This window comes from endosymbiont of Ridgeia piscesae (assembly GCF_001443665.1).
Lineage (GTDB): Bacteria > Pseudomonadota > Gammaproteobacteria > Chromatiales > Chromatiaceae > Endoriftia > Endoriftia persephonae.
Genome location: NZ_KQ557136.1, coordinates 1 through 55,520, shown reverse-complemented (window position 1 = coordinate 55,520; position 55,520 = coordinate 1). Strand labels below are relative to the sequence as shown.

The 55,520-nt window shown below is 58.7% G+C and carries 60 protein-coding genes and 1 pseudogene (1 of these 61 running past the window's edge); 42 read left to right on the top strand and 19 right to left on the bottom strand.

Translation table 11 applies throughout. The features are described from left to right. The 3 genes from Ga0074115_RS11270 to Ga0074115_RS11260 all read right to left on the bottom strand — a co-directional run. Positions 1–280, bottom strand: partial view of an EAL domain-containing protein gene (locus tag Ga0074115_RS11270; protein ID WP_057956522.1) — the start only. It extends 2,969 nt beyond the left edge of the window; the window shows 280 of its 3,249 coding nt (coding positions 1–280); its start codon is at positions 278–280; its stop codon lies beyond the left edge, outside the window. A 67-nt stretch (positions 281–347) separates the two neighbouring features. Then, on the bottom strand, positions 348–2,015 hold the full coding sequence (gene ettA / locus Ga0074115_RS11265) for an energy-dependent translational throttle protein EttA (RefSeq protein ID WP_057956523.1): 1,668 nt from the start codon (positions 2,013–2,015) through the stop codon (positions 348–350). Positions 2,016–2,357: 342 nt separating this feature from the next. Next, the gene (locus Ga0074115_RS11260) at positions 2,358–4,958 is read right to left on the bottom strand and encodes an EAL domain-containing protein (RefSeq protein ID WP_232433060.1); all 2,601 of its coding nucleotides are present in this window, start codon (positions 4,956–4,958) and stop codon (positions 2,358–2,360) included. 433 nt (positions 4,959–5,391) lie between these two features. On the opposite strand from Ga0074115_RS11260, the gene Ga0074115_RS11255 reads away from it, so the two are divergent. The 22 genes from Ga0074115_RS11255 (at position 5,392) to Ga0074115_RS11155 (ending at position 24,098) form a co-directional block, all read left to right on the top strand. Continuing rightward, on the top strand, positions 5,392–5,925 hold the full coding sequence (locus Ga0074115_RS11255; RefSeq protein ID WP_057956524.1) for a flagellar basal body-associated FliL family protein: 534 nt from the start codon (positions 5,392–5,394) through the stop codon (positions 5,923–5,925). Between the two features lie 4 nt (positions 5,926–5,929). After that, complete coding sequence (gene fliM / locus Ga0074115_RS11250) at positions 5,930–6,973, top strand: flagellar motor switch protein FliM (RefSeq protein WP_057956525.1); 1,044 nt, start codon at positions 5,930–5,932, stop codon at positions 6,971–6,973. A gap of 16 nt (positions 6,974–6,989) precedes the next feature. After that, positions 6,990–7,391, top strand: a complete 402-nt coding sequence (gene fliN, locus Ga0074115_RS11245; protein ID WP_057956526.1) for a flagellar motor switch protein FliN — start codon at positions 6,990–6,992, stop codon at positions 7,389–7,391. Between the two features lie 10 nt (positions 7,392–7,401). Then, entirely contained in the window at positions 7,402–7,812 is a 411-nt protein-coding gene (fliO, locus tag Ga0074115_RS11240; protein WP_057956527.1) for a flagellar biosynthetic protein FliO, read from the top strand. Further along, positions 7,812–8,546 (top strand): flagellar type III secretion system pore protein FliP, encoded by a 735-nt coding sequence (fliP, locus tag Ga0074115_RS11235; protein WP_057956528.1) that lies wholly within the window; start codon positions 7,812–7,814, stop codon positions 8,544–8,546. The genes fliO and fliP overlap by 1 nt, the downstream gene beginning before the upstream one ends. Positions 8,547–8,558: 12 nt before the next feature. Next, positions 8,559–8,846, top strand: a complete 288-nt coding sequence (gene fliQ, locus Ga0074115_RS11230; protein ID WP_005959687.1) for a flagellar biosynthesis protein FliQ — start codon at positions 8,559–8,561, stop codon at positions 8,844–8,846. A gap of 108 nt (positions 8,847–8,954) precedes the next feature. After that, on the top strand, positions 8,955–9,734 hold the full coding sequence (fliR, locus tag Ga0074115_RS11225; protein ID WP_057956529.1) for a flagellar biosynthetic protein FliR: 780 nt from the start codon (positions 8,955–8,957) through the stop codon (positions 9,732–9,734). Positions 9,735–9,737: 3 nt separating this feature from the next. Further along, positions 9,738–10,871, top strand: a complete 1,134-nt coding sequence (gene flhB, locus Ga0074115_RS11220; protein ID WP_060528524.1) for a flagellar biosynthesis protein FlhB — start codon at positions 9,738–9,740, stop codon at positions 10,869–10,871. 96 nt (positions 10,872–10,967) lie between these two features. After that, positions 10,968–13,070, top strand: coding sequence for a flagellar biosynthesis protein FlhA (gene flhA, locus Ga0074115_RS11215; RefSeq protein WP_060528527.1), 2,103 nt, complete (start codon positions 10,968–10,970; stop codon positions 13,068–13,070). Between the two features lie 87 nt (positions 13,071–13,157). Further along, positions 13,158–14,435: a flagellar biosynthesis GTPase FlhF gene (gene flhF, locus Ga0074115_RS11210; protein ID WP_060528523.1), complete on the top strand. Its 1,278-nt coding sequence runs from the start codon at positions 13,158–13,160 to the stop codon at positions 14,433–14,435. Beyond that, complete coding sequence (locus tag Ga0074115_RS11205; RefSeq protein ID WP_060528526.1) at positions 14,428–15,309, top strand: MinD/ParA family protein; 882 nt, start codon at positions 14,428–14,430, stop codon at positions 15,307–15,309. The genes flhF and Ga0074115_RS11205 overlap by 8 nt, the downstream gene beginning before the upstream one ends. Further along, a complete protein-coding gene (locus Ga0074115_RS11200; protein WP_057957015.1) occupies positions 15,306–16,055 on the top strand; it encodes an RNA polymerase sigma factor FliA in 750 nt (249 codons plus the stop codon). Before Ga0074115_RS11205 ends, Ga0074115_RS11200 begins: the two co-directional genes overlap by 4 nt. A 96-nt stretch (positions 16,056–16,151) precedes the next feature. Then, entirely contained in the window at positions 16,152–16,538 is a 387-nt protein-coding gene (gene cheY / locus Ga0074115_RS11195; protein ID WP_005959694.1) for a chemotaxis response regulator CheY, read from the top strand. An 85-nt stretch (positions 16,539–16,623) separates the two neighbouring features. Further along, complete coding sequence (locus tag Ga0074115_RS11190; RefSeq protein ID WP_005959695.1) at positions 16,624–17,355, top strand: protein phosphatase CheZ; 732 nt, start codon at positions 16,624–16,626, stop codon at positions 17,353–17,355. An 80-nt stretch (positions 17,356–17,435) separates the two neighbouring features. Further along, complete coding sequence (locus Ga0074115_RS11185) at positions 17,436–19,643, top strand: chemotaxis protein CheA (protein ID WP_060528522.1); 2,208 nt, start codon at positions 17,436–17,438, stop codon at positions 19,641–19,643. Between the two features lie 187 nt (positions 19,644–19,830). Beyond that, positions 19,831–20,574 carry a flagellar motor protein gene (locus tag Ga0074115_RS11180; protein ID WP_057957013.1) on the top strand — a complete coding sequence of 248 codons (744 nt, stop codon included), beginning with the start codon at positions 19,831–19,833 and terminating at the stop codon, positions 20,572–20,574. 12 nt (positions 20,575–20,586) lie between these two features. Then, entirely contained in the window at positions 20,587–21,465 is an 879-nt protein-coding gene (locus Ga0074115_RS11175) for a flagellar motor protein MotB (protein WP_057957012.1), read from the top strand. Continuing rightward, on the top strand, positions 21,462–22,259 hold the full coding sequence (locus Ga0074115_RS11170) for a ParA family protein (RefSeq protein ID WP_060528521.1): 798 nt from the start codon (positions 21,462–21,464) through the stop codon (positions 22,257–22,259). Before Ga0074115_RS11175 ends, Ga0074115_RS11170 begins: the two co-directional genes overlap by 4 nt. Next, positions 22,256–22,864: a chemotaxis protein CheW gene (locus Ga0074115_RS11165; protein WP_057957011.1), complete on the top strand. Its 609-nt coding sequence runs from the start codon at positions 22,256–22,258 to the stop codon at positions 22,862–22,864. Before Ga0074115_RS11170 ends, Ga0074115_RS11165 begins: the two co-directional genes overlap by 4 nt. Positions 22,865–22,936: 72 nt before the next feature. After that, entirely contained in the window at positions 22,937–23,419 is a 483-nt protein-coding gene (locus Ga0074115_RS11160; RefSeq protein ID WP_057957010.1) for a chemotaxis protein CheW, read from the top strand. A 107-nt stretch (positions 23,420–23,526) separates the two neighbouring features. Further along, positions 23,527–23,703 carry a hypothetical protein gene (locus tag Ga0074115_RS16315; protein ID WP_157292746.1) on the top strand — a complete coding sequence of 59 codons (177 nt, stop codon included), beginning with the start codon at positions 23,527–23,529 and terminating at the stop codon, positions 23,701–23,703. Next, positions 23,703–24,098 carry a DUF2802 domain-containing protein gene (locus tag Ga0074115_RS11155; RefSeq protein ID WP_232433059.1) on the top strand — a complete coding sequence of 132 codons (396 nt, stop codon included), beginning with the start codon at positions 23,703–23,705 and terminating at the stop codon, positions 24,096–24,098. The genes Ga0074115_RS16315 and Ga0074115_RS11155 overlap by 1 nt, the downstream gene beginning before the upstream one ends. A gap of 121 nt (positions 24,099–24,219) precedes the next feature. On the opposite strand, the gene soxZ is transcribed toward Ga0074115_RS11155, so the two are convergent. The 7 genes from soxZ to Ga0074115_RS11120 form a co-directional block, all read right to left on the bottom strand. Continuing rightward, positions 24,220–24,537, bottom strand: a complete 318-nt coding sequence (gene soxZ / locus Ga0074115_RS11150) for a thiosulfate oxidation carrier complex protein SoxZ (RefSeq protein ID WP_057956894.1) — start codon at positions 24,535–24,537, stop codon at positions 24,220–24,222. A 46-nt stretch (positions 24,538–24,583) separates the two neighbouring features. Beyond that, positions 24,584–25,060 (bottom strand): thiosulfate oxidation carrier protein SoxY, encoded by a 477-nt coding sequence (gene soxY, locus Ga0074115_RS11145; protein WP_006475290.1) that lies wholly within the window; start codon positions 25,058–25,060, stop codon positions 24,584–24,586. A 389-nt stretch (positions 25,061–25,449) separates the two neighbouring features. Further along, a complete protein-coding gene (locus Ga0074115_RS11140) occupies positions 25,450–26,952 on the bottom strand; it encodes a M48 family metalloprotease (RefSeq protein WP_060528520.1) in 1,503 nt (500 codons plus the stop codon). Positions 26,953–27,054: 102 nt separating this feature from the next. Then, a complete protein-coding gene (locus Ga0074115_RS11135) occupies positions 27,055–27,483 on the bottom strand; it encodes an FKBP-type peptidyl-prolyl cis-trans isomerase (protein ID WP_057956892.1) in 429 nt (142 codons plus the stop codon). A gap of 173 nt (positions 27,484–27,656) precedes the next feature. After that, complete coding sequence (locus Ga0074115_RS11130) at positions 27,657–28,874, bottom strand: vWA domain-containing protein (protein WP_057956891.1); 1,218 nt, start codon at positions 28,872–28,874, stop codon at positions 27,657–27,659. A 16-nt stretch (positions 28,875–28,890) separates the two neighbouring features. Beyond that, positions 28,891–29,934, bottom strand: a complete 1,044-nt coding sequence (locus Ga0074115_RS11125; protein ID WP_057956890.1) for an AAA family ATPase — start codon at positions 29,932–29,934, stop codon at positions 28,891–28,893. Between the two features lie 53 nt (positions 29,935–29,987). After that, complete coding sequence (locus Ga0074115_RS11120) at positions 29,988–30,542, bottom strand: hypothetical protein (protein WP_057956889.1); 555 nt, start codon at positions 30,540–30,542, stop codon at positions 29,988–29,990. A gap of 247 nt (positions 30,543–30,789) precedes the next feature. Between Ga0074115_RS11120 and Ga0074115_RS11115 the strand changes: the two genes are divergently transcribed. After that, positions 30,790–31,827 carry an Sfum_1244 family protein gene (locus Ga0074115_RS11115; RefSeq protein ID WP_057956888.1) on the top strand — a complete coding sequence of 346 codons (1,038 nt, stop codon included), beginning with the start codon at positions 30,790–30,792 and terminating at the stop codon, positions 31,825–31,827. Here Ga0074115_RS11115 and Ga0074115_RS11110 read toward each other — a convergent pair. Together Ga0074115_RS11110 and Ga0074115_RS11105 are read right to left on the bottom strand one after the other, a co-directional pair. Continuing rightward, positions 31,818–32,558 carry a sulfite exporter TauE/SafE family protein gene (locus Ga0074115_RS11110; protein WP_057956887.1) on the bottom strand — a complete coding sequence of 247 codons (741 nt, stop codon included), beginning with the start codon at positions 32,556–32,558 and terminating at the stop codon, positions 31,818–31,820. The genes Ga0074115_RS11115 and Ga0074115_RS11110 overlap by 10 nt on opposite strands. 5 nt (positions 32,559–32,563) lie before the next feature. Next, positions 32,564–32,881 carry a hypothetical protein gene (locus Ga0074115_RS11105; protein WP_057956886.1) on the bottom strand — a complete coding sequence of 106 codons (318 nt, stop codon included), beginning with the start codon at positions 32,879–32,881 and terminating at the stop codon, positions 32,564–32,566. A 71-nt stretch (positions 32,882–32,952) separates the two neighbouring features. On the opposite strand from Ga0074115_RS11105, the gene Ga0074115_RS11100 reads away from it, so the two are divergent. After that, the gene (locus Ga0074115_RS11100) at positions 32,953–33,333 is read left to right on the top strand and encodes a hypothetical protein (protein ID WP_057956895.1); all 381 of its coding nucleotides are present in this window, start codon (positions 32,953–32,955) and stop codon (positions 33,331–33,333) included. 139 nt (positions 33,334–33,472) lie between these two features. On the opposite strand, the gene Ga0074115_RS11095 is transcribed toward Ga0074115_RS11100, so the two are convergent. From Ga0074115_RS11095 to Ga0074115_RS11080, 4 genes are all read right to left on the bottom strand, one after another. Then, the gene (locus tag Ga0074115_RS11095; protein ID WP_057956885.1) at positions 33,473–33,817 is read right to left on the bottom strand and encodes a TusE/DsrC/DsvC family sulfur relay protein; all 345 of its coding nucleotides are present in this window, start codon (positions 33,815–33,817) and stop codon (positions 33,473–33,475) included. 75 nt (positions 33,818–33,892) lie between these two features. Then, positions 33,893–34,552, bottom strand: a complete 660-nt coding sequence (locus Ga0074115_RS11090) for a type I-MYXAN CRISPR-associated protein Cas6/Cmx6 (protein ID WP_057956884.1) — start codon at positions 34,550–34,552, stop codon at positions 33,893–33,895. Between the two features lie 13 nt (positions 34,553–34,565). After that, positions 34,566–35,270 carry a hypothetical protein gene (locus Ga0074115_RS11085; RefSeq protein WP_060528519.1) on the bottom strand — a complete coding sequence of 235 codons (705 nt, stop codon included), beginning with the start codon at positions 35,268–35,270 and terminating at the stop codon, positions 34,566–34,568. Positions 35,271–35,297: 27 nt separating this feature from the next. Continuing rightward, complete coding sequence (locus Ga0074115_RS11080; RefSeq protein ID WP_005959717.1) at positions 35,298–35,474, bottom strand: hypothetical protein; 177 nt, start codon at positions 35,472–35,474, stop codon at positions 35,298–35,300. 506 nt (positions 35,475–35,980) lie between these two features. On the opposite strand from Ga0074115_RS11080, the gene dsrA reads away from it, so the two are divergent. From dsrA to Ga0074115_RS11005, 15 genes are all read left to right on the top strand, one after another. Next, positions 35,981–37,219 (top strand): dissimilatory-type sulfite reductase subunit alpha, encoded by a 1,239-nt coding sequence (gene dsrA / locus Ga0074115_RS11075; RefSeq protein WP_057957310.1) that lies wholly within the window; start codon positions 35,981–35,983, stop codon positions 37,217–37,219. Between the two features lie 103 nt (positions 37,220–37,322). Further along, positions 37,323–38,393, top strand: a complete 1,071-nt coding sequence (dsrB, locus tag Ga0074115_RS11070; RefSeq protein WP_057957311.1) for a dissimilatory-type sulfite reductase subunit beta — start codon at positions 37,323–37,325, stop codon at positions 38,391–38,393. Between the two features lie 39 nt (positions 38,394–38,432). Then, the gene (tusD, locus tag Ga0074115_RS11065) at positions 38,433–38,825 is read left to right on the top strand and encodes a sulfurtransferase complex subunit TusD (protein ID WP_005959720.1); all 393 of its coding nucleotides are present in this window, start codon (positions 38,433–38,435) and stop codon (positions 38,823–38,825) included. A 16-nt stretch (positions 38,826–38,841) separates the two neighbouring features. Next, complete coding sequence (tusC, locus tag Ga0074115_RS11060; protein WP_005959721.1) at positions 38,842–39,249, top strand: sulfurtransferase complex subunit TusC; 408 nt, start codon at positions 38,842–38,844, stop codon at positions 39,247–39,249. A 13-nt stretch (positions 39,250–39,262) separates the two neighbouring features. Beyond that, entirely contained in the window at positions 39,263–39,568 is a 306-nt protein-coding gene (gene tusB, locus Ga0074115_RS11055; protein WP_057955990.1) for a sulfurtransferase complex subunit TusB, read from the top strand. A gap of 41 nt (positions 39,569–39,609) precedes the next feature. Then, positions 39,610–39,942: a TusE/DsrC/DsvC family sulfur relay protein gene (locus Ga0074115_RS11050; RefSeq protein ID WP_005959723.1), complete on the top strand. Its 333-nt coding sequence runs from the start codon at positions 39,610–39,612 to the stop codon at positions 39,940–39,942. Between the two features lie 71 nt (positions 39,943–40,013). After that, a complete protein-coding gene (locus Ga0074115_RS11045; protein ID WP_057955991.1) occupies positions 40,014–40,736 on the top strand; it encodes a respiratory nitrate reductase subunit gamma in 723 nt (240 codons plus the stop codon). 30 nt (positions 40,737–40,766) lie between these two features. Beyond that, on the top strand, positions 40,767–42,302 hold the full coding sequence (gene dsrK, locus Ga0074115_RS11040) for a sulfate reduction electron transfer complex DsrMKJOP subunit DsrK (RefSeq protein ID WP_060528518.1): 1,536 nt from the start codon (positions 40,767–40,769) through the stop codon (positions 42,300–42,302). Positions 42,303–42,389: 87 nt separating this feature from the next. Then, positions 42,390–44,345: an NAD(P)-binding protein gene (locus Ga0074115_RS11035; protein ID WP_057955992.1), complete on the top strand. Its 1,956-nt coding sequence runs from the start codon at positions 42,390–42,392 to the stop codon at positions 44,343–44,345. Between the two features lie 8 nt (positions 44,346–44,353). After that, positions 44,354–44,854, top strand: a complete 501-nt coding sequence (locus tag Ga0074115_RS11030) for a hypothetical protein (protein ID WP_057955993.1) — start codon at positions 44,354–44,356, stop codon at positions 44,852–44,854. Positions 44,855–44,872: 18 nt separating this feature from the next. Then, on the top strand, positions 44,873–45,625 hold the full coding sequence (dsrO, locus tag Ga0074115_RS11025) for a sulfate reduction electron transfer complex DsrMKJOP subunit DsrO (RefSeq protein ID WP_057956004.1): 753 nt from the start codon (positions 44,873–44,875) through the stop codon (positions 45,623–45,625). A 20-nt stretch (positions 45,626–45,645) separates the two neighbouring features. After that, positions 45,646–46,839 carry an NrfD/PsrC family molybdoenzyme membrane anchor subunit gene (gene nrfD / locus Ga0074115_RS11020; RefSeq protein ID WP_060528517.1) on the top strand — a complete coding sequence of 398 codons (1,194 nt, stop codon included), beginning with the start codon at positions 45,646–45,648 and terminating at the stop codon, positions 46,837–46,839. Positions 46,840–46,938: 99 nt separating this feature from the next. Further along, complete coding sequence (locus tag Ga0074115_RS11015) at positions 46,939–48,333, top strand: cobyrinic acid a,c-diamide synthase CobB (RefSeq protein WP_057955994.1); 1,395 nt, start codon at positions 46,939–46,941, stop codon at positions 48,331–48,333. 17 nt (positions 48,334–48,350) lie between these two features. After that, positions 48,351–48,662: a HesB/IscA family protein gene (locus tag Ga0074115_RS11010; protein ID WP_057955995.1), complete on the top strand. Its 312-nt coding sequence runs from the start codon at positions 48,351–48,353 to the stop codon at positions 48,660–48,662. 94 nt (positions 48,663–48,756) lie between these two features. Further along, positions 48,757–49,863 (top strand): hypothetical protein, encoded by a 1,107-nt coding sequence (locus tag Ga0074115_RS11005; protein ID WP_057955996.1) that lies wholly within the window; start codon positions 48,757–48,759, stop codon positions 49,861–49,863. A gap of 49 nt (positions 49,864–49,912) precedes the next feature. Here the strand turns inward: Ga0074115_RS11005 and Ga0074115_RS11000 are convergent, their stop codons facing one another. From Ga0074115_RS11000 to grxC, 3 genes are read right to left on the bottom strand one after another with little or no spacing between them, the layout of a single operon-like run. Continuing rightward, positions 49,913–50,371, bottom strand: a complete 459-nt coding sequence (locus Ga0074115_RS11000) for a hypothetical protein (RefSeq protein ID WP_060528516.1) — start codon at positions 50,369–50,371, stop codon at positions 49,913–49,915. A gap of 7 nt (positions 50,372–50,378) precedes the next feature. Then, on the bottom strand, positions 50,379–50,777 hold the full coding sequence (locus Ga0074115_RS10995) for an RNA-binding S4 domain-containing protein (RefSeq protein ID WP_057955997.1): 399 nt from the start codon (positions 50,775–50,777) through the stop codon (positions 50,379–50,381). Between the two features lie 5 nt (positions 50,778–50,782). Then, positions 50,783–51,046 (bottom strand): glutaredoxin 3, encoded by a 264-nt coding sequence (gene grxC, locus Ga0074115_RS10990; RefSeq protein WP_057955998.1) that lies wholly within the window; start codon positions 51,044–51,046, stop codon positions 50,783–50,785. A 265-nt stretch (positions 51,047–51,311) separates the two neighbouring features. Between grxC and pepN the strand changes: the two genes are divergently transcribed. The 3 genes and pseudogenes from pepN to Ga0074115_RS10975 all read left to right on the top strand — a co-directional run. Then, the gene (gene pepN / locus Ga0074115_RS10985) at positions 51,312–53,960 is read left to right on the top strand and encodes an aminopeptidase N (protein WP_198295070.1); all 2,649 of its coding nucleotides are present in this window, start codon (positions 51,312–51,314) and stop codon (positions 53,958–53,960) included. Further along, positions 53,957–54,331 carry a sirohydrochlorin chelatase gene (locus Ga0074115_RS10980; RefSeq protein ID WP_057956000.1) on the top strand — a complete coding sequence of 125 codons (375 nt, stop codon included), beginning with the start codon at positions 53,957–53,959 and terminating at the stop codon, positions 54,329–54,331. The genes pepN and Ga0074115_RS10980 overlap by 4 nt, the downstream gene beginning before the upstream one ends. Positions 54,332–55,103: 772 nt before the next feature. Continuing rightward, positions 55,104–55,520: pseudogene (locus tag Ga0074115_RS10975) on the top strand (lamin tail domain-containing protein); the annotation flags it as partial.

Below are 55,520 nucleotides of genomic sequence, written 5' to 3'. Positions count from 1 at the left end.
GTTGGTGCTGTTGGTCGTTGGCGTGTGTTTCGGCAACTTCGGCCAGCAGGGTTCCCTCCTGCTGGACAAACAGGGCCAGGTTGGCATGGAAGTTACGCAGTTGCAGGGTGATCTCACGAGCGCCACTGCGGACCGCCTGTTGCGCGAGCTTTTGGCGGTGGGCATGGTGCTCTTGGTGCTCATGCCAGACGTAGTAACTGAGCATTGAGGCGAGCATCAGTAGGGTGAGGATGACGAATTGAAAACTCGGCTGCTGCCTCAGATGATGCTGTATCGACAAGGGGGTATCCTCCGCACCGGGCGGGGCTTCTGGCCCCGGCCCAGGTGCGAGACGCTGCGGTCCGATCTCATCCTGAGAGCCGTTTGTATTTGATTCGGTGCGGCTCGATTGCTGCTTCTCCGAGGCGGCGCTTCTTATCCTCCTCGTAGTCCTGGAAGTTGCCCTCAAACCAGACCGTCTGACCCTCATCTTCGAAGGCGAGGATGTGGGTGGCGATGCGGTCGAGGAACCAACGGTCATGGCTGATCACCACCACGCAGCCGGGGAAGGCGAGCAGCGCCTCTTCCAGGGCGCGCAGGGTCTCCACGTCGAGGTCGTTGGTGGGCTCGTCGAGCAGCAGCAGGTTGCCGCCGCGCTGCAGCAGCTTCGCCAGGTGCAGTCGGTTGCGCTCACCGCCGGAGAGGTCGCCGACCCGCTTCTGCTGATCGCTGCCCCTGAAATTGAAGCGGCTCAGCCAGGCCCTGGAGTTGAACTCATAGCGCCCGACGGTGATGATGTCGCGGCCGTCGGAGATCTCTTCCCAGGCGGTCTTGCTGCCGTCCAGGGCGTCGCGGGATTGATCAACGTAGGCGATCTCGACACTCGGGCCGATACGCAGTTCGCCGCCGTCGGGCTGCTCCTCGCCGGTGAGCATGCGGAACAGGGTGGTTTTGCCGGCGCCGTTGGGGCCGATGATGCCGACGATGCCGCCCCGCGGCAGATTGAAGCTAAGCTCATCGTAGAGTACTCGGTCGCCGTAGGCCTTCTTCAGCTGGTTGGCCTCGATCACCAGCTCGCCGAGGCGCTCGCCGGGCGGGATGTAGATCTCGTTGGTTTCGTTGCGGGCCTGGAACTCTTGGCTCTGCAACTCCTCGAAGCGTGCCAGACGTGCCTTGCTCTTGGCGTGGCGCCCCTTGGGGTTGGAGCGCACCCACTCCAGCTCGTGTTTCATGCTCTTGACCCGGGCCACCTCGCTCTTCTGCTCCTGCTCCAGGCGCGCCTCCTTCTGCCCCAGCCAGGAGGAGTAGTTGCCCTCCCAGGGGATGCCGTAGCCCCGGTCCAACTCCAGGATCCAGCCCGCCACGTTGTCGAGGAAGTAGCGGTCATGGGTCACCGCTACCACGGTGCCGCTGTATTCGTGCAGGAAGCGCTCCAACCAGGCCACCGACTCGGCGTCGAGATGGTTGGTCGGCTCGTCCAGCAGCAGCATGTCGGGCTTCTCCAGCAGCAGCTTGCACAGTGCCACCCGGCGCCGCTCGCCGCCGGAGAGGGTGCGCACGTCGGCCTCCCATGGCGGCAGTCGTAACGCATCGGCGGCGATCTCTAGTTGGCGATCGATGTTGTGGCCGTCGCTGGCCTGGATGATGTTCTCCAGCTCCGCCTGTTCTTTGGCCAGGGCGTCGAAATCGGCATCAGGTTCGGCGTAGGCGGCGTAGACTGCATCGAGCCGGGTCAGTGCCTGTTTTACCTCACCCAGCGCATCCTCCAGGTTACCGCGCACATCTTTGCTCTCGTCGAGCTGAGGTTCTTGTGGCAGATAGCCGATCCGGGTGCCTGGCTGGGGGCGTGCCTCTCCCTCGATGTCGCTATCGATCCCGGCCATGATCCGCAGCAGGGTTGATTTGCCCGAACCGTTGAGACCGAGTACGCCGATCTTGGCGCCAGGAAAGAAGGAGAGGGAGATATCGCGCAGGATCTCGCGCTTGGGTGGGACGATCTTGCCCACCCGGTTCATGGTGTAGATGTATTGGGCCATGGTCTCGGTCTTGGATTCCAGAAAAGAGAAAGGACAGGCGACGATTTTCGCACAAATCGGCGGCGGGCATCACCAGAGATGTAGGTTGGGGTGAGGAACAAATCCCAACTGATGCCTACCGCCAGCCAATCACCTGTAGGTGCGGCTTCAGCCGCACTTGTTTGTCCGGCTAAAGCCGCACCTACGAGGGTCCGATTATCCTCGTCACACCGCTCTGCGGTGTGGCGTACCTTAAGCATTCTTACCGAGGCCAGCTTGACCCCGCATGAGCTGTCGAGGCTGGACAAGGGAGAGATCATCCCGCTTCCCTCCGAGGAATCCGCAGCGGAGCTGGCGGGGACATCACCCAGTGGTGAACAGTGGTAATTTGCAGGCCTGCAGCAACTCATCGACTTCCTCCCGGGGTACCGGGTGCGAATAGTAGAACCCCTGTCCCAACTGACAGCCCATGGCGGCTAGGGCCTGGGTCTGGGCCTCGGTTTCGATACCCTCGGCCACCACCTCCATTTGGAACCCATGGGCGATGCGGATAATGCTCGCCACCAGTGCGGACTGGGCGGTGTCATTCAGGAAACCGGCGACGAAACTGCGGTCGATCTTGAGCACCTGGGCTGGCAGGCGGTGGAGATAGGCCAGTGAGGAATAACCGGTTCCAAAGTCGTCCAGAGCGACCTTGAAGCCCATCCCGCGCAGGCGATTCAGCACCTGCCCCGCGGATTCGGGGTCGCGCAGCAGTAGGCTCTCAGTGATCTCTAGGCGAATCTGCTCCGGCCTCACTCCGGCCGCCTTAGTGGTAGACAACAGACAGTCCATGAAATCACCTTGGGCAAAATGCTTGCAGGAGAGGTTCACCGCCAGATGGAGACTATCCATGGTTTCTGCGGCAAAGCGGCTGCGCCAGTCCACTAGGGCCGCGCAGGCCTGCTCCAGCATGTGGCGGTCGATGTCGCGCACTATCCCGGCCTCTTCCGCGGCGGGAATGAATTCCCCCAGGGAGATTATGCCTCGCTCGGGGTGGCGCCAGCGTGCCAGTACCTCGAAGCCGTGGATGGTCCCGCCGGTCAAGTCCACGATGGGTTGGTACCAGGCCTCGATCTGGCCCTCGACGACGGCGGCCCGCAGGTCCTGCTCCAAGGTCAGGACTTGCTGTGCGGCACTGTGCATCCCCACATCAAAGATCACGGTACGCCCCGTGCCCTCGGCTTTGGCCTGGTACATCGCGGTGTCGGCGTCGCGCAGCAGGCCATCGGGGCTTAGCTCCAGGGTATCGGTGAAGGCGATACCGATGCTGGTGGAGGTGGTCACCCTGCGTCCATCAAGATTAAACGACTCTTCCAAGGCACGGTGGATACGCTCGGCGATATGGGTGACGGTGGCTGGGTTAGCGACCTCTTCCAGCAACACTGTGAACTCGTCCCCTCCTAGGCGCGCCACGGTGTCCTGGGGACGGACGCAGCCTGCAATGCGTCGCGCCGCCTCGCTCAGCAACCGGTCCCCATGATCATGCCCCAAGGCATCATTGATGGTTTTGAAGCGATCCAGGTCGAGAAACATCACCGCCGAAAGGACCTCCCCTTGACCTCGCCCCCCCCCCAAATGATGGCGCAGGCGATCCAGGAACAGGCTACGGTTGGGCAGGCCGGTCAGCTCATCGTAAAAGGCCTGGTGCTCCAGACTCTGGCGGGCGAGGTGGCGCTCAATCAGATTGCCGAGGATGTCGGCCACCGAGGTTAGGAAGAGCTGCTCCTGCTGGTCCCGGACATGACCCTCGGCGATATAGAGAGTAAATACGCCAAGCAGGCGTTCGCCGCTGTGGATGGGCATGCAGTAGTGGCCGTGGGCAGTCATGTTGGGATAACGGGTCTCGTGGCGCTCGTCCACGCAACCTGCGAACACCAGCTCGCGCGTGCTAGCGGCCCGCCCGCAGAGGCAGTGGCCGAAGGAGATCTGGGCGCAGGCATCGAGCAAGACGGGGGCCAGCCCTACCTGTGCAGCCATGTGCAGGCTCTCAGTCTCGGGATCCGCCAGGAACACCGCCCCCCTGGGCTCCAGGTCGGCCAGGGAGCTACGTGTGGTCACCTCCAGGATGCGGTGCAGACGCGATTCGAAGGGCATCTCCGCGAGGGAGATCTCGAGGATATCGCCCAAGGTGCGCTCATTGTCCAGTTCGCGCTTCAGTTTGCCCTCCATGGCCACACGCTGCCGTGCCCATCGCCCGGTCAGGACGTAGCCCCAGATGCCTCCCCCCAGCCCGAGGAACCAGATCAGGCCATAACCCAGCCAGACGCCCATGCGCTGTCGGGCCATGATTGCCTGCAAGGGGTCCAGGGGAACCCTCACCGAGAGTCCACCGAGGATTTCGCCGGTCTTCACGCCCTGTCCCCGATGGCAGTCCAGGCACTCTGCCGAGGCGATGCGTGGTCGCAGTTCGCGCCACCAACGTTTGCCCTCCTCGATCACCATCTCCCCCCACTCCGATGCTCCGGAGCGAATGCGATGCAGGGCCTCTCGCTCCCAGGTGTCTGGGGCGTTTTTTTCGGATAGGGGATCGATGGCGACGGCCCGCACCCGCACCCGGTCACGGCCCGGCGTCATCTCGTCTACCAACCTGATCAGGTAGGAGGAGTTCACCAGGGTGAGTGTTCCGCTATTTGGACCAGGGATGTCCCGGTAGGAGAGGTGGGCGAGGAAGGGGTTGGGCTCCACCCCCTTGGCCACGGGTACGTAGATCCCACCGACATGGGTTACGAAATAGCGCATGGCGGCCTGGGTTTCCAGTGCCGCTCGCGCCTGATTGCGCCCTTCGTCCAACAGAACCCCCCCCTGCTGCCACAGGTTCCAGGCCAGGGTCCCACCGAGCGCGAGGGTCCAGAGTATCGCTGCGGCGAGGCCCAAGATACGGCGGCGTTTAGTGGAAACGCGTAAGGAAGGATCGTTGGTCATAATGTCGACTGCTCGGCTGGGCATCCCTTACTTTGACTGATGTTATGAGCTAGCGGCATGGCGTGGCACGCAGTTCTCGAGACTCACAACCGCCCAGTGTGGATGATGAGGTATAGGATGTCCATTCCCAGAGATGAAGTAGGGATTCGGGCACGAGCGTTGATCAAGAGGGTCGATGAGATAATTGTCTCTCGCTTTTGTTGATGCTTAGCACGCTTCCATCATGGTGCATTGTGACGCCGATTAGGAAGTGAGGGGAGGCCATCTCATCGACTCCCTTACCCTGCCGTTATTTTGCCGGTCGTCCACTCATCTCTTGTCAATAAACCGGCATTGGCTGCCATGCTTCGTCTAACTCCATGACAAATCCACTAATTCTCTGCTGGCACTCATTTTGCATCTGGATTGTCGAAACAATCTTGGGGAGTGGGCAATGGCCAAAGATGCGGCAAAAGAGGATCTGGAGCTGGGCGATGAGAAGCCCGGCAAGAAGAAGCTGATCATCATCATCGCGGTGGCGGCGGTATTGCTGTTGGGTGGTGGTGCGGCGGCCTATTTTCTGCTGATGGGCGATGAGGCGCCGACAGAGGAAGAGGTGGCGCAGGAGCAGGAACAGGCCAAGGAGGAGGGGCCTGCAGCGGAGGTCGAGAAGGGGCCGCCGCAGTATCACGCCCTCGATCCGGTGTTTGTCGTCAATCTTCCGGGCAAGCCGAGCCTGATACAGGTCGGCGTGACCGTGCGGGTGCGCAGCGACCAGATGGTCGAGTTTCTCAAGCATAACGACCCGATGATTCGCCACCACTTTCTCGACCTGCTCGGAGCGAAGGATGGCAAGGTGCTGAAGAACCGTGAGGCGAAGGAAGCGCTGCAGCAGGAGATGCTCGACAAGCTCAACGGCATCGTCAAGGAGCTGGATGGACCGGGCGAGGTCGAGGCCCTCTATTTCACCAACTTTGTGATGCAGTGATCTGATGAGTACCAACGATCTGCTCTCACAAGAAGAGATCGATGCTCTGCTACATGGCGTCGACAGCGGCGATGTCAGCACCGAGGCCGAGGTCGAGGTGGATGCTGGGGGGATCTCGAGTTACGACTTCGCCAGTCAAGACAGGATCGTGCGTGGGCGTCTTCCGACCCTGGAGATGATCAACGAGCGTTTTGCCCGCCACTTCCGCACCAGTCTTTTCAATATGCTGCGCCGCTCCGCAGATATCTCGGTCTCCGGGGTGCAGATGCAGAAGTTCTCCGAGTTCGTCCACAGTCTGTTTGTGCCGACCAGCCTGAACATTGTGCGCATGCGTCCGCTGCGTGGCAAAGCCTTGATCGTGATCGACCCCAAGCTGGTGTTTGCGGTGGTGGACAACTACTTCGGTGGCACCGGGCGCTTCCACACCAAGGTTGAGGGACGCGACTTCACCCCCACCGAGCTGCGGGTGATCCAGCTGCTGCTGAAGCAGGCGTTCGGTGATCTGCAGGGGGCCTGGAAGCCGGTGTTTCATGTGGAGTTCGAGTACGACAGCTCCGAGGTCAACCCACAGTTTGCCAATATCGTCAGCCCCTCCGAGGTGGTAGTGGTGACCAGCTTCCATATCGACCTGGAGAACAGCGGCGGTGATTTCCACATCTGCCTGCCCTATTCGATGCTGGAGCCGATCCGTGAGCTGCTCGATGCGGGTGTGCAGAGCGACCGGGGTGAGCGGGATGAGCGCTGGGAGCGCTCCCTGCGCGAGGAGATCCTCGGTGCCAAGATCGAGCTCAAAAGCATCCTCACCGAGACCAGCGTGACCCTACGTGAGCTGTCGAAGCTGGACAAGGGGGACATCATCCCGATTGAGCTGCCAGAGGAGGTGGAGGTGACCGCTGCCGAGGTGCCGGTCTTCCGCGGCAAGCTGGGGGTCTCCGATGGCAACTATTCGGTGCGCATCTCGAAGTGGATCAAACCGAAACGGCAGGAGGCGCTGCACGAATATCTTGAGTATGAAGCGGATTCTGCAGCCGGATCCGCAGCGGAATAGAGACAGGACTTGAAGCATGAGTGATACAGAAAATAGCGAGCAGGGTGCTGAAGTGGTCGGCGACGAGTGGGCCGAGGCTCTGGAAGAGCAGAGTGGCAGTGAAGGCGGTGCAAATCTGCCGGCGGTGAATGACGCGGAGGATGAGGCTGATGCCGAAACAGTCAGCCTGGATGCGATTCTTGATGTGCCGGTGATCATCTCGATGGAGATCGGTCGCACCAAAATCAACATCCGCAATCTGCTCCAGCTCAATCAGGGCTCGGTGGTGGAGCTCGACCGGCTCGCCGGCGAGCCGATGGATGTGCTGGTCAACGGTACTCTGATCGCCCAAGGCGAGGTGGTGGTGGTGAATGAAAAGTTTGGCCTGCGTCTGACCGACATCATCAGCCCTGCCGAGCGGGTCAAGCGGCTTAGCTAGGGGCCCTCTAATGATCCGCCTCAGCGCAATCCCTCTATTTTTATGCAGCCTGCTGGCGACGGCGGCGGAGGCCCCGGGCGGCAAGGTGGGCGGCGCGATGCTTGAGCCGATGTCTGCGACACAACTGCTGGAGACCGCCGGTGGTCTGTTGCTGGTGCTGTTGTTGATCTTTGGTGCAGCCTGGCTGTTGAAACGCTACGGCCAGCTGCCCAGCGGCAGCAAGGGGCTGGTGCGGGTGGTAGGCGGTGCCTCGCTGGGCCCGCGGGAGCGGGTAGTGGTGGTCGAGGTGGAAGGGGTGCGATTGCTGCTTGGCGTCGCGCCGGGGCGGGTGGAGAGACTACATCTGCTTTCGAGTAGTGGGGAGAAGGGCGGGCAACCCTTCGAGAAAGAATTGAGTAAGGCGGTGGAGGAGCAGTCGTGATGAGGGCCGGAGTATTGCTGATCGGACTACTCTTGAGCCTCGGCCTGCAGGCGGCCCCCGGGGTGGAGGCGGTGACCGTGACCCAGGATGCCGGTGGGGTGCAGACCTATACCCTGAGCATCCAGGTGCTGCTCTTCATGACGGCGCTGAGCCTGATCCCCGGCGCGTTGATGATGATGACCTCGTTCGCCCGCATCATTATCGTGCTGGCGATCCTGCGTCAGGCGCTGGGCACACAGAGCACCCCCAACAACCAGATCCTGGTCGGCATCGCACTGTTTCTTACCATCTTCATCATGATGCCGGTCTTCAAAGAGGTGAATACAGTGGCGATCCAGCCCTACCTGGAGGATCGGCTGACTACGATGCCTGCGCTGCAGGCGGCGGCCCAGCCGGTGCGGGAGTTCATGCTGGCGCAGACTCGTGAGGACGATCTGGCGATGTTTGCCCGTATCGGCAACTACGGCGAACTGCAGAGTCCGGCGGATGTGCCATTTTCACTGCTGCTGCCGGCCTTTGCCACCAGCGAGCTGAAGACCGGCTTCCAGATCGGCTTCCTGCTCTTCATTCCGTTTTTGGTCATCGATGTGGTGGTGGCCAGCGTGCTGATGTCGATGGGCATGATGATGCTCTCGCCGATGATCATCTCGCTGCCGTTCAAGATCATGCTGTTTGTGCTGATCGATGGCTGGGCGCTGGTGTTTGGCACCCTGGCGAGCAGTTTTCAGGTCTAGCGGAGGCAGAGTATGGATCCGGATACCGTCATCACTATCGGCCAGCAGACAATGCAGGTAATCGGCTCGATCATCGCGGTGGTGTTGCTGCCAGCGTTGGCGGTCGGGTTGATCGTCGCCACCTTCCAGGCAGCGACCCAGATCAACGAGATGACCCTTACCTTCATCCCCAAACTGGCGGTGGTGGGTATGGTGCTGATGGTTGCCGGGCCCTGGATGTTGCGCACCATGACCGATTTTGCCCGCACCTTGATCGAGAGCATCCCGGAACTGATCTCAATGGGGGTGGGAGGCTTATGAGTGCATGTGCAGTCGCTGCGGCGTCTGCGCACCTGCCAGGGAGGGTGGGATTTTTTCCGGCAGTGGTGGCCATGTGATGGCCGGCGATGCTTGAGGTTGGGTAGAGCGATGTCATTTAGCGAAGCGCAATTGGATGCCTGGATTGGGGCCTGGCTCTGGCCGCTGCTACGCATCGGCGCCATGTTGATGGCGGCGCCGGTGTTCAGCTCACGCCAGGTGCCGGTGCGATTTCGGCTCGCTCTGGCGGTGTTCATCACTTGGGTGGTGGCGCCGACCCTGCCGCCGATGCCGAGCATCGATGTGATCGGTTACCCTGGTTTTATCATCATGCTGCAGCAGATCCTGGTCGGTGTAGTGATGGGCTTCCTGCTGCAGATGGTGTTTGCCGCGCTAGTGTTCGGTGGCCAGGTGATGGCCTACAGCATGGGGCTCGGTTTCGCCTCCATGGTCGATCCGCAAAACGGTGTGCAGGTGCCGGTGCTGGCCCAGTACTACCTGATCCTGGCGAGCTTCATCTTTCTCTTTCTCGGTGGCCATCTGCTGCTGATCGAACTGCTGGTGGACAGCTTTCAGACTTTGCCGGTGGCGCTGGACGGCATCAACCGCAACGGCTTCCGTGAGATCGTCGCCTGGACCAGTCGGATGTTCGCCGGCGGCCTGCTGATCGCACTGCCGATGGTCAGCGCGATGTTGATGGTTAACATCGGCATGGGCGTGGTGATGCGCGCCGCGCCCCAACTCAACATCTTCTCCGTGGGTTTCCCGATCACCATACTGTTTGGTTTCGCACTGGTCTGGGTGACCCTGCCGAATGTACTGAGTGTCTTCGCCAATATTTTGGAGGAGGGCTTCCAACTGGTAATGCGGCTGCTGGCCGTAACGAGGTGAACTATGGCCGAAAATAAGGACGGCCAGGAAAAAACAGAACAACCGACAGCGAAACGCATGAGCGACTCGCGGCGCAAGGGGCAGGTGCCGCGCTCACGGGAGCTCAACACCATGGCGGTGACCCTCGGTGGGGTGATTACTCTGGTGATGATGAGCGGTCACTTCGCGAAGGAGCTGCGTGACATCATGAGCAGCGGCTTCACCATCAGTCGGCAGGAGATCTTCGATGTCAGCAGCATGCTGGTGCGCCTGACGGAGAGTCTGCAGAGCGCCTTCATGATGCTGCTTCCCTACTTCCTGGTAATGGTCGTGCTGGCGGTGGCCAGTTCGGTGGTACTGGGTGGGTTGGCGGTCAGCAGTGAAAACCTGATGCCGAAGCTGAGCAAGTTGAGTCCGCTGAAGGGCATCAAGCGGATGTTCTCCGCCAAGGCGCTGATCGAGGTGGTGAAGGCGATCGCCAAGTTTGTGCTGATCGGCGGGCTGACTGTTTTGCTGTTGTGGAACACTCTGGAGAACTACCTGCAGCTGCACGAAATGGACCTGCACCAGGGCTTCGATCTGATCAGTAGTCTGGTCGGCTGGTCGGTGATCCTGCTCGCCTCGACCCTGATCCTGATCGCCGCCATCGACGTGCCGTTTCAGCTCTGGGATCACACCCGGCAGTTGAAGATGACCCGCCAGGAGGTGCGCGATGAGATGAAGGAGACCGAGGGTCGCCCCGAGGTGAAGAACCGGATCCGCAGCCTGCAGCGAGAGATGGCGCAGCGGCGCATGATGGAGGAGGTGCCGAAGGCGGATGTGGTGGTGACCAACCCGACCCACTATGCAGTGGCGCTGCGCTACGACCAGGATCGCATGCAGGCGCCAAAGTTGGTGGCCAAGGGCAGCGAACTGGTGGCGTCAAACATCCGCCAGGTGGCCGGGGAGTCGCAGGTGCCGATCATCGAGTCGCCGATGTTGGCCCGCGCCATCTACTTCAGCACCGAGCTGAACGAGTCGATTCCCGCCGGGCTCTATCTGGCGGTCGCCAAGCTGCTCGCCTACGTGTTTCAGCTGAAGGCCTATGACGAATTTGGTGGTGAGCCGCCCGAGGTGCCGGAGGATCTGCCGGTGCCGGAAGATCTTCGGCACGACTGATGCGTGGAGGACAAATAGGTCGGGCCGTACCCGACATGCGGTGCTGGCAATGTATGGATGTGACGGTCATGGGCTGCCCTATTTCAGGTTGATATGATGGACGCAACAGCGATTCTCGATAATGTGAAGCAGGTGGGAGCCCGCGGTCTGGGTGCCCCGCTGGTGGTGGTGATGCTGCTGTCGATGGTGGTGATCCCGCTGCCGCCGTTCCTGCTCGACCTCTTCTTCAGCTTCAATATTGCCCTCTCGCTGGTGGTGCTGCTGGTGGTGGTCTACACTCGCCGGCCGCTGGAGTTTGCGGTGTTTCCCAGCCTGCTGCTGATCGCCACCCTGCTGCGACTGGCGCTGAACGTTGCCTCGACCCGGGTGGTGTTGCTGGAAGGACATCATGGCGGTGATGCGGCCGGCAAGGTGATCGAGGCGTTCGGCGCGTTTGTCATCGGCGGCAACTATGCGGTGGGTCTGGTGGTCTTCCTGATCCTGGTGATCATCAACTTCGTGGTGGTCACCAAGGGCGCCGGTCGGGTCGCGGAAGTGAGCGCCCGCTTCACCCTGGATGCGATGCCGGGCAAGCAGATGGCGATCGATGCCGATCTCAACTCTGGGCTGATCGATCAGGATGAGGCGCGCGCACGGCGCATCGAGATCTCGTCGGAGTCGGAGTTCTACGGCTCGATGGATGGCGCTAGCAAGTTTGTGCGGGGTGACGCCATCGCCGGCATCCTGATCCTCTTCATCAATATCATCGGTGGTCTCGCCATCGGCATGGCGCAGCACGGCCTCGATTTCTCCACGGCGCTGCAAAACTATGTGTTGCTGACCATCGGTGATGGTCTGGTGGCACAGATCCCCTCACTACTGCTTTCGACCTCGGCGGCGATCATCGTCACTCGGGTCGCCAGCAGCGAGGATGTGGGCGGGCAGATCATCACTCAGCTGTTCGCCTCGCCCAGGGCATTGGCGGTAGCGGCCTCGGTACTGTTGCTGATGGGGATCATCCCCGGTATGCCTAACTTCGTCTTTCTGCTGTTCGCCGCCGCAGCGGGTGGTGGTGCCTGGATGCTCCACCAGCGCCAACAGCAGGCGGCGGAGGAGGTGCAGGTGCCCGCCACCTCGGAGCCGTCGCCGGAGCAGCGCGAGCTGACCTGGGACGATGTGCAGCCGGTGGATGTGATCGGCCTGGAGGTGGGCTACCGGCTGATTCCGCTGGTCGATCGCAACCAGGGTGGGCAGCTGATGAATCGTATCAAGGGGGTGCGGCGCAAGCTCTCTCAGGAGATGGGTTTCCTGATCCCCTCGGTGCATATTCGTGACAATCTGGACCTTTCGCCCAACGCCTATCGCATCACCATTAACGGCGTGATCAGCGCCGAAGCGGAGATCTTTCCCGACCGTGATCTGGCGATCAATCCTGGGCGGGTGTTTGGTGAGTTGCAGGGCACCTCCACCAAAGATCCCACCTTTGGTCTGGATGCGGTCTGGATCGACCATGAGCAGCGCGACCATGCCCAGACGTTGGGCTACACGGTGGTCGATGCCAGCACAGTGGTGGCGACCCATCTGAGCGAGATCCTGCACAACCAGGCCCATGAGTTGTTGGGTCATGAAGAGGTGCAGCAGTTGCTAGACTCGCTCGGCAAGACCGCGCCGAAGCTGGTGGAGGATCTGGTGCCCAAGCTGCTCTCCCTGAGTGTGGTGCTGAAGATCCTGAAGATCCTGCAGAACCTGCTGGCGGAACATATTCCGATCCGCGACATCCGCACGATTGCCGAAACCTTGGCGGACCAGGCGCCAAGAAGTCAGGATCCTGTCATTTTGACGGCGGCAGTCAGGGTTGCGCTCTCTCGAGGTATCGTCCAGCAACTCATTGGTTCTAATACGGAAATTCCCGTGGCGGTGCTTGAGCCGGGTCTGGAACAGATATTGCAGCAGACGTTGCAGACCTCGGAAGAGGGGCAAGCTGGGTTTGAACCTGGCTTGGCAGAGCGGCTACAGACGGTGCTGGCCGAGACCAGCTCCAGCATGGAGGCAGAAGGAATGGAGAGCATTTTGTTGGTGGCAGCACCGATCCGCGCCTGGATGGCGCGCTTCGCCAAACATGCGGCCCCGGGCATGCACATCCTCTCCTACAACGAGATTCCGGACAACCACCAGGTGAAAGTGGTGTCGACTATCGGCGGAAACCATGCGGAAACCTAACAGACAGGCTGGGACAGAAAAGGGGAGCAAGCCATACAAGGCTAGCGTTCCTTTGAATGGACGGCCTGTCCAGAAGGATTGTGGACGATGAAGATCAAGCGGTTTTTTGCTCCCGACATGCGAACTGCCCTGCGCAAGGTGCGTGAGACGCTCGGTTCAGATGCGGTGATCCTCTCCAATAAGCGGGTGGATGGCGGTGTCGAGCTGGTGGCGGCGATGGACTACGACGAGGCGGCATTCACGCCCGAGCCTGAGCCCGAGCCACCGGCGATGGCGGATGTTCGCCCCCTGAGGCCGCCACAGTCGGAAGTGCCGAAAAATGAACCCTATATCGGCGAGCGGCGTGAGCCGCCGGCACAGACACTGAAGCTCGATCAGCTGCGTCGCCAGCGTCAGCCTGCGGCCAAGCGGGTGGAGTGGAGTCAGGATCCGCTGCTGCAGGAGATGCGCCGTGAGATGTCCGAGCTGCGTCGGATGATGGAGCTGGAGCTCTCCGAGCTGACCTGGCGTGACCTGGGGGAGCGATCACCGCAGAAACAGGAGCTGATGCGGCAACTGATGGAGTTGGGGCTGAGTGCCGATCTCTGCCGCAAGCTGGCCGAGCGGGTCGATGCAACGGAGAGCCCGGAGCAGGCCTGGCGGCAGGCGATGTTCCACCTCATCGGCGAACTGCCGGTGATGGATGGGGATATGTTGGAGCAGGGCGGCGTGATTGCCCTGGTGGGGCCGACCGGGGTGGGCAAGACCACCAGTATCGCCAAACTGGCGGCGCGTTTCTGTCTGCGCCAGGGTTCCAGAAGTCTGGCGCTGATCACCTGTGACAGCTATCGCATTGGTGCCCAGGAGCAGCTGCATAACTATGGCCGGATCCTCAATGTGCCGGTGCGTTCAGCCACCAGCGCGGATGAATTGAGCGATGCGCTGCACACCTTCTCAGGCAAGCGACTGGTGCTAATCGATACAGCGGGCATGAGTCAGCGAGATCTGCAGTTCAGTGAACGACTTTCGTTGATCACCGCCGGTAACCATCCGGTGACGACCCTGCTGACCCTCTCCGCCACCACTCAGCGTGCCGCGATGAACCATGCGGTGAACGCCTTCCGTGTCGCCAATCCGGTGGGGGTGGTGTTAACCAAGATGGATGAGGCGGCATCCCTGGGCGGGGTGTTCAGTACCCTGATCGAGGCCGGGTTGCCGCTTGCCTTTACCACTGATGGGCAGCGGGTGCCGGAGGATCTACATCTGGCAAGGGCTCACACGCTTGTCAGTCAAGCCATTGAACTCGCCCAGGAGGCAGGGGAGGTGCTGGATGAGGCCTACCTGGCTCTCGCATTTGGAGGAACGGGTGAACATGCTCATGTCTGATCAGATCGAAGACCAAGCCGCCGGGTTACGCCGCATGGTGAATCCCGAGCCGGTGCGGGTGATTGCCGTGACTGGCGGCAAGGGTGGGGTTGGCAAGACTAATATCTCGGTCAATCTGGGGGTGGCGATGGCGGAGATGGGGCGGCGCGTGATGTTGCTGGATGCGGATCTCGGGCTGGCCAATATCGATGTGATGCTCGGTTTGCATCCCGAGTTCGATCTCTCCCATGTGATGCGCGGCGAGCGCCGCCTGGAGGAGATCCTGGTGACTGGCCCCCACGGCATGAAGGTGGTGCCGGGGGCCTCCGGTGTGCAAAAGATGGCCGAACTGAGTACCGCACAGCATGTCGGTCTGATCAATGCTTTCAGTGAGTTGGCCAACGATGTCGATGTACTGCTGATCGATACCGCTGCCGGGATCTCCGACCAGGTGGTCAGTTTTAGTCGTGCGGCGCAGGAGGTGGTGGTGGTGGTCTGCGATGAGCCGGCCTCGATTACCGATGCCTATGCCATCATCAAGCTGCTCAACCGAGAACACGGTGTCAGTCGTTTTCGGGTGCTCGCCAACATGGTGAGAACGGTGCAGGAGGGGCGTGATCTCTACAATAAGATGTGTCGGGTCACCGACCGTTATCTGGATGCGATGCTTAGCTACATGGGCAGCATTCCTTATGACGAACAGCTACGTAAAGCGGTCAAAGCTCAACGGCCGGTGGTGGATAGTTTCCCGCGTTCAAAGGCTGCACAGGCATTCAAGAATCTGGCGAAGAAGGCCGATACTTGGCCGCTCCCCACCGGGGTTAGTGGCGATCTGCAGTTTTTTGTTGAGCGTCTGATCCAGTTTTCAAGTCAATACGGGGAGAGTGCAAGGTGAACGGCTTGGCGAGTTACACGGCCATTCAGAACGATCAGGGGCACGATGATCTGGTGACCCGGCATGCGGGGCTGGTGAAGCGCATCGCCTATCATCTGATGAGCCGTCTGCCGCCGAATGTGCAGGCAGATGATCTGATCCAGGCGGGCATGCTGGGGCTGCTGGAGGCGAGCCGCAACTACGACCCCACCCAGGGTGCCAGTTTTGAGACCTATGCGGGGATTCGCATCCGTGGCTCGATGATCGATGAGATCCGTCGCAGTGACTGGACGCCCCGCTCGGTACACCGCAAGGCGCGCATGGTCTCTGATGCAATGCGCGAGATCGAAAATGCAGAGGGGCGGGATGCCCGGGATGTTGAAGTGGCTGAGGCGCTCAACCTGTCACTTAAGGAGTATCACCAGATCCTGAAGGATTCCACCGGCTCGAGGGTCTTTAGCCTGGATGAGCTGACCGCGGTTGGCGAGATCAACATCACCCCTGCCACCGGCAAGAATACCTATGAAGGGCCGTTTGAAGGGCTGCAGAAAGATGCGTTTAAGAATGCGCTGGCGGAGGCGATAGCCGGTCTGCCGGAGCGTGAACGGTTGGTGATCTCCATGTATTACGACGACGAACTCAATCTGAGAGAGATAGGCCAGGTGCTTGGTGTGAGTGAATCCCGGGTCTGCCAGATCCACAGTCAGGCTACGCTACGTTTGCGTTCGCGTCTGAGCGAGTGGCTGACTTTGGTGGAAGAGGAGTGAGTCTCAATGGTCGGAACAGAACGGTTTGGGGGGAAGTCAATGCTGCAACGCACTTCTTCCAGTCTTACAGTGGCGACACAGTGATGGGAGGTTGCCTTGGATAAAAATATGAAGATTCTCATTGTGGACGACTTCTCCACCATGAGGCGCATCATCAAGAACCTGTTACGGGATCTGGGCTTTACCAATACCCATGAGGCCGATGACGGGACCACCGCGTTACCGATGCTGCAGAACGGGAACTTTGATTTCCTGGTTAGTGACTGGAACATGCCAGGCATGACCGGTATCGATCTTCTCAAAGCGGTGCGTGCCGATGCCAAGCTTGCCGCTTTGCCGGTATTGATGGTGACTGCCGAATCGAAGCGAGAGCAGATCATCGAAGCAGCGCAGGCGGGGGTCAACGGCTATGTGGTTAAGCCATTTACCGCAGCGACTTTGGAAGAAAAGATCAACAAAATCTTCGAACGTATCGAAGGTTGATGTACTCCAGGGACAGCTAGCGTTGGCGAATGTGTCGTTTGCGTCCATTTTGTCGGTATAGCAGGCCCTAGTCGGGAGAGACCAGATGCAGGAAACACCGGATATTGGTACTGCTCGTCTGGAGACGGCACGTGCTTTGGTCGAAATGCTTGAGGCAGGGAAAAATCAGGAGGCCGAGCAGCTCATCGCAGAGCTGTCGCTGGGAAGAGAGAGCGAGCTGTTTCAGGAGGTTGGCCGTCTGACGCGCGAACTGCACGAAGCGATCAACGGCTTTCTGCTGGACGCACGTATGGCGGAGCTGACCGAGATCGACATCCCCGATGCCAAAGAGCGTCTCAGCTATGTCATTACCATGACGCAACAATCGGCGGACCGCACTTTGACGGCTGTTGAGAAGAGCCTGCCGCTGGTGGCTGAGATGGAAGGGCGGGCGAAACAGCTGGCAGGAGAGTGGGATAAATTCCGTTCTCGACAGCTGAACAAGGACGAATTTCAGGAACTCAGCTTGGCGCTTGATGGTTTTCTAAAAGAGTCAGCCTGCAGTGCCGCTGCCCTGCATGAAAACATCTCAGAGGTATTGATGGCGCAGGACTTTCAGGATCTGACCGGGCAGATCATCAAGAAGGTGATCGATCTGGTGCAGGATCTGGAGCAGCGTCTGGTGATGCTGGTGCGGATTACCGGCCAGCGGATGGAGGTAAAACGGGAACAGCAACCAGAGAAGCTTGAAGGGCCTGTGGTGCCTGGGGTGGATCAAGGGGATGTGGTGAACGGTCAGGATGAGGTGGACGACCTGCTTTCAAGCCTCGGATTTTAGTTCTGCGTTGAGTTGCCGACACACCTGCATGTGGAACTAGGAAAGTTTTTGAAGGTGTCAGCGGGCTTCGGGAGCAAAGCATGGCGATCGATGTAAATGATGAAATACTGCAGGATTTCCTGGTAGAGGCAGGAGAGATTCTGGAGCAGCTGAGCGAGCAGCTGGTGGATCTGGAGCAGCGGCCGGAAGACTATGACTTGCTGAATGCGGTATTTCGTGGTTTTCATACCATCAAGGGAGGTGCTGGCTTCCTCGGTATCGAGGCCTTGGTCGAAGTCTGCCATCGGGCTGAGGATGTTTTCAACGTGCTGCGCCAGGGGCAACGTAGCATCGATGCCAATCTGATGGATGTGGTCTTGAACGCACTGGATGTTGTCAACGAGATGTTTGACAGTGTACGGAACGGCATCGAACCAGAGCATGCAGCCCCGGCGCTGATCCAGAGTCTGCACAGTTTTTCTGTTCCCGAAGCTGAAGCCGGGGCTCAAGCCAAGTCCTCCGGAGAAGAGAGTTCCCAGGTTCAGGCAGCTGCACCTGCAGAGAGTGTGGCGCCCGCGACAGCTAAGAAGGGTGAACTCTCCGATGCAGAATTCGAAGAGCTGCTTGAGTCGATTCAGGAGCCCGCACACGCTGCCATACCCAATGGCAACGACAAGATCACTGAGGATGAGTTTGAGAATCTGCTGGATGAACTGCACGGCAAAGGTAAATTCACCGGGATGCCCACTGCCGCTGTGCCCGGTGAGGCACAATCGGCAGCTGAGTCAGATTCGATAACCGAACAGGAGTTCGACAATCTACTCGATGAACTGCACGGCAAGGGCAAGTTCAAGCCACCCGCTTCCGCTCAGGCAGTTTCTGTCGGCGCTGATGAGATCACCGAGGAGGAGTTTGAAGCCCTGCTGGACGAGCTGCACGGCAAGGGGAAGTTTGCCGGCGCTTCGGCGGCTACCGCAGCCAGCCCGGAACAACCCGTGGTGCCGAAGACAGATGCTGCGCCCCAGCAGGCGGCAAGCCCCAAGCCGCAACAGGCTGCAGAATCTAAGAAAACAGAGCCGGTACCAAAGACAAAGCCCGGATCCGCGCCAGCAGTCCCCAAGACTAAACCCGCCAAGGCGGAGACCACGGTTCGCGTCGATACGCAACGCCTGGATGACATCATGAATATGGTGGGTGAGCTTGTATTGGTACGCAATCGACTGGCCACACTAAAGGCGACGCTGAATGATGAAGAGCTGGCGAATGCGGTGAGCAATCTTGATGTAGTGACCTCGGATTTGCAGCTGTCGGTGATGAAGACCCGCATGCAGCCGATCAAAAAGGTGTTTGGCCGTTTTCCCAGAGTGGTCAGGGATCTGGCTCGCAGCCTGAAAAAGGAGATCGATCTGGAGATGGTCGGCGAGGATACCGACCTGGATAAAAATCTGGTGGAGGCGCTCGCCGACCCGCTGGTCCATCTGGTAAGAAACTCGGTGGATCACGGTATTGAGCAGCCGGAAGAGCGGGAGCGCATGGGTAAGCCGAGACGTGGCACAGTGCAGCTGGCAGCCGCACAGGAGGGTGACCACATCCTGCTCTCGATCAGCGATGATGGCCACGGGATGGATCCCGATGTGCTTCGCCGCAAGGTGGTGGAGAAGGGGCTGATGGACCAGGAGAGCGCCTCCCGGCTCGATGATAGGGAGTGTTTCAACCTGATCTTCCAGCCTGGGTTTTCCACCAAGACCGAGATATCGGATGTCTCCGGCCGTGGTGTGGGGATGGATGTGGTGAAGACGCGGATTGCGCAGATGAACGGCTCAGTGGAGATCGATTCAGAGTTGGGGCGCGGTAGCGTGATCACCATCAAGTTGCCGCTGACCCTGGCGATTCTGCCTACCTTGATGGTAATACTCAGTACCCAGCCGTTCGCTCTGCCGTTGGCTAATGTGGTGGAGATCTTCAATCTGGATCTGAAACGGACCAATGTGGTGGATGGTCAGCTCACGATCATGGTGCGTGAGCGTGCGCTGCCGTTGTTCTATCTACGGGAGTGGCTGGTGCCCACGGCCCCACCAAGAGATAAGGAGCGTGGGCTCGGTCATGTGGTGGTGGTCAATATCGGCAATATTCAGGTGGGGCTGGTAGTGGATGAGCTTATCGGTCAGGAAGAGGTGGTGATCAAACCACTTGGCGCCATGCTGCAGGGTATGGAAGGCATGGCCGGCGCCACCATCACGGGTGATGGCAAGATCGCATTGATACTCGACATGCCCGGGCTGATGCGCAAGTACGCCAGAAAATTCTGAAGCTGCTGCCATGCCAGACAGGTAGACCAGGGTATCGGGACTGATGTATCTGGAGAGAGAGGCAGGTAGTGAACATGGTGTTGCGCTCCAAATATCTCACATCTTTCGAAGCCCATCGTTGTGTTGAGGTGGGCATGCTGCTTGGTATGCATGTCGTGATGGAGTGTGGGGCTGAAGAGAGGTCTAGATGAGACCGGATATCCTCAGTTTTGTTGGCCTGATCATCGCCTTCATGGCGATTATCGGTGGTAACTGGCTCGATGGGGGGCACATCGACGCCCTGCTGAATGGGCCAGCGATGGTGATCGTGATCGGAGGCACCGTCGGTGCGATTCTGCTGCAGACACCAATGAACGTATTTTCCCATGCGATACGCCTTACCGGCCGGGTGTTTCTTACGCGTCACAACGACATGAGCGCCACCATCAGGAAAATGGTGGCGTGGAGCAATATTGCACGCAAGGAGGGGCTGCTTGGATTGGAGCGTGTTGCAGAGGAGGAGCCTGATCCTTTCATGCGCAAAGGTATGCAACTGATGGTCGATGGCGGTGAGCCTGAGGTGATTCGTTCCATCCTGGAGATGGAGGTGGATGCCACAGAATTGCACGATCTCCAGGCAGCCAAGGTGTTTGAGGGGATGGGTGGTTACTCGCCGACGATTGGCATTATTGGAGCGGTGATGGGCCTGATCCATGTGATGCAGAATCTGGCCGACCCGAGCAAGCTTGGCAGTGGTATCGCTACCGCCTTCGTGGCCACCATCTACGGTGTTGGGCTGGCCAATCTGGTGTTGCTGCCGGTTGCGGCAAAACTCAAGACTCTGGCTGCCTACAACAGCAAATACAGGGAGATGGTGATCGAAGGGGTGGTGGCGATTGCTGAGGGTGAAAACCCACGCAATATCGAGATGAAACTGACAGCTTTTCTCTGATGAGATAATTCGATGGCACGCAGCAGACGCAAGAGAGTAGAGGAGCCTGTCCATCACGAGCGGTGGATCGTCTCCTATGCCGACTTCATTACCCTGCTATTCGCCTTTTTTGTGGTCATGTATTCGCTCTCATCGGTAAATGAGGGCAAATATCGGGTGCTCTCCAATACTCTCTCCCAAGCCTTCAAAGAGGCGGGGCGCACGTTGGAGCCGATCCAGTTAGGCGAGTTGAAGCGGGATCAGGGCAAAGCCGATGCTGTGGGTCAGAAGAGCGCGCTGATCGAGACTGACGTGAAACTTGGCCCGGGCACCTATGAGGAGTCGGGCAGCGAGCCGGTCAATCCGCATCGCAGCCTGCTGGCGGAGAGCGGCAAAGCGAAAGGAGGGGTGAGCGAGGCCCAGCGATTGCAATATCTCAGCGCAGCGATCGGGGATATGTTAGCCCCTTATGTGGAAGCAGAGTTGATCGATGTCGACTACAAAGATGGTCGTGTGCTGGTGGATATGAAGAACAAACTGCTGTTTCCCAGCGGTAGTGCAGAGCTGTCGCGAGTGGCGCTGAAAGTGCTCAGGGATATCAGCAAGATTATTGGCGTACTACCAAACCGGGTCTGGGTTGAAGGCTATACTGACAATCGCCCGATCCGGACTGATGAGTTCCCGTCGAACTGGGCGCTCTCCGCGGCCCGTGCAGCGAGGGTGGTGGATCTGATCAGCCGCTTGGGGGTGGAGCCGAAGCGGTTGGCGGCGATCGGCTTTGGTGAATACCATCCGATTGCGGACAACTCTAGTGAAGCGGGTCGGCAGAAAAATCGGCGCGTGACCCTGGTGATCATCGGTCAGGGCATGGAGTCGGATCTGATGTTCGGCAGGCTGGGTACAGGACGGTGAAAGTCTGGACGGTCGCCAACCAGAAGGGGGGGGTGGGTAAGACCACCACCGCCGTCAGCATCGCCGGTCTGCTTGCCAACTGGGGAATGCGTACCCTGATGCTCGATATCGATCCCCATGGTTCGTTGACCAGCTACTTTCGCTACGATCCCGAGATGGTCGATGAGAGTGTCTACTCGTTGTTCAAGGCGGTGGCGGACAAGCGAGATGTGGACCCCGCCAGCCTGATCTATAACACCGGCACCGAAGGGCTAGATCTGATCCCCGCTGCGATGGTGCTTGCAACCCTGGACCGTCAGGCGGGCAGGCTGGATGGCATGGGGCTGGTGCTCAATAATGCATTGGCACGCCTGCACGACCGCTATGATTATGTGGTGATCGATTGCCCTCCCATCCTGGGAATACTGATGATCAATGCACTCGCCGCCTGTGAACATTTGATCATTCCGGTGCAGACCGAGTTTCTCGCCCTGAAAGGGCTGGAGCGTATGCTGCATACCCTGCGGATGGTACTGAAAGCACGCGCCACGCCGCTTCCCTACACTATTGTGCCCACCATGTATGACATACGCACGCGGGCTTCGGTGGATAGCCTGAAGGTGTTGCGTGAGACATATAAGGAGCATCTCTGGCAGAGCCTGATCCCGGTCGACACCCGTTTGCGGGAGGCGAGCCGGGTGGGTATGCCGCCATCGATGTTTGATCCTAATTGCCGCAGTGTTGCCGCCTACACGGAGTTGCTGCAGGAACTTCAGCGTGAAGGGGAGCCGCTCTCCCGGACCGGTACCAGATGATCAGGTCGGTTGAATACGAACAGCCAGTTGTCAGTTTGGCTGAAAAAGATCTGGCCCTGACCAGCTACCTCGATATGTTGCTGGCGGAGGTGGATGAGCTGCTGCAAGCCCCATCGCCTGTTGAAGTCGAGGCGCTGGATGGTGTCCCCAGCCCATCAGAAGGGCTGCGGTTTTCGCCGAATTGGTCGAAAACACCGTTTCAGACACTCCTGTTTGAGGTGGAGGACGTCTCACTGGCTGTGCCACTGGTTTGTCTCAGTGAAGTCGCGGCCTGGGATGGCCAGTGTGCCGCTGTTCCGAAGCAACCGAAATGGATGCTCGGTGTGCTGATGAGACGAGATGAACTGGTCGGAATTATCGATACGGCACAGCTGATCATGCCGGAGCGGTCTGTAGGAGAGTGCTCAAAGGGTTATCTGCTTCTGGTGGATGAGGGGCGAATCGGCCTGGTGGTGGACAGGGTCTGTGAAACGACAACTCTGGTCAGGGGCGATGTTTGTTGGGCCCGAGAGGCAAGTCGTCGTGTCTGGATGGCGGGCGTGATAATTGAACAACTTGTTGTGCTGTTGGAAGTGGATGGGCTGGTGGGCATGATCAATGGTTGATCGGCCCTCCAGTTTGGCATCTTGCAGATTTATAGATTCAACTCATCGAAACGATGGGTGTGAGGTAAGGCAATGAACGAAATGGCAGCAGAAAGTGAATTCAACGATGCAGTGATTCAGTTGGTGACCTTTCGTCTGATGGATGAGAGCTACGGCATCAATGTGATGAAGGTGCAGGAGGTGCTCCGCGTTTCCGAGATAGCCCCGGTTCCTGGAGCACCATCATTTGTACTTGGCATCATCAACCTTCGTGGCAATGTGGTAACAGTGATCGATACGAGGAGTCGTTTTGGGTTGCCCCCCCATGAGGTGGATGATGCCAGCCGCATCATTATCATCGAGTCGGAAAAACAGGTGGTAGGTATCCTGGTCGATTCTGTAGCCGAAGTGGTCGAACTGCGTGAGACGGGGATTGATGCGGCACCGAATATCGGTAGTGAGGAGAGTTCGCGCTACATTCAAGGGGTAGTAACACAGGAGAACCGCCTGCTTATCCTGGTCGATCTGAACAAACTCCTTACCGATCAGGAGTGGGCTGCGATCAAAGCCTTCTGATGCCGGCCCCTGGAGGCGTCAGGCCAGCGCATTGAATCATCCCCTTGAGCCACTATAGTGTCGGGTAGTGAAAAGATAGTTCTGCGTAAGAGGGGGGGGACATCGTCATGCCTGAAATTGGTGAACAGAACCCGTTAAATCCGCTCTATCCCATCACTCCGGCGAAAAAACCGGAGAAGCGGGAGAAGCCCAGACCTCCCGAGGAGAGAAAAGATCGCCGACCCAAGCGCCAGTCCGATGAGCAGGATGATAATGGGAAGCCTCATATCGATGAGTATGCTTGATGGTTGACAGCAGCATTGCAATTGTTGCGGTCGTTTTGTGCCTTCTGATCATTCTGGTAGGGGGGGTGGCGTTGCTTGTGACCGGACGTCGTTTCCGCAATGAATTATCATCCCTGAGAGGTGAGGTTGAGACCCTCAAACAGTCTGTTGGCGCGCTCTGTTCCAGTGCAGTGGGTGTGGATAAGCGGGTAATCCGGCTGGAGCGCCGCGGGCGTGATCTAGAAGAGCGCCAGGAGACCATTGAACACAACAAGGCTGGCGATCATCCCCCCTATGCGGAGGCGATCCGCCTGGTGCAGCAGGGGGCCAGCGCAGAGCAACTGGTCAATGAGTTGGGGATCAGTGGCGGGGAGGCCGATCTGATCGTGATGCTGCACCGCAACAGTCAGGCTTGATTGTGACGGCGGGCGTCTCTCGCCGACCCTGCCGATTCCACCATTTCACTTCTCTTGCGGGCACGAAAAAGCCGGCGATGCTGTAAGACTTCGCCGGCTTCGTAAGCGGTCAGAGTGGATCTTATTTGATCTTTGCGACCTTGCTGTCGCTGCCGCCTTTATTATCGCTCCAGCTTAACTCGATTTCATCGCCCTTGGCGCCACCGGTAAACTTGAAAGAGAGATAGGGGTTTTTGGATACACCGCCACTGAACAGTGCGGTTATCACGGTATTCCCCTTGTGTTTGCAGGTGATTTCCTGGATGAAGTGGGCCGGGATCAGTTTGCCGGTCTTCTTGTCCTTGCGACCGCCGGTCTCCATCGGGTGGGTCATCAGGGCCTTCACAGTGGTGACGTCACCCTTGGCCTTAGCCCGGATCTTGATGCTAGATTTCGCCATTTTTCTCTATACCTCTGTATCTGTTCTTCCGATGCTGTTGTGGGGCTTAACCGCCGCAACCGCCGATGGTGACCTTCACGCCCTTGCGTGCGCTGTAGAGCTTGCCGCCGGCTTTGACAACACCGATCACATCGCCGGTCTTGCCCATCTTGATACGGGTGGAGACGAAACCGCTTGCGCCCTGTCCAAGGTTGAAGGAGGCAACCAGAGGTACCGGGTTGTTGGAGGCGATGATGGCGATAGATTCCACGCCGCCGATGCTAGTCTCAACGGTGACAGGTACTACGGCACCGTTCTCTGCGATGTCCGGGGCCTTGACCCGGATATCGGTGGAAGGCTCGCTGGTGTCTGATCCCATCAGAGCGCTGAGTGCTGCCGGAATCTCCTTTGCTTCAAAAGCGGCTGAGGGCCAGGCGGCCAGCACTTGCTGCGGCATCAGCAGGCCCGCGCCTGCAGCCATGCCTACTGCGCCGGCAGCCAGTGATCCTTTGAGGAAGATCCTGCGTTTCATGTCGGTACTCATCAATAATTCTCCTGACTGAGAAGATTAGGGGGCGATAAATATCCACTCTCCGACAAGCGCGTATGCCCTCGAGAGGAGCATAAGCATATCGGTACTGCTGTATTTGGAGCCTGATTGGCGTCTAAAGTTTCACTTGTTGGGAAAGCGGTTTTTTTCTCACACAGGTGGGGTCTGTTATCGCTTCTGTTTTTCGCGACCGCTGCCTGTATCACCTTGTCAAGGTAGGCGGTAAGAATACCCTAACTTCAGGTGATGGCAAGTAAAAATTGCCTATATATTAGTAGTTTATAATGTTTACGGCAGTACTTCCGCAGGCCTCGGATGGGTTTGCTGTGGACCGCCTAATGGTTAACCGTAATGCTTGTTTGTGTTTTATCCTGCAACGGAGATCATTGAGATTTGGCCTGTGCTTCCGAGTGTCGTTGCTGCAGCTCCTGCAGGCGGGCCTCAAGCTGTGACTGAAGATAAAAATCCCCCTTGTCGGGTTGCTTCAGGGCAATCTCGAGCTGGTTGATGGCGGCAGCCAGATCCCCCTCGAAGACATAGGCCTCGGCAAGCTGCCGGTGAGATTCAGTCTGTTTGCCCCGGGCCTGTGCGGCGCGGGCGGCAAGTCGCAACAGGCGCGGCTCCCGGGGACGAAGCGCGCGCAGTTGATCGATAACCTTATCGACCTCGCTCTGCTTTCCTGCCTTGAGCAGAGTCTCCGCATAGTGAATTGCCAGCGGGTAGTCGTTCGGTAGCAGCAGGTAGGCTGTCTGCAAAGTCTGTAGAGCCTGCTCCATCTCCCTCCGGGCGAGGGCGATGCGGGCCTGTACCTGGATATAGCTGGTTTCAGTGGGACGCTGTTTCAGCAGTGGCTGTAGCATCTTCTCCGCTTGATCGGGATCGCCGGCTTGCTGCAGTGCCAGCACATAACCAAAACGGTGCGCCTCCTGGTTAAGATAACGCTCTTGCTTCAGGCCTTCTGCATAGTATTTGACGGCGTCGGCCGGCTTATCATAGTGGCTGACCCGCAGCATTTCCCGCACCAGATAGTAGCGATGGCTGCTGGTGTACTGGCGATAGGGGTAGGTATCTGCCCGGTTCAGTGCATCGGCGATACGGTTGGTGGTGACCGGGTGGGTGCGCAGGATCTCCGGGATGCCGTTTTCGTAGAGGCGGCTGGCATCGGTCAGGCGCTCGAAAAAGATTGGCATCGAACGCGGATCGAAGTTGGCGTCGGCCAACAGGCCTATGCCCACATGGTCCGCCTCCTGCTCGTTGCTGCGAGTGAAGTTGATTTGCTGTTGCAGGGCGTTCGCCTGTGCTCCGGCGGCGATAGCCATACCCGCCTCGCCCGATGCGCTGGCTCCGATCAGCACCGCGGCGAGCAGCAGTGCGGCGGTCTTACCGCTCATCCGGTTGGCTGCATCGAAAGCGCGTAGCAGATGTTTCTGGGTGACGTGGGCGATCTCATGGGCGACCACCGAGGCGAGCTCGCTCTCGCTCTGGCTGGCCAGGATCAGCCCGCTGTAGATGCCGATGTAGCCTCCCGGACCGGCAAAGGCGTTGATGACCGGTGAGCGGATAACAAAGAAGTGGAACTGGCCGCCCGCTGCATCACTCTGTTCGACCAGCTGTCGCCCCATCGACTGGATATACTCGTCGATCAGCGGCTCATCCACTACGTCCTGGGTTTCCCGAACGTTTTTTATGAACTCCCGGCCCAGACGCGTCTCATCGGCCGGAGTCAGATATTGATCCGAAGGTGAGCCCAGTTCCGGCAGCAGGATCCCTCCCGGCGCTGGCGCGAGATCGCCATCGGCGGCGAAGCTGAGCGAGACGACGGCAGCGAACAGGGCCGTGATGAGCGCCAGCAGCAGCGGAATGGATGGGCGGGTGAATCGTTTCATGAACCTTATGGAGTCTATCCGGCGGCGGGAGTTCCGCCTGATCTTGAAATCTGGCCTGGCAAAGCCCCTGACGGCTGGTCAGGGGCGCCAGCTTAAGGGCTGTTAGTTGATCGATACCAGTTCGATGGCGAAGGTGAGAGCCTGGCCCGCTAGCGGGTGGTTGGCATCAACACGGATCGAGCTATCATCCATCTCCACCACCGTCATCTGCACCACCTGGCCATCCGGGCTCTGTGCCTGTAGTGGCATGCCGACCTCCACCTCCATATCATCGGGCAGGGCGTTGCGTGGTACATTGTGAACCAGCTCATCGTCACGCTCACCGTAGGCCTCCTCAGCCGGGATCCGTACGCTCTTTTTTTCGCCGATGCTCATGCCGCTGACGGCGCTATCGAAGCCGGGGATCACCATGCCGCTGCCGATCTGAAACTCGAGTGGCTCCTGGCCTTCGGAACTGTCGAACTGGGTGCCGTCATCGAGGGTGCCGGTGTAGTGAATCTTTACGCTGTCGCCGTTCTGTGCCTGGCTCATGGTTGTCTCCAAATGGTGTTGTACCGCTGCATCGGCTTGAAGCTGGCAGAGTCGGGATAGCATGGGCTGGCGAATCTGGAAGCGAAGGGGAGATGACTGGCGGAATGGTAAAACTGCCGCGCAAAAGTAACAGATGGCAGGGAGAGGGACAAATCCCGTGATGTGCCAGGACGTTAGTTGAGCTGAATGCGCTCACCCCAGGGAGTCTTAGTCTTGCCCTTGACCAGCCAGATCACCGGATAGCCCGGCTCCTGCTTGGGGAAGGTGCCCTCTGCATCGGTGAAGTAGACCAGCAGATCGGGGCGCTGGGGCTGCTCGCTGATCCACTTGAACACCGGGCGGAAATCGGTGCCGCCACCGCCCTGGATCTGTTCCGGCAGGGTGAACTCGTCCCAGCTCTCGTAGCGCCAGGGAGCATCTTTGGCGAGCTGTGAATCGCAGGCGAGCAGGGTGATGCAGGCGCGCATCTGGCCTTTGAGGGCGTTGACTTCGGCGAGAAACTCGGTGATCTCGGCGTTGCTGATGGAGCCGGAGGTGTCGAGCGCCACCACCAGTTCCACCTGGTTGCTGCGTAGGCTCGGCAGAATGAACGCCCCTTCGCGGCGGGAGGGCCGCATGTAGCTGAAGTCCTCCCGCGCCATGGCGGTCATATAACGCGCCAGCAGCATCCGCCAGGGCAGCTGCGGTTGCAGCAGGTGATCCACCATGCGTGCCATCTCGCCCCCCATCTTGCCCGCCTGCATCGCTTGCTGGGCGGCACCGGCGAGGCGCTGCTGCCACTGGATGTTGAGGGTCTCCGCCTCATCCGGAGTGAGTGGCTCGGGCTGTTCGGCACCGCCATCGCTAGGCTGCTGGTCTGGGGTCTGCGAGTCTGTCTGATCCGTCTTGTCCTGCTGCAGATCTTTCTCGTTTTTGCCACTGCTACGGTTCTTGGTGTTGTCCTGGTCGTAGACATGGTTGTCGAGCGGCTGCTCGTCATCCTTCTCGTCGAGGCAGGGGTAGATCTCCTCCGCAGTCATGCCCTTGAACTGGGTTAGATAGAGCGAACCAGGCGGTGGCTTGAGGCCGTCGTCGATCAGCAGCGGGTTGATGGCGTAGTCGCAGGCCATGTCCCAGTGCAGCTTGGTGCGGTGCTGGCGACGCGCGAAGTGCGACAGCGCACAGTGCAGCGCCTCGTGGGCGAGCATGAACTGAGTCTCATCCAGGTTCAGACAGTCGATGAACTCCGGATTGTAGTAGAACTTGCGCGCGTCGGTAGCGGTGGCTGGGCACCAGTCGGGATCGGCCGCCTGCAACGGTAGGCGCATCACCAGCGCACCGAGGAACGGTTTGTCGAGGATTAGCTTGGTGCGGGCCGCGGCCAGCTTGGTCTCGATCTTTTCGATATCCATATTTGCTGGTTAAAATTTATTCGTAAAGCATCACATCGGAGATTGCCTGTGCCCAGTCGCCGAACTGGGGCACGCTGAACAGCGTCTCGCCGATCGCGCGGTGCATGTCGGATACCAGCATTACTCCCATCTCACGCTGTGGAAAGCGCTGCGCATAGTCGAGGATGCGCCCCATCACTTCGATCTCTGCGCCGCTCTCTTGGGCGCGGATCGCACGCCCCACCAGGGCGGCGGCGACCGCGTACTGCAGGTCGATCTCCTCCGGCACCGCCACCTCTTCGCCAGCGAGGATCGCATCCAGGTCGGGCATCTTGTCGAGGCTGTTGACGAAGGCGGTCAGCTCGATACCGGCGGCTGGTCCGACACAGGCCTGCAGGGTGCCCTGCAGCAGGTCCGGATGGCTGGAAAATTTCTGCAGACCGCGGTGGGCGAACTCCCAGGAGCGCGGAGAGGGGAAGGCGACCGGATTGTGGGTCGGGTCGAAGTCGAACAGCAGCTCCGGACGGAAGCGCAGGAAGCCGATCACCCGTTCGTCGATGTTGTGGCGGTAGGCCCATAGCACCCAGTCGTCGAGGTGGGTCTCCACCTCGAAGTGGGAGAAGCGGTTGGCGAGTGGCGCCGGCATGCTGTAGGTGACGCCGCGGTCGCCCTGGCGGTTGCCGGCGGCGAAGATCGCCCAGCCCTTCGGTACCTGGTATTCGCCCAGTCGACGGTCGAGGATAAGCTGGTAGGCGGCGGCAGAGACGGTGGGTGGTGCGGAGGTGATCTCGTCGAGAAACAGGATGCCCGCGTCGCCGTGGCGCTCAGCATCGGGCAGGATCGATGGGATCGCCCAGTTGACATGACCGTCGATGCGGAACGGGATGCCGCGCAGATCGCTGGGCTCCATCTGCGACAGACGGATGTCGATCACCGGCGCGCCGTGCTCTTGCGCCACTTGGCGCACCATATCGGATTTGCCTACCCCGGGCGGGCCCCACAACATCACAGGGGTGTGGTGGCCGTGGCGGGTGCTTTTGAACTCCTGCTTGAGGATAGTTGACAGCTGGGCTGGGCGCATAGAGGGTCCTTCAAAGGGGAAGCGTTGCGGGAGAAGTTGTGATGGCTGGGAACTCAGTCGAGCAGGTTGCGGGTCGCCCGGGAGAGCTGCTTGTAGACTTCCGGGCCATCCTTGTCCATCACCTGATCGATCACCCAGCGGTTCTTCTGCTCGTCACCCATGAGCTGCTGGATCTCGAAACCGAGGTGACGGAAGAAGGGGTAGGAGGGGCCTGTATCGCTGAAACTGAACTCGGCATACTCGCCGGAGCGCTGGTTGAACAGGCTGATAAAGCGGTTGGCGTGATCACCGTCGCCGAGCAGGTCACGGGCGTTGTCCTGATAGTGGTCGGCGAGTTTCATCACCAGCGCGGTGATCAGCTCGCGGCGTCCTTCCGCATCGAATTGCGGATGGATGATGCGATCCACGACCTGCACCTCGAAGGCCAGATATTCAGCGATCACGCCAAGGCGCTGCAGATCCGAGTCATAGATGAAGTGTTCGCCGTGCAGGGTGATCGCCTTGTCGAGGGCGATGCGCCAGGCGATGAAAGCGGTGGCGGCGCCGATCTCTCCGGGGGAGCGGGTGGCGTCTTCGTCGTGCCATTGGCTTTTGATTCTGATGGCCAAAAGGGATCTCCGGTTACTGCTTGGCAAGATGCCGTCGGCCCGCATGCGATGCGATTCCGCTGGAAACCAGCGGGAAATTCGGCTTGGCTGAGGTCGGGACAGCATGTTAGGTTGCTTTAAATACCCAAGTATTCTACTGGGATAAGGGTCGATTTCAATGGTTTGAATCCGCCTTGTTTGTGCTGGATCGTGGGATCTGGCGCCAGCGTGAATAAGGTGGGTTGATCTTACCGAGGATTCTCCGGTTATGTCTCTGCAACAGCTCAGCCAGGCGGTACAGTACAACTGCCATATCTCCGACGCGCGCCACGGCGGCGACTACGGACTCTGCACCTACCTGATGAAGATGCGTGAGTATTTTCGCTGGGAGAAGGGGCTGGGTTATGCCGAGCAGTTGCCGAAGGAGGAGGTGGGGGAGTGGCTCGCCGAACGGGAGTCCCTCTGGGAGACACTGGCTGAGGCGGAGTATCGGCCGCTGCCGATTAACGGTGGTGAGTATGCCCCCTTCGAGGTGGAGTCGATCAACCAGCAGTTGCATGCCGAGGGGTTGGTCTACAGCGCCGGCTACGGCATCAAGAACAAACCGCACTTCTTTCTCGCCCAGCTGGAGCGGTACGAACAGCCGCAGGGGATGTTGCTGCTGGTCTCCGGACGTGAGCTGGCGCGGGATCTGAGCGCACCGGCGGCGATGAGCCTGGGGCGGCAGATCTTTCTGCGTCGTGAGTCGTTGCGCAGGCTATTGTGGGAGAAGCTGGAGAGCTGGCGCTGGCACCGACCCGACAATGCCCTTGGGCGCGCCTTCGCCTGCTACGATTTCGAGCAGGAATTGGAGTCCTCACTGGATGCAATGGTGGAACGCGAGATCGAGATGGTGCTGCTGCATGAGCAGGGGGAGTGCCGGGTCGGCGAGGCGCTGGGCGAGTCATGGGGCGAGATGCTGATGGCACTCAGTTTTACCCCGGCGGAACTGATGCTGCGTGCGGTGCGGGATCACTGGTCCGACTGCAGCAGCAGCCTGCCGGGTCTGATCGCGCAGGGGCAGGCGGCCTCGATCCACTTCTGGTTCGGCAACCTCGGCGGGATGCGTCGGGAGCTTTTTCCTGGTGCGCTCAAGGCCTATGAGGAGTGGCGCAGTGCGGGGGGCACGGAGCCGCTGGAGGTGGTTGCCCGCATGGGGCAGGCACACTGGGAGCGGATCGCGATGGAGTCACTGCAGCTTTACCAGCAACAGGGAAGCGAGGCGGCCAGTGCGATCCAACAGCTGATCGGGTCGAATCACCTCTGATAGAGCATCTCGATAGCGCCTGCGCTCATCAGCAGCCCCATCGCCAGCACCAGCAGAAAGGTCAGCCGGCGGTAGTTGTGATCGTCGAGGCGACGATAGAGCGTGATGCCGAGCCAGGTGCCGGCGATCAGCATCGGCAGCGCCATCAGCGCCTGTTCGGCGACTTTAAGGTTGAGCAGCCCGCTGATGCCGTGGGCGCTGGCGGTGATCAGACCTGCAGCGACAAAGAAGAGACTCAGTGCGGCCTTCTGCTGGTCGGCGGACCACTGCTGGGCCGCTACATGCAGGATCACCGGTGGCCCGTTGGTGCTGAAGGCGGCCCCCAGTGCGCCGGAACCGGTGCCGATGCCGATCGGATGGTGCCTGAGCCAGGCGGGTTGCAGCGTTCGTCCCGCCAACGAGAGGGCTGCATAGCCGCTGAGGAAGAGCCCCAGGGTGAGTTTCACCCAGACCTCGGGGGCGTCGATCAGAAAGTAGAGGCCGAGCGGGGTGCCGAGCAGATAGCCGCCGATCAGCGGCAGCACCGGCTTCAGGCTCAGGCTGCGGCGCAGGTGGAGCAGATTCAGACTCGACATGCCGATGCCCAGCAGCACCATCAGCGGTACCACCTGCTCCATCGGTAGCAGCAGGCTCATCAGCGGCACCGCCACCAGCGCGGAACCAAACCCTGACAGCCCCTGCACCAAGCCGGCGAGGGCGGTGATGGCGGCAATCGCGAGGGGGAGTTCCATGTCGATCAGCTGAAGCTGGTCTCCTGCGGTTCGCCGTTGTTGTCGATACGGATCTGGCGGATCTCCGGCATGCGGCTGGCGATGTAGCCGCCCATCAGCAGCGCCAGGTTTTCGTTATGGGTCTCGATGGCGGCCAGCAGTTTGTCGGCGGCGATCTGGCAACGCTGCTGTCGATCGGGCTGCTTTAGCCAGGTCTGTCCCAGGCGCCGGCCGTTGTCCATATCCTTGTCCATCTTGTCGAAGGCGTCTGCCATCTTCTCTTGATATCCCTCGGGGATCTCAAGGTTCATCGAATAGTCGCCAATGATCAGATTCAGTAACATGATTCGCCCTTTAACTTTGTAGACCGGGAGTTGCGCGCATACTCCGATCAGACGTGGAGAAAATCAAGCGTATGAATAAGCGGGAATTGCTGGTGTTGGTAGAACTGGGGGGATACCCCAACTTCGTGCCACTCTATCAGCGCCACAGTTATGCGGTGGAGATGGTTAACTCGGTGCGCAAGGCGCAGGCCTGGATGAAACGGCATCGGCCGGCGGTAGTGGTGGCTGAGTTCTATTCTGATCCGCAGTTCCGCGACCGTATGAGCAACCTGGAGTCGTTGCTCGCCAGCCTGCAGCGCTATTGTGCAGATGCCAAGGTGATCGTCCTGATCGAGCCGCAGTACCGGCCGAAGTTGGAGCAGGTGATGAAGCGTTATTCGATATTTGGTGTTGTCGAGTTTCCGCTCCGGGAAGAGCGACTGGAGAGTCTGCTGCTGCAGGTGGAGGGTTGAGCGTATTGTTGCAGATGCCGGGGCTGTTAAACCTAGTGCGACTGCTGAAGATCAGTGAGGTGTTTGATGGGGCTGAGTTTGTCTTAGGCACAAAAAAAAGGGCTGCGAAGCCCCTTTTTCGGCGCGGTATGCTGGAGGCTTAGTAGCCGCCCTTGCGCTTGGTCTCGGGCAGTCCTGCGACCTTGCTGGCCTGCTTGGCGGGGCCTTTCGGGAAATGGATATAGAGGGCTTTGGCATCTACCTTGGGGAAGTCGGTCCAGACTCCCTTGAAGTGTTTTACCATATTGCGCTCGTTGGGCTGGTTGCCGCCATTGTTGAGGTATTCGTCGCGCAGGTAGTTGATGATGTCCCAGCTTTTTTCGGAGAGGGTAACGCCTTCTGCTTCGGCGATAACCTTGGCGACATCTTCGTTCCACTCGCTCTGATCGACCAGGTAGCCGTTTTCGGTGGCCTCAATGGTTGTGCCATTCACTTCATATGACATTGGTTTCTCCTTCTCGATGGTAACTCGGATGGGTGGGGTGCCCGCCCGCGTAGCTAAAAGTCGTGGGGCGGTATCTTATACAGTCTTATGGGGGACGAACAAGCCGAATCCTCGGTGGCGCAGGGAGCCGACGCCGTGCTGCTGCAGGGTGACCGCATCCTCGTAGGAGAGGCCGGCGACCATCAGGCTGCGGCTTGACTGTGGGCCATCAGGGCCTTGGAATCTGGCCTCTTTGCCGGCCAGGATCTTTTTGAAGCGCAGCCCGAGACGGTGCAGATCGGCGAGCGATTGTTCCAGAAATTGACCTTCATCGTTGCCGGTGTCGGTTGCGACATAGCGGCTGTAGAGAGTGGTGGTAATCCCCAGCGGGTGCGCCTTGGCGCTGCCTATGGTGAGCGGCATGCCTTGGATATGCAGGGTTTTGCCGTTGAGAGCCTGGGCGTCATCGATGCGCGCCTGCGGCAGTCGCAGCTGCAGCCGGGTGCGGCGCGACAGGTAAAGGGTGTCGTCGGATCCCTGGGGACGCTCCCAGCCGTTGCCAGAATCGGCGCCATAGATCAGGTGTAGGCCGCACAGTCTCTCCTCGGCGAACCAAGGCAGTATCCGCTGGATCTCTTCAGAGAGGGCCCAGGCGTGATCCACCGGCAGCGCCTTGCATTCGATGCGGAAGGACAGGTCGAGTACGTTATCGGGTACCACAAACTGATCGTTGTCGCTCTCTTCTTGCCAGTACATCTGCAAACCTCTCTCAGTGGGGGATCTTGGCGCGCAGTGCGTCGCGGTCGAACCACCAGTCGTTCTCGGTGACCAGATCGAGCACCTTGGCCAGGCGCGGCAGGAATTTTCCTGGATCATCCAGCTCCATGCGCTCCACCCAGAAGTCGAAGATCTCTTGTTCTTCGACCTGGCTGTGACGGCGTGCGACCTCTCCGAGCAGCTGGCTGGTAAAGAATTTCAGCTCTTTGCGCTCGGCGCCTTCGGCGCGCAGGTCGACGATGTAGGCGGCAGTGGCGGCGGCTACCGCAGCGCCGTCCGAGTTGTCTGGGGTCTCATCGATCAGGTGCTGCAGCATGGCGACGCTGAGCTCCGGGAGGATAGGGAAGGTCACCGAGAGCCAGATTCCCTGCGCCAACGCCTTGAGTGAGTCGGCTTGCTCTGCCTGGTAGAGGATGTCGCAGGCCTCCACCGCCTGCAGCCAGAGCTCGTTGTCGATCGCCTGCGGGAGTATCTCCTGCACCGCCTTCCAGGCCGCCTCGTTCTGGTCCAGATCGAGCTGGATATAACCGCGCTCCAGGATCAGGGTGAGGCGTGATTCCAATGATGCGTCGGCGGGCAGGGCAGCGAGTTGCTCATCCTTCTCGTCGAGGCGGATCTGCAGCAACTTGCTAGATGAAATGGCGTCCTCGGAACACTCGTTGTCGCCGAGAAAGGTCTCTGATTCAAGGTACTTCACGCGCTAACCTCTTAGTTTGCTGCTGCCTTAGGTAAAGGCCGCCTCGAGGCGGTCTTCCCAATTGTCGGGGGTGTCGGCAAAGGGGGGTTTGACGTCGATGCGGAAGAACATCTCGCGCTTTGACCGTACCTTTATTGCCTGGACCAACTCTTCGAAGGTCTCTAAGTCCGGGTTTTGCATCATCAGTTCGCTAAGGTAGAGCATTTGTGTGACCCTGTGATTCTGTCTGGCCCCTCTCGTGGGGCGATTCTACCGCTCCAGAGGGGGTTTAAAACCGCACAATTTTACTCGGTTATTGGCTGACTGCAATCGACAACAGCTGTTTTGTGATCCGAAGATTAATACCCATATATTGCCGGCTTATTAAGGGAGGGGGGGTAGTGGGTGTGCGATCTTTTTGGGGGAATCCATTATCTCATTGTTTATTAATGGATTATCATGAAATTCATGGATTGAAAGGTGCTCGGTTGGGGAGTTTCTTATCCCAAAGGGGATAGGCGTCGTCTATGCTTACCCTCCCATCGGAAGGATATTTCCGATCATAAGTAAACCCTAAACTTTGCGCCCTGTAGAGGCAGGCTTGTAGCCTGCAACGGCTTCGGATTGCAGGGTGCACGGCTGTATTCTACGCTCGGTGGACGGCCGGGCTGATAGCAACGAATACGAACTGGCCAGAGTCCCCACGTAAACGACCATTGGGAGAAAGAGTGATGGCAAAACAGATGCATGATACCCCCATGCTTGATCAGCTGGAGAGTGGCCCTTGGCCCTCGTTTGTAACCGGCCTCAAGCGTCTCGCGAAGGAAAATGACATCATGGTTGACCTGCTGGGTCAGCTGGAAGAGTCCTACGAGACAAAAAAAGGTTACTGGAAGGGCGGTACCGTTGGCGTTATCGGTTATGGCGGCGGCGTGATTCCACGTTTCACCGAGCTGAAGAATGAGGACGGCACCCCCAAGTTTCCTGCTGCCGCAGAATTCCACACCCTGCGTATCATGCCGCCTCCTGGCATGCACTACGACACCAACACCATTCGTAAATTCTGCGACATCTGGGAGAAGTATGGCTCAGGCTTGATCGCGTTCCACGGTCAGTCCGGTGACATCATGTTCCAGGGGTGCTCCACCGATAATGTCCAGCCTGCCTTCGATGAGCTGAATGAGATGGGCTTCGACATGGGTGGCGCGGGTCCCGCTGTGCGTACCGGCATGTCCTGCGTTGGCGCTGCGCGCTGCGAGCAGTCCTGTGTGGATGAAGGTCGTACCATGCGCATGCTGGTGAACAACGCCCTTGATGATATGCATCGTCCGGCGCTCCCCTACAAGATGAAATACAAGGTCTCCGGTTGCCCGAACGACTGCATGAACTCCGTGCAGCGCGCTGATGTGGCGGTTATCGGCACCTGGCGCGACGACATGAAGGTTGATCAGGCCGAGGTCAAGAAGTACGTCGCCGATATGGGTCGCAAGAAGATCATCGACAACGTCATCACCCGCTGCCCGACCCAGGCCCTGTCGTTGAACGATGACGATACCCTGGCCGTCGACAACAAGAGCTGTGTGCGCTGCATGCACTGCATCAACGTCATGACCAAGGCGCTCTCTCCTGGTGACGACAAAGGTATTACCGTGCTCTGCGGTGGTAAGCGTACCCTGAAGATCGGCGATCTGATGGGTACCGTGATCGTGCCTTTCCACAAGCTGGATAGCGACGAAGATTACGAGTGGCTGGAAGAGCTGGCGACAGAGATCCTGGACTTTTTCGCTGAGAACGCCCTGGAACATGAGCGTACCGGTGAGATGATCGAGCGTATCGGCCTGGTCAACTTCCTCGAAGGCATTGGCCTGGAGGTTGATCCCAACATGATCGAGCGTCCGCGCATGAACCCCTACGTCCGTATGGATGGCTGGGACGAAGAAGCCGCCAAGTGGGCTGAGCGTCAGGCTTAATCATCTGTCGATTGCCCGATAGAGGCAGTTTCATGCGGGGCTCCAGGCTTGCGCCGGAGGCCCCGCAAAGCGAATCAATTACCCTAATTATTAGGAGGTAAGCATGTCGGAACCTCGTATGCCGATTGAGAGTGGCGTTCCCGAGATGGAGCCCTACTTGCACCCCGTCCTGAAGAAGAACTACGGCGCATGGAGCTGGCACGATCGCCCGCGTCCCGGTGTTCTGCATCACGTTGCCAAGAGTGGTGACGAGATCTGGACCGTTCGCGCTGGTACCCAGCGTCAGATGGATCTCTTCACCATCCGTCTGCTGATGGATATCGCCGATGAATTTGCTGAAGGCTATGTGCGCTTTACTATTCGCTCCAACATTGAGTTTATGGTGAGTGCAGAGTCCAAGGTACAGCCCCTGATCGACAAGCTGACCGAGCATGGCTTTCCGATCGGTGGTACTGGTAACTCGGTCTCCATGATCTCTCACACCCAGGGCTTCCTGCACTGCGACATCCCTGGTACGGATGCATCCGGCGCCGTGAAGGCCCTGATGGACGAGCTGATCGACGAGTACACCAAGGAAGAGATGCCGAACCGGGTTCGCATGACCACCTCCTGCTGCCAGATCAACTGCGGTGGCCAGGGTGATATCGCGATCAACATCCAGCACACCAAGCCGCCGCGGATCGATCACGACCAGGTGGCCAACGTCTGTGAGCGTCCCACTGTCGTGGCCCGCTGCCCGGTGGCCGCCATCCGTCCTGCAATGGTCAACGGTAAGCCCTCTCTGGAGATCGACGAGAAGAAGTGCATCTGCTGTGGTGCCTGCTTTCCGCCCTGTCCGCCGATGCAGATCAACGATCCCGAGCACTCCAAGTTTGCGATCTGGGTGGGTGGCAAGAACTCCAACGCCCGATCCAAGCCGACCTTCCATAAGCTGGTCGCCGCTGGCGTACCCAACAATCCGCCGCGTTGGCCTGAGGTCTCTGCCATCGTCAAGCAGATCCTCAATGCCTATAAGGAAGATGCCAAGGATTGGGAACGCATCGGTGAGTGGGCTGAGCGTATCGGCTGGTCCCGCTTCTTCGAGAAGACCGGTCTGCCGTTCACCAAGTATCACATCGATAACTGGCGTGGCGGTCGTGCCAACCTGAACGCCTCTGCTCACATCCGTTTCTAACGGACACTGACAGGGTACTTCAACAGGAAGGTTAAACTGATGAAATTTGCGATTCAGGTAAACGAAGGTCCTTATCAGCATCAAGCGACTGATTCGGCCTATCAATTCACCAAGGCTGCGTTGGAAGCAGGACACGAAATCATGCGTGTCTTCTTCTATCACGATGGCGTGAATAACGGTACCAATCTGACCACTCCGCCCCAGGACGACCGCAACATCGTCGCCCGCTGGAGCGAGTTGGCGGAGAAACACGGTCTGGACCTGGTGGTCTGCGTGGCTGCTGCCCAACGTCGCGGTATCGTCGACGAGGGCGAGATGCAGCGTAACGGTAAGAGTGCGCAGAACATCGCTGACGGCTTCCGGATCTCCGGTCTCGGTCAGTTGGTCGAGGCGGGTGTCCAGTCCGATCGTCTTATGGTTTTCGGTGACTAAGCGCAGGGGTTGAAAGATGGCTGATATTAAAAAATTCATGTATCTCAACCGCCGGGCTCCTTACGGAACCATCTATGCTTGGGAATCGCTGGAGGTGGTGCTGATCGGCGCCGCCTTCGACCAGGACGTCAGTCTGGCCTTCCTTGACGACGGTGTTTACCAGCTGGTCAAGGGGCAGGATACGAGCGAGAGTGATATGAAGAACTTCTCCCCGACCTACCAGGCCCTGGGTGACTACGATGTCACCAAGCTCTATGTCGAGAAAGAGTCTCTCGAAGCGCGTGGCCTGACCCTGGATGACCTGATGCCTCTGACCTATGAGGACGAGGACGACGACTGGGCTGAGAAGGACTCCATTCGTGTCGTGAGCCGTGCTGAACTGGCTGACATCATGGATGAGCAGGACGTCGTTTTCAGTTTCTAAGGGGAGCAAGAGTATGAGCACTTTGCACACAGTGAATAAGTCGCCCTTCGAGAAGAGCTCCATGACGAGCTGTCTCGGCTATGCCAAAGAGGGCAGCGCCGTTCTGCTGTATGAGGATGGCGTCTATGGGGCGATGCAAGGCACCGAGTATGCGGGTAAGGTCCAGGCGGCAAGTGGGGTCAAGTTTTATGTACTTGGTCCTGATCTGAAGACCCGGGGTATAGCAGAAGACAAACTGATCGAAGGTGTTCAGGTTGTCGACTACGCCGGTTTTGTCGCCCTCGCTGCTGAGAGCAGCCGGGTGCAGGCCTGGGTCTGATCAACTGAATTCAATTTAAACGAGAGTTAGGAGAAATCACGATGGCTATCGAAGCTAATGGCAAGACTTTTGAGACTGACGAGGAAGGCTACCTGGTTAACCTGAGCGAGTGGGAGCCTGCGGTCGCTGAGGTTATGGCCAAGGAAGACGACCTGGAACTGACCGACGAGCACTGGGATATCATCAACTTCCTGCGTGAGTACTACGAAGAGTACCAGATCGCTCCCGCCGTGCGCGTTCTGACCAAGGCGGTTGGTAAGAAACTGGGCAAGGAGAAGGGCAACAGCAAGTACCTGTACGCTCTGTTCCCTTACGGCCCAGGTAAGCAGGCTTGCCGTTTCGCCGGCCTGCCGAAGCCGACCGGCTGCATCTAAGTCGTGCCGAGCACCTGGAGAGGGTTCGCCCCTCTCCAGGCCTGAACAAGAACTCTGAGGAACGCAGGAACATGTCAACTGTCTACGCGTTGCTGTTTATCGTAGCGACTCTGGTGATGCTGATTGGATTGGTCCGCAAGATCGTCCAATATGCCAAGACCCCCGCACCTTTAAAGATTCCCACCACGCCGGCGCCTGTAACTCAGACCGGTGTGGTACTGCGTATGTTCCGCGAAGTGGTCTTTTTCGAGAGCCTCTTCAAGAGCACCAAGTGGACCTGGATCTTCTCCTGGATGTTCCACATGGGGCTGTTCGCGGTACTCGCCCGCCACCTGCGTTATTTTATGGACCCTGTGCCGCTGCCAATCCAGCTGCTGCAGCCGATCGGAAAGTATGCGGCATTTGCTATGGTGGCCGGTTTGGTCGGCCTGCTGGTGCGTCGTATCTTCGTTGATCGGGTCCGCTACATTTCGGCTCCCTCTGACTATCTGTGGTTGCTGATGCTGATGGTGATTGGCCTGAGCGGTCTGATGATGACCTTTGTTGTGCACACCGACGTGGTGATGGTGAAGCAGTTCTTTGATGGCCTGTTCACCTTCAGCGGAGGCGCGCTGCCAATGGATTTTGCGCTGCTGGTACATCTGCTGTTGGTGGCTGTACTGATGCTGCTGCTGCCGGTCAGCAAACTGCTGCATATACCTGGCGTGTTTTTCAGTCCTTCACGCAACCAGGTCGATAATCCGCGTGAGAAACGCCACCTGGCGCCTTGGGCGAAGAAGCTCGAAGAATCCTAAGAAATTTACCTGGCCGAACGAGGGCTACACATGGCTAAGGCAAAATTTGAAACGCCGGAACTGAGTGAATACACCGAGGTTCCGAAGATCGAAGAGGGGGTGATGGCGCACCTCAGCCCCTTCGTTGCAGCGCCGGCGCACCAGGAGCCACTGGGCTTTCCCGGCGAGAAGGTGGAAAACTGGCAGGAGGTGGCCATCGAAAAGATGGGCGATCTGCTGAGCCGCTATCGCAGCTTTCAGGTCTATATGGACGCCTGTGTGAAGTGCGGATCCTGCACCGACAAGTGCCACTATTTCCTGAGCACCAAGGATCCGAAAAATATGCCGGTGGGGCGTCAGGATCTCCTGCGTCGCGTCTATCGCCGCTACTTCACCTTCGCTGGCAAATACTTTCCGAAACTGGTGGGCGCGGTCGATCTGACCGATGAGGTGCTGGACGAGTGGTACAGCTACTTCCATCAGTGCTCCCAGTGTCGTCGCTGCTCAGTGTTCTGCCCCTACGGTATCGATACCGCCGAGATCTCTATGGCGGCGCGCGAGATCATGGCGCAGATCGGTGTTGGTCAGAAATACTGCAATGAGATCATCGCCAAGGTTTTTACTGTTGGTAACAATCTGGGCCTCCCTGGCCCCGCGCTGGCTGATACTCTCGAAGGCCTCGAAGAGGACGTCTACGACGATACCGAGGTGGCGGTCAAATATCCGCTCGACAAGAAGGGCGTCGATATCCTACTTGTGACCCCTTCTGCCGACTTTTTTGCCGAGCCCCATGTGGATGGCCTGATCGGTTACGGCAAGGTCTTTCATGAGGCTGGCGTCAGCTGGACTCTCAGCACCACGGCGTCCGAGGCGGCCAACTTTGGCATGTTCATCGGCTCCTATGAAAACATGCGCCGCATCTCGCTGCGGGTTCGCGAAGCAGCCCTGGAATTGGGCGTTAAGCGCATTGTGTTTGGTGAGTGCGGCCACGCTTGGCGCGTTGCCTACAGCTTTCTCAATACCTTGGCAGGACCGTTCGATTTCTTAGATCCCAACTATCCGGTGCCGCAGCATATCTGCGAATTTACCTGGGATGAGATTCAGAAAGGAACACTCGAGCTCAACAAGTCGGAAAATGACGATATGACGCTCACCTTTCACGACTCCTGCAACGTGGCCCGCGCCTCACGCATGGGCGACAAACCTGGCGGCCAGTTTGAGATTCCGCGTAATGTCATCAAGGCGGTCTGCAACAACTACTACGACATGGAGTGGGACACCATCCATGAGCGTACCTACTGCTGCGGTGGTGGTGGTGGTCTGCTGACCGATGATCTGATGGAGATTCGCGTCAAGGGTGCGCTGCCGCGCATGAATGCACTGCGCAACGTCATGGACGAGAAGGGTGTGACCCACATGGCGGCGATCTGCGCGATCTGCAAGAGCCAGTTTACCAAGGTGCTGCCCTACTACGGTATGGACATGTACCAGATCGTCAGTGTTCACCAACTGGTGAGCAATGCGATCGTCCTCAACCGTAAGACTCCGCCGGAAGAGGCTCCCGGTTACGGCGAAGATGACGATTGAGATTTAGCGACTAGCGAATAATTCTGTCGGTCGAAGCATAAGCAAAGCCGGCACTCACAAAATTATATAGGTAAAGGAGACTCAACCATGGCAACTCCTAGCGAAGAGATGAACAAAGACATCACCTGGCGCCGTTTTGAAGATGGCGATGCCGCCTACGACGATTGGACAGATAAGATCTTCATGGAGGATACCTCCTACAAGTGTCCTACCTATATTCAGCGTACCCCGCCCTGCCAGGGCAGTTGCCCCTCTGGTCACGACATTCGTAGCTGGTTGGCTATCGTGCGTGAGGAAGAGAAGCCTGAAGAGGGTATGGAGTGGAAAGAGTATGCCTTCAGACGTGCGACCTCTTCCAACCCCTTCCCGTCGATGATGGGTCGCGTTTGTCCGGCGCCTTGCCAAGATGGTTGCAACCGCAACGAAGTGGAAGATTTTGTTGGTATCAACTCGGTTGAGCAGTATATCGGGGATAGCGCTATTGAGGCGGGCTTTAAGTTTGAGGCTGGCGCCGATACGGGCAAGAAGGTTGCTGTGATCGGTGGCGGCCCGGCTGGCCTGGCAGCTGCCTTCCAACTGCGCAGCAAAGGTCACGGCGTCACCCTGTTCGAGGAGAACGAGGAGTTGGGCGGGATGATGCGCTACGGCATTCCTGGCTATCGTATCCCGCGTGAACGGCTCGATGCCGAGATCCAACGCATCGTTGAGATGGGCGTTGAGGTGCGTAACAAGACCCGTGTTGGTCGTGATGTGGCGGTTGCCGATCTGGAGAAGGAGTACGATGCGATCCTATGGGCACTGGGCTGCCAGAGCGGTCGCGGTCTGCCGATCCCCGGTTGGGACGACACCCCTAACTGCGTCTCCGGTGTTGCTTTCCTCAAGGCCTTCAACGAAGGCCGCATGAAGGTCACTGCCGACAAGGTGGTCTGCATCGGTGGTGGTGACACTTCCATCGACGTGGTCTCCGTGGCACGTCGCCTGGGGCACATAAAGCACATCAACCCCACCGATCGTCCGGAGCTGGTGGTGCGCGATGGCTTCGTGGTACACGATGCCGCCAACGCTGCCGCTGCACAGGGCTCCGAAGTCACCCTGACCTCTCTGTTCCCCAAGGAGCAGATGATGGCCGCAGAGCACGAAGTGAGCGATGCCACTACCGAGGGTGTCACCATCCTCGACGGCATGATGCCACTGGAGGTAATTAAGGGTGAGGATGGCCGTGCCACCGCCCTGAAAATCTGCGCCTGCACCATGGATGGCATGCGTCCGATCCCGGTTGAGGGTACCGAGCGTGTCATCGAGGCCGATCTGATCGTGTCCGCCATCGGTCAGGGCGGTGACTTGGAGGGCCTGGAGGATTTCGATAACGGTCGTGGTCTGATCGACGCCGACAAGTCCTATCAGGTGCCCGGCAAGCCTGGCCACTTCGTTGCTGGTGACATCATCCGTCCGCACCTGCTGACTACCGCTATCGGTCAGGCGCGTGTTGCGGTCGAGAGTATCGACACCTACATGAAGCACGAAGAGCTTGGTAAGCGTCCCAAGGTTGATGTCAATCACTTCAGCCTGATGAGCAAGTTGAAAGAGGCGCACCTGGAGCTGGAGCACTTCGACAGCACGAAAGGCGATCTGCGTGGCACCAACTCTGCGAAATACGCCGTGCACAACTTCGAGGATCGTTCCAAGCAGGAGATCATCCCTGCCGATGAGTTGTTCCTCGGTCACTTCACGCCGACTCCGCGGAATATCCGCTCCGAGTCTGTACCCAGCTCCGATGAAGTGTTGGGCCACTTCCACGAGCGCCTGATTGCGCTTAACGAGGAGCAGGTGCAGGCTGAAGCCAAGCGTTGCATGAGCTGTGGAATGTGCTTCGAGTGTGATAACTGTGTGGTCTTCTGCCCTCAGGATGCGGTGTTCCGCGTCAAGAAGAACGAGTCCACCACCGGTCGTTATGTCGACACCGACTACAGTAAGTGCATCGGCTGCCATGTCTGCACCGATGTTTGCCCGACCGGCTACATTCAGATGGGTCTTGGTGAATAGGAGCTGAGATGTGTAGTTCAATCGACAGCATCAAGCGATTCACCGCACTGCTGGCGGGGGCCGTTTTAACGGTCTCCGCGATGCAGACAGTCGGTGCAAGCGCTGTAACTGAGGGGTCGAAGGCGGCTTCGATGGATAGTTGTGTGGCACCGACGGAAGATATGCGTCGCAACCACATGGACTATCTCAAGCATGAACGGGTCGAGACCGTACGTGGCGGTATCCGTGGTTCGAAGTACAGCCTTGCAGGCTGTATCGATTGCCATGCTTCGAAGGATCAGAGTGGTAATCCACTGCCGGTCACCGACGAGGGTCAGTTCTGCCAGAAATGCCACAGCTATCTGGCAGTGCAGCCCGCCTGTTTTCAGTGTCATCGCACTACCCCTGCTGAGGGTGGCGCAACGCTGGGTGCAGTCGATCTGAACAGTATGACTTACGAACAGCTGGATGCTTTGAGCTTGATGCAGTGGCATCCGGCGGTATCCAAAGATGTTTCCAACGCCCGCTGAGTGGCGGAGAGACTGATCATGAGTATGAAAAGTGACCAGCCTGATATGAACCGCCGCAAGCTGCTGGGGACTACCCTGGCTGCAAGTGGCGCGGTGGTTGTCGCCCCGGGGGTTCTGCTACACAGCGTCGCCGGTGCAGAAACTGCGACAGAAGGCGCCTCCTCCAAGCACCGCTGGGGGATGCTGATCGATGCAAACAAGTGTGCTGATGGCTGCAGCGCATGTGTCGATGCCTGTAACCAGGAGCATGGCCTGACCTCTCACGGCCGCCCTGAAACGGATGCGCAGTGGATTCGCACCGTCAAGTTGCGCGATCTGCATACCGGTCGTGAAAATCGCCTGGTGATGATGTGCCAGCATTGTGAAACTCCACCCTGTGTGGATGTCTGCCCAACCGGCGCTTCATTCAAGCGCGCTGATGGCATTGTGCTGGTGGATCGACATCGCTGCATTGGCTGCCGCTACTGCATGATGGCTTGTCCCTATAAGGCACGCTCCTTTGTGCATGAAACGCTGGAGAATCAGTCGATCAACCAGCCTAGAGGTAAGGGTTGCGTTGAGGGTTGCACCCTCTGTGTGCATCGTATCGATCGGGGAGAACTGGTCACTGCCTGTCAGGAGGCTTGTGCCAAAGAGGGTCATAACGCGATCCTGTTTGGTGATCTGAACGATCCCGAAAGCGATCTCTCAGAGGCCCTAAGAGAACACAACAGTCAGCAGATTCGCGCCGACCTTAAGTTGAACACCGGCGTACGCTACACCAATATCTGATGGCAGGGGGCCGAACAACAATGACGAAAATGCATTATCGCGAGCTCTACTGTGGTACGCCGCTACGTTTCTGGGGGGGCTTGGCACTACTCGGCGCAATTGTCGCGATTGGTATGGGTGCCGCTTACTACATGGAGCATCATGGTCACTGGGTGACCGGCATGACCAACCAGGTGGTCTGGGGCCTGCCCCATGTGTTTGCGATCTTTCTGATCGTGGCTGCATCCGGCGCGCTCAATGTAGCATCGATCGGTTCGGTGTTTGGCGGGCCGATGTATAAGCCGCTGGGACGCTATTCCGGGCTGCTGGCGATCGGCCTTCTGGCCGGTGGACTGGCGGTGCTGATGCTTGATCTGGGGCGTCCAGACCGCCTGATTGTGGCGATGACCAGCTACAACTTTAAGTCGATCTTTGCCTGGAATGTCATCCTCTATTCAGGATTTTTCGGCATCGTCGGTGTCTACCTCTGGGTCATGATGGACCGCACGGTGAATCGCTTCTACCGCCCGGTTGCCTTTGCGGCCTTCTTCTGGCGCCTGATGCTCACCACTGGTACTGGCTCGATCTTCGGTTTTCTAGTGGCCCGTGAGGCCTATGACGCAGCGATTATGGCACCGATGTTCATCATCATGTCGTTTAGCTATGGTCTGGCGTTCTTCATTATCACCCTGCAGTCGGCCTACGCCTGGGGCGATCGTCAGCTAGGCGATCTTCGCCTCGCCAAGCTGAAGAATCTGCTTGGTGTGTTTATTGGTGCGGTGCTCTATTTCACCTTGGCTTACCATCTCACTAATCTCTACATCACTCAGCATCACGGCATTGAGGCCTTTATCCTGCTCAATGGTGGTGTCTACACGGTGATGTTCTGGTTGGGACAGATTGTTATCGGCTCTCTTATTCCACTGGTTCTGATCTATTCGCCGGCCTTTGTGGCATCCCGTTGGGCAGTTGCTGCTGCCTCGGTGATGGTTCTTATCGGTGGCTTCTTCCAGGTCTATCTGATCGTCATCGGAGGCCAGGTCTTCCCGATGACCATCTTTCCGGGTAAAGAGGTAATCGAAAGTAGCTTCTATGACGGCGTGATCAACAGCTATGTGCCAACCTTTGCAGAGGGGGCCCTCGGTGTTGCAGGTATTGCCATCGCTATGGCCCTGGTTGCAGTTGGTGCCCGGATGTTCAAGGTCTTTCCCGAGAGCCTGGAAGATCCACAATAACCACAAGATCCTGCGCCTTGTCTTATGGCTGGGCGCGGGTTGAAAATATCCACCACCAGCAATTTGGCTGTTGGTGGATATTTTTTTGCCAGCTAGAAAATGTCAGCTTTTTACATATCAGCCGCTCACAAATCATCCGGCAAGACGACCCTCTCTATTGGCTTGGTACGGGCTCTGCGTAATCGAGGGCTGAGTCTGCAGACCTTCAAAAAGGGGCCCGATTACATTGACCCGATATGGTTGGGCAGTGCCAGTGGCAACGCCTGTTATAACCTCGATTTTTACACCCAGCATCGCCGCGAGATCACGGAACTGTTTCAGCAGTACAGCAGTGGGCCGCAGGTCACTCTGGTAGAGGGCAACAAAGGCCTCTACGATGGCATGGACTTGCAGGGTGAGGATTGCAATGCGGCGATGGCCAAGTTGCTGGGTCTGCCGGTGATTCTGGTGATAAACGCCAAGGGGATCACCCGCGGCGTGGCACCACTGCTGCTTGGCTATCAGGCGTTCGACCCGGATGTAAAGATCGCAGGCGTGATTCTGAATCAAGTCAGCGGCCCACGCCACGAGACTAAACTGCGCAGGGTGGTTGAGCACTACACCGATATCCCCCTGCTTGGCGCGGTGGCTGCTGATCCGCAGATGGTGATCGACGAGCGACACCTCGGTCTCAAGCCGAGCAATGAGCAGTCACAGGCCGAGGCGAAGATCAACTATCTGGCGGAAGTGGTGGAACGGCAGATCGATATCGAGCAACTACTCGAGAACACCGTGCGAGTGCAAGCGCAAGTGCAAGCGCCGCCATCCAACGCTGTTGAGACGGTACAGCCTTTTGTCGGTCTGCGTATCGGCTATCCGGCCGACACTGCCTTTGGCTTCTACTACCCTGATGACATGCAGGCGATGCGGCGGCTGGGTGCTGAACTCCTCCCCTTCGATTCGCTGCATGATAGCCATATTCCAGCGGTTGATGGTCTGTTTCTTGGCGGCGGATTTCCAGAAACCGCGATGGCTGAGTTGGAGGCCAACCAGCCGCTGCTTACCGAAATCAAGGCGTTTATCGAGGCAGGTGGACCAGTTTACGCAGAATGTGGGGGGTTGATGTTGTTATGTCGAACACTGACCTGGCAGGGCAAAACTTGTAGAATGGCGGCCGTTATTCCAGCTGATGCGGTGATGCACGAGAAGCCCCAGGGTAGGGGGTATATCCGCCTGCGTGAGACCGGTGCCATGCCTTGGCCTGGCGCGAAGACGGATGCAGCCCCGATCCATGCTCATGAGTTCCACTATTCCGCACTGCAGGGATTGGATCTGGCAGCCTGCACGTTCGCCTACCGGGTGGAGCGGGGTACCGGGATCGACGGCGAGCATGACGGCTATATCTACAAAAACCTCCTCGCCAACTACGCTCATATGCGCAGTGTCGGGGGCAACCACTGGGTTGAGCGTTTTCTCAGCCATGTACGCAGTTGCAGTCGGGCGGAAGCACCCTAGGACTTGAAGGAAAGCAGATGTTTAAGTTGACCAAACAAGCAGCAGAACAGATCATCGAAGCAGCACGACAGGGTGGCACCGAGGGAATGGCGCTGCGCTTTGCCGCACGCCGCAAAGAGGATGGCTCTTTCGATTATCTGATGGGATTTGACGAGGCCAAAGAGGATGATATCCGCTTCACATCCGAAGGCATAAGTATCGTCATCGAACCTGAATATGTCCCGCTGCTCGATGAAACCACCATGGATTATGCTGCCATGGAAGATGGTGAGAACAAATTCATCTTCATCAACCCCAAGGATGCCAACTACACTCCACTGGCCGATTAGTCTGGTCGATGGAGTCTCCCCCCATCCTTTACTCCCCCTTCAGCAAAAAACCGCTGACAGCGGTGGTCCTAAAGCTATATAGAGAGACTGAGCGATGGCGCTGTCGAGTGAAGATGCTCTGCGTCTGAACGTCCTGCTGGCAAACAAGCCGAAGGCAATTCGTATCGATGAGTCGTCGATGACCCTCTATGGCCTCAGCGAGAAAGGTGAGGCCAAGGTCAGCCTCAACCCCAATTGTCGCGACGAGCAGTATCTGCGCCAGGTGCGGGAGACCCTGTCGGGCCATGTGTTGGGCTCTCCGGGCGGCTACCCGATCTACCTGCAGCGCTGGACCCGCATGGGTCAAACCCGTGACGACAACCTGGAACAGTTGCTGCTGCTGGGGGAACCCGAGGCGGTGGTAGCGGTCAGCTGCGCGCGTGGACTCACTGATGAGCTTGCACGGCTCGCCTGGTGGGCGGGTCAGCAGCCGGATAATGCGCGCCGCATGCTGAGCAATCCGGCGGTGGTGGCGGGCAGCATGGGGCCTGAACTGGCCAATTTCCTGATTGAGTTTCTGCCGTTCGAGAACGAACCGGAAGTGATGGTGGAGGATCTGCGTCTCGCACTGCAACCGGGCTTGGTCAGTGACGAGATGCGTGCAAAATTGTGGAAGCGCGCTGAGAAGAAGCCGGTCTACTATCTCGGTTTTCTTGCCAGCACTCCGGATGACCTGCCGGAAAAACTCCCAGCCCGTGCCGACTATGCGGCCTGTCAAAGCGAACTGGAACCACTGGCTGAGGCGGGAAACTGCACCGCGCAACAGTTGCTGCGGTTGCTCGATGCGCCCGGTCAGGGTTTCCTGATGGGAGTGGCGCGGGTGCTAAAAAAGCCGTCTAATCAGGAGGTTATCAGCCTGCTGCTGGATGTGGTGCGTAACTACCTGAGTGCATTGCGTGCGGCTGGTGATCCCGACCTCACTCTCGAGGAGTTGCAGCGGGAGGTGGAAACGCTCAACGAAGAGGAGCGTGCCTGCCTGGCGGTGCTGCCTGAAATGGCGAATGAGCTACGCGCCATGCGGCTGCTCTCCGGACTGGGCTATGGCGTGTTGCGCCCAGTCTTCAGCAGGAGTGACGCGATCGGCTCATTGATGCGGCGCAAGCTGGAGCCGATTTTGACCCCCTTGGGCGACTATCTGAGCTGCCTGCGCAGCGATCGCTGATTGCTTTGCAGACTAGCCGGAATGGGCTCGATTCGACCTGCTGGTGCTGTTAGCGTGTGCTGCGCAGGCTGGGCCGCCCCTTGTAAGCAGACACCTGCTGGATCAGGTTCTGAAAGGGGAGTTTGTCGATAGAGCCATAGCTGCCGATCGCCTCGCGCAAAAGTGTCTCGATATCGGCGATGGGATCTGGGATCTCCCGCTCTGGATTGAGCGAAGCAAACACCCCGCGCAGACCGCCGACCTGCAGCCGCATTGCCTTGCCATGGGGCAGCGCAGCCGCCTCATCGTTCAGTTTGAGTGCGAAGCGGGCGTGGTGGCGGAGGGTTTCAAGAAATTCGATGCAAATGGTCTGAAATTGATCCGACTCACAATGCACACCCTCCCGTTCTGCCAGGTGGATTTTGCTGGAGCGGGTACAGCGACACTTGCTGCTGAGCACGCTTTTTTCGAACGCACAGAAACGGTCATTGAGTTCCCGGTAGGTGCGGCGATAGGCGTCCTGATCCATCGGCAGGCTACTCCCCTTTGGCAGTGAATCGGTGGATCATTCGGCGGTCCCGTTTGCTGGGTTTGCCGCGCATCGAGTGGGGCTCCACAGCCCGCTGTTCGCGCAGTTCCTGGGTTAGGCGCTGGCGCCGCAGGAAGCTCTCTTCTGACTCGACGTAGAAGGTCTTTGCCTCTTCCGCCGGGCGCCGCTTGCTGGCCGCAACCTTCACCTCCAGCTCCCACTCCAGAGAACCTTTGTGGATGCGCAGCTGGCTACCCGCCTTGATCTCCTTGCCTGGCTTGGTGCGCTGACCATTGAGGTGCACCTTGCCGCCGTTGATCGCCTCACAGGCGAGCTGACGCGTCTTGAAAAAACGCGCCGCCCAGAGCCATTTGTCGAGACGTACCTTGGCGGTTTCACCCTGCATGCTGCTCAGCTTTCCGCCAGCCCCAGCAGCTGATCGAGGCGGCCCGCCATCTCCAGCGCCGCCATATCGTCATAACCGCCGACATGAAATTCGTCGATGAAGATCTGCGGTACTGTGTTGCGTTGGCTGCGCTGCAACATCTCCTGCATGGCATCCTGGTTCATGTCAATGCGGATCTCGTCGAACTCGACCCCCTTATTGTTCAGCAGATATTTTGCGCGTACGCAGTAGGGGCAGACCGCCGTCGTGTACATAACTACCTTGGGCATTTGAAACTAATCTCCTTTGTAACCGAATGCCGGCCGGCACTTCTGATTTGAAATTATAGTGATAAGCAGATTTTAACACGCCAACAGCTGATTGCCGGTTGGGCCGAGTGGCTGGGCAGAGCTGTAGCACAGGGCATCCTAGCAGTGCTGATTTGTCTGATCTAGCTGGAAATCGGCACTATTCTGCATCAATGCAGCAGAATTTCCAGGTTTGTGCTTCCGCTATTTACCAGTAATATCGGGCCTCCACAACTGGGGGAAACTGATGCGATCCGACAACCCAAACACCATCTATCTCAAAGACTACCAGTCACCGGCCTTCTTTATCGAACAGGTTGAACTCAGCTTCGATCTGTTCGACAGCCACACCCTGGTGGAGAGCCGCCTGCAGCTGCGCCGTAACCCGCAGCGGGAGGCGGAGGCACTAGTGCTGGACGGGGAGCAGCTCGAACTGCTCTCGCTGCAGCTGGATGACCGGCCGTTAGCAGCGGAGGAGTACCGGGTCGGTGCCACGAGCCTGACCATTGATCAGGTGCCCGACAGTTTCGAGCTGAAGTGCCGGGTGCGAATCCTGCCGCAGCAGAACACCGCGCTGGAGGGGCTCTATCAGTCGGGCAGTATGTTCTGCACCCAGTGTGAGGCGGAGGGCTTCCGCCGCATCACCTACTTCTTAGACCGGCCCGACGTAATGAGCCGCTTCACCACCAGCATCACCGCCAAGCGAAGCGCCTACCCGGTGCTGCTCTCCAACGGCAATCTGGTCGCCGAAGAGCTGCTGGGGGATGGGCGCCACCGGGTGCGCTGGGAAGACCCATTCCCCAAGCCCTGCTACCTGTTTGCCCTGGTGGCTGGTGATCTGCGCGACATCCGCGACAGTTACACCACCGCCTCCGGTCGCGAGGTGGATCTGCGCATCTACGTGGAGCCGGAGAACATCGACAAGTGCGAGCACGCCATGCGCTCGCTGAAAAACGCCATGCGCTGGGACGAGCAGCACTACGGTCGTGAGTACGACCTCGATATCTACATGATCGTGGCGGTTAACGACTTCAACATGGGGGCGATGGAGAACAAGGGTCTCAACGTCTTCAACTCCAAATATGTGTTGGCCCGCCCCGACACCGCCACCGACCAGGACTTTCAGGGTATCGAGGGAGTGATCGCCCACGAATACTTTCACAATTGGACCGGCAACCGCATCACCTGTCGTGACTGGTTTCAGCTTAGCCTCAAAGAGGGGCTGACGGTGTTCCGCGATCAGGAATTCTCCGCCGACATGGGCTCCCGCGGGGTCAAACGGATCGAGGATGTGCGGCTGTTGCGTGCTCACCAGTTTGCCGAAGACGCCGGCCCGATGGCCCACCCGGTGCGCCCCGACTCCTACATCGAGATCAACAACTTCTACACCGTCACCGTCTATGAGAAGGGCGCTGAGGTGGTGCGCATGCAAGCCCATCTGTTGGGGTCGGAGGACTACCGCAAGGCCACCGATCTCTACTTTGAGCGCCACGACGGCCAGGCGGTGACCACTGACGACTTCGTCAAATGCATGGAGGACGCCAGTGGCCGCCACCTGGAGCAGTTTCGCCACTGGTACCGCTACGCCGGCACGCCGGTGCTGGAGGTGGATGAGAGCTACGATGCTGCCAGCCAGCGCTACAGCCTGACCATCAGCCAGCACTGCCCCGACACCCCGGGGCAGCGTAACAAGCCGCCGTTCCACATCCCTGTCGCGATCGGCCTGCTCGACGCCCAAGGCAATGATCTGCCGCTGCAGCTGGCAGGGGAGGTGGCGCCGGTCGGTATCCAACGGGTGCTGGAGCTGCGCGATCAGATCGAGACCTTCCACTTCGTCGGCATCCCGGAACGTCCCGTGCCCTCCCTGTTGCGCGGCGGCTCAGCGCCGGTGAAGCTGGAGATGGCGTTGTTGGACCCGGTGTTGATGTTCCGCATGGCCCACGACAGCGACGGCTTCAACCGTTGGGATGCGGCGCAACTGCTGGCGCAACGGCTGATCCTGAAGATGGTGGAGCAGCGTGCGGCGGGTGCGCAGATGGAGGTGCCTGCAGGCTTCATCGACGCCTTTCGCCAGACCCTTGTCAGTGCTGATGAGGATCAGGCGCTGCTGGCCCAGGTGCTCTCCCTGCCCGCTGAGGGCTATCTGGGCGATCAGATGGAGGAGGTGGATGTGGAGGGGGTCCACGCCGCTCGTGAGCGGCTGCGCCAGCAGCTGGCCGAATCTCTGCACGATGAGCTGGTCGCACTGGTAGAGGCGAATCGGGAGCAGGGCGAATACCGCATCGAACCGGCCGATATCGGGCGGCGCAGCCTGCGTAATCTGGCGCTGCACTACCTGATGGCAGCGGGCTCGGAACAGGCGCTGCAGCTCTGTCTGGCGCAGTACCAGGCTGGCCACAACATGACCGATGTGCTGGCGGCGCTGGCGCTGCTGGCGGCCAGTGATGCCCCGCAACGCACAGAGGCGCTGGCCGATTTCGAGTCGCGCTGGCGAGACGACCCGCTGGTGATGGACAAGTGGTTTGCGGTGCAGGCGATGGCGCCGCGGGCAGATACCCTGGAGACAGTGCAGGGCCTGATGTCGCACCCGGTCTTTTCAATGCGTAACCCCAACAAGGTGCGCGGCCTGATCGGTACCTTCTGCGGCGCCAACCCGATCCAGTTCCATCGTGCCGATGGGGCGGGTTACCGTTTCCTGGCGGATCGGGTGCTGGAGCTTGACCCGCTCAATCCGCAGGTGGCAGCGTGTCTGTTGCGTCTGATGAGCCGCTGGCAGCGCTATGATGGAGCACGCCAGGCCTTGATGAAGGGGCAGTTTGAGCAGGTGCTGCAGCAACCAGGACTGTCGCGGGATCTGTTCGAGATCGCCGAGAAGAGCCTGGAGGCGGGGCAGTGACACAGGCCTTATTGATCGTTGCCCACGGCAGCCGCCGTGAGGCCTCCAATCAGGAGGTGCGCCAGCTCACAGAGCAGGTGAAGGTGCGGGCGGGGCCGCTCTATGCAGAGGTGGCCTGCGCCTTCCTGGAACTGGCAGAGCCCTCAATTCCAGAGGGGATTCACAATTGTATCGCCAACGGTGCAGATCATCTGCTGGTGTTGCCCTACTTTCTCTCCGCCGGGCGTCACGTAAGCCAGGACATTCCCAAGATCCTGGCGCGGGCGCGCGAAATCTACCCGGGCGTTGCGATTGAACTGGCTCCCTATCTGGGCGCTGCTGATGCGATTCCCGAGCTGCTGTTAACGGTTGCCGAACAGCAGGGGTGCTGAAAACACTGCGGGTTAGGCTGGCTGCACAGACAGCTGAACAGCCGGCTATCTCGGATAGCCGGCTGTTTCATGTGGCGAACATCCTCGAAATAACACAATTCAGTCGCGTTGCTGGGAGGGTCGAGAAATCTTACAAGTCGCGCGGGAAGTTAAGTCATTTTTATGAATTATATTCTTATAATATCACTTTAAGTCATTAATTCTAATAATAATTTAATTATTTTTTTATGTTCGGAATGAGCGAGACTCTGATAAAGGGTTTAGCCAAATAGATAGATTCGATCGATGTTTTATTAGTAAAACAGTGGGTTATCTGTCTGTGGTGGATCGGCCTTCGGCGGGAATCGCGCCCTTGTCTGCTGTTTTCAAAGTGAAGCTGGGAATGGTGTTGCATCGGTGTTGGTTTAGGCATGGGAATGCAGATCTTTAATCAGTTGTCGGAAATCTTTACACCGATCGATCCTCGAGGATTCGTCTCTTTGTTATAACTCCTTGTTTAATAAGGTAATAAAAAACCCTGTCATAATTCTTGCTTGGGTATTCCCAAAATAATCTTGGGCACGACTTTTTGCTGGGGGGCAAGGGGATGGGCAAAGCATGGATAAGGACTCAAGCAGCAGGCAGAGCACAAAAGCCGGCTTCATTTCACGCTACAAAACGTCAAACGCTATTTTTACGAGCTCTTTTCACTCTATGTGCGCTCGTTGTCAGTCTGCCTGCTTGGGCTGATTACAGCCTGGTCTATAGCGAGACCGCGGAGCGTGCCGGCAGCATGCCGTTGGCCGAGGCGGTGGTGGTCGGCGACCTCTACGCACGGCTGCTTCCGGAAGATGGCGGCATTGAACAGGTGCGTTTCTACCTGGACGGTTCGGGTTCGGTGCTCAAAACAGAGCGCAGGGCTCCCTACGACCTGCAGGGCGGGTCGAGCTCCGCGGCCACCCCCTTCGACACCACCGATCTGGCCGACGGCGCGCACACTCTGCGCAGCCTGGTGGATCTCAGGGATGGCAGTCAACTGAGCTTCGAGACCACATTCACGGTGGCCAACGATGGATCGCCCAATGATGCACCACAGCTGGCGTCCATCGGCGACCAGGCACTGCTGGTGGGTGACAGCGCGGCGCTGTTGATCTCTGCCAGTGATGCCAACGGCGACCTGTTGAGCTTCTCCAGCTCCGCCCTGCCGGCC

Bases quoted from the DNA above. Each gene is read 5' to 3' on its own strand.
- ettA (WP_057956523.1), bottom strand. From the start codon at position 2,015: ATGGCCCAATACATCTACACCATGAACCGGGTGGGCAAGATCGTCCCA.
- Ga0074115_RS11260 (WP_232433060.1), bottom strand. From the start codon at position 4,958: ATGACCAACGATCCTTCCTTACGCGTTTCCACTAAACGCCGCCGTATC.
- Ga0074115_RS11255 (WP_057956524.1), top strand. From the start codon at position 5,392: ATGGCCAAAGATGCGGCAAAAGAGGATCTGGAGCTGGGCGATGAGAAG.
- fliM (WP_057956525.1), top strand. From the start codon at position 5,930: ATGAGTACCAACGATCTGCTCTCACAAGAAGAGATCGATGCTCTGCTA.
- fliN (WP_057956526.1), top strand. From the start codon at position 6,990: ATGAGTGATACAGAAAATAGCGAGCAGGGTGCTGAAGTGGTCGGCGAC.
- fliO (WP_057956527.1), top strand. From the start codon at position 7,402: ATGATCCGCCTCAGCGCAATCCCTCTATTTTTATGCAGCCTGCTGGCG.
- fliP (WP_057956528.1), top strand. From the start codon at position 7,812: ATGAGGGCCGGAGTATTGCTGATCGGACTACTCTTGAGCCTCGGCCTG.
- fliQ (WP_005959687.1), top strand. From the start codon at position 8,559: ATGGATCCGGATACCGTCATCACTATCGGCCAGCAGACAATGCAGGTA.
- fliR (WP_057956529.1), top strand. From the start codon at position 8,955: ATGTCATTTAGCGAAGCGCAATTGGATGCCTGGATTGGGGCCTGGCTC.
- flhB (WP_060528524.1), top strand. From the start codon at position 9,738: ATGGCCGAAAATAAGGACGGCCAGGAAAAAACAGAACAACCGACAGCG.
- flhA (WP_060528527.1), top strand. From the start codon at position 10,968: ATGGACGCAACAGCGATTCTCGATAATGTGAAGCAGGTGGGAGCCCGC.
- flhF (WP_060528523.1), top strand. From the start codon at position 13,158: ATGAAGATCAAGCGGTTTTTTGCTCCCGACATGCGAACTGCCCTGCGC.
- Ga0074115_RS11205 (WP_060528526.1), top strand. From the start codon at position 14,428: ATGTCTGATCAGATCGAAGACCAAGCCGCCGGGTTACGCCGCATGGTG.
- Ga0074115_RS11190 (WP_005959695.1), top strand. From the start codon at position 16,624: ATGCAGGAAACACCGGATATTGGTACTGCTCGTCTGGAGACGGCACGT.
- Ga0074115_RS11185 (WP_060528522.1), top strand. From the start codon at position 17,436: ATGGCGATCGATGTAAATGATGAAATACTGCAGGATTTCCTGGTAGAG.
- Ga0074115_RS11180 (WP_057957013.1), top strand. From the start codon at position 19,831: ATGAGACCGGATATCCTCAGTTTTGTTGGCCTGATCATCGCCTTCATG.
- Ga0074115_RS11175 (WP_057957012.1), top strand. From the start codon at position 20,587: ATGGCACGCAGCAGACGCAAGAGAGTAGAGGAGCCTGTCCATCACGAG.
- Ga0074115_RS11165 (WP_057957011.1), top strand. From the start codon at position 22,256: ATGATCAGGTCGGTTGAATACGAACAGCCAGTTGTCAGTTTGGCTGAA.
- Ga0074115_RS11160 (WP_057957010.1), top strand. From the start codon at position 22,937: ATGAACGAAATGGCAGCAGAAAGTGAATTCAACGATGCAGTGATTCAG.
- Ga0074115_RS16315 (WP_157292746.1), top strand. From the start codon at position 23,527: ATGCCTGAAATTGGTGAACAGAACCCGTTAAATCCGCTCTATCCCATC.
- Ga0074115_RS11155 (WP_232433059.1), top strand. From the start codon at position 23,703: ATGGTTGACAGCAGCATTGCAATTGTTGCGGTCGTTTTGTGCCTTCTG.
- soxZ (WP_057956894.1), bottom strand. From the start codon at position 24,537: ATGGCGAAATCTAGCATCAAGATCCGGGCTAAGGCCAAGGGTGACGTC.
- soxY (WP_006475290.1), bottom strand. From the start codon at position 25,060: ATGAGTACCGACATGAAACGCAGGATCTTCCTCAAAGGATCACTGGCT.
- Ga0074115_RS11140 (WP_060528520.1), bottom strand. From the start codon at position 26,952: ATGAAACGATTCACCCGCCCATCCATTCCGCTGCTGCTGGCGCTCATC.
- Ga0074115_RS11135 (WP_057956892.1), bottom strand. From the start codon at position 27,483: ATGAGCCAGGCACAGAACGGCGACAGCGTAAAGATTCACTACACCGGC.
- Ga0074115_RS11130 (WP_057956891.1), bottom strand. From the start codon at position 28,874: ATGGATATCGAAAAGATCGAGACCAAGCTGGCCGCGGCCCGCACCAAG.
- Ga0074115_RS11125 (WP_057956890.1), bottom strand. From the start codon at position 29,934: ATGCGCCCAGCCCAGCTGTCAACTATCCTCAAGCAGGAGTTCAAAAGC.
- Ga0074115_RS11115 (WP_057956888.1), top strand. From the start codon at position 30,790: ATGTCTCTGCAACAGCTCAGCCAGGCGGTACAGTACAACTGCCATATC.
- Ga0074115_RS11110 (WP_057956887.1), bottom strand. From the start codon at position 32,558: ATGGAACTCCCCCTCGCGATTGCCGCCATCACCGCCCTCGCCGGCTTG.
- Ga0074115_RS11105 (WP_057956886.1), bottom strand. From the start codon at position 32,881: ATGTTACTGAATCTGATCATTGGCGACTATTCGATGAACCTTGAGATC.
- Ga0074115_RS11100 (WP_057956895.1), top strand. From the start codon at position 32,953: ATGAATAAGCGGGAATTGCTGGTGTTGGTAGAACTGGGGGGATACCCC.
- Ga0074115_RS11095 (WP_057956885.1), bottom strand. From the start codon at position 33,817: ATGTCATATGAAGTGAATGGCACAACCATTGAGGCCACCGAAAACGGC.
- Ga0074115_RS11090 (WP_057956884.1), bottom strand. From the start codon at position 34,552: ATGTACTGGCAAGAAGAGAGCGACAACGATCAGTTTGTGGTACCCGAT.
- Ga0074115_RS11080 (WP_005959717.1), bottom strand. From the start codon at position 35,474: ATGCTCTACCTTAGCGAACTGATGATGCAAAACCCGGACTTAGAGACC.
- dsrA (WP_057957310.1), top strand. From the start codon at position 35,981: ATGGCAAAACAGATGCATGATACCCCCATGCTTGATCAGCTGGAGAGT.
- dsrB (WP_057957311.1), top strand. From the start codon at position 37,323: ATGTCGGAACCTCGTATGCCGATTGAGAGTGGCGTTCCCGAGATGGAG.
- tusD (WP_005959720.1), top strand. From the start codon at position 38,433: ATGAAATTTGCGATTCAGGTAAACGAAGGTCCTTATCAGCATCAAGCG.
- tusC (WP_005959721.1), top strand. From the start codon at position 38,842: ATGGCTGATATTAAAAAATTCATGTATCTCAACCGCCGGGCTCCTTAC.
- tusB (WP_057955990.1), top strand. From the start codon at position 39,263: ATGAGCACTTTGCACACAGTGAATAAGTCGCCCTTCGAGAAGAGCTCC.
- Ga0074115_RS11050 (WP_005959723.1), top strand. From the start codon at position 39,610: ATGGCTATCGAAGCTAATGGCAAGACTTTTGAGACTGACGAGGAAGGC.
- Ga0074115_RS11045 (WP_057955991.1), top strand. From the start codon at position 40,014: ATGTCAACTGTCTACGCGTTGCTGTTTATCGTAGCGACTCTGGTGATG.
- dsrK (WP_060528518.1), top strand. From the start codon at position 40,767: ATGGCTAAGGCAAAATTTGAAACGCCGGAACTGAGTGAATACACCGAG.
- Ga0074115_RS11035 (WP_057955992.1), top strand. From the start codon at position 42,390: ATGGCAACTCCTAGCGAAGAGATGAACAAAGACATCACCTGGCGCCGT.
- Ga0074115_RS11030 (WP_057955993.1), top strand. From the start codon at position 44,354: ATGTGTAGTTCAATCGACAGCATCAAGCGATTCACCGCACTGCTGGCG.
- dsrO (WP_057956004.1), top strand. From the start codon at position 44,873: ATGAGTATGAAAAGTGACCAGCCTGATATGAACCGCCGCAAGCTGCTG.
- nrfD (WP_060528517.1), top strand. From the start codon at position 45,646: ATGACGAAAATGCATTATCGCGAGCTCTACTGTGGTACGCCGCTACGT.
- Ga0074115_RS11015 (WP_057955994.1), top strand. From the start codon at position 46,939: ATGTCAGCTTTTTACATATCAGCCGCTCACAAATCATCCGGCAAGACG.
- Ga0074115_RS11010 (WP_057955995.1), top strand. From the start codon at position 48,351: ATGTTTAAGTTGACCAAACAAGCAGCAGAACAGATCATCGAAGCAGCA.
- Ga0074115_RS11005 (WP_057955996.1), top strand. From the start codon at position 48,757: ATGGCGCTGTCGAGTGAAGATGCTCTGCGTCTGAACGTCCTGCTGGCA.
- Ga0074115_RS11000 (WP_060528516.1), bottom strand. From the start codon at position 50,371: ATGGATCAGGACGCCTATCGCCGCACCTACCGGGAACTCAATGACCGT.
- Ga0074115_RS10995 (WP_057955997.1), bottom strand. From the start codon at position 50,777: ATGCAGGGTGAAACCGCCAAGGTACGTCTCGACAAATGGCTCTGGGCG.
- grxC (WP_057955998.1), bottom strand. From the start codon at position 51,046: ATGCCCAAGGTAGTTATGTACACGACGGCGGTCTGCCCCTACTGCGTA.
- pepN (WP_198295070.1), top strand. From the start codon at position 51,312: ATGCGATCCGACAACCCAAACACCATCTATCTCAAAGACTACCAGTCA.